The sequence below is a fragment of the Ascidiimonas meishanensis genome (assembly GCF_037782385.1).
GTDB classification, from domain to species: domain Bacteria; phylum Bacteroidota; class Bacteroidia; order Flavobacteriales; family Flavobacteriaceae; genus Ascidiimonas; species Ascidiimonas meishanensis.
Genome location: NZ_JBBEXD010000004.1, coordinates 519,044 through 576,714 on the forward strand (window position 1 = coordinate 519,044; position 57,671 = coordinate 576,714).

Below are 57,671 nucleotides of genomic sequence, written 5' to 3' on the forward strand. Positions count from 1 at the left end.
GTACTGATTATTGACTTCATACTACGGTATGTTTAATGGATTAAATATGATATGGTTAGGTAGTTTTATATTTGTGGTAACATGTTCTTATGTGAACCTGGTAATTATTTACTTATTTTTAGCAAACCTTACTTTTTAAAGATGGTGATGCTATTTTTAATAATTAAAATCTGTTTATTTAAATCAATTAAAAAATTGACTAAAGACAATTTAGTTGGCATAGGTTATTAGCTTTATTCTTGGGTCTGCTCCTCCAAATCCCTCATTGGGTTCTGTTATTTTAAATATACGCCCTTGCTCATCATATTCCAGAATACTCGGACAAGTAAAACAAAACGGATCTAAACCTCCATCGGCGTATGTTGTACTAGTTGAAATGACGTTATTCTCGCTTAACTCAGCACCTATTTTTAAAGATATAGGAATGCCTGACTTATAGTTTATTGAATTATCATACTCATAAGTATGTTCTGAGTAGAAAGCTCCATTTAAATAATATTTCACCTTTTTTACATTATTATTCTCCCAATATAAAAAGTACTCCTGTTGCTTATAAGACGAAAGTTGATCGTCAGAAAGAAGGGCAAGGAATTCTTCTGAAAAAAAATCTTTTATATTTGAAATTTTCCCGTCGCTGTTATATTGGTAGTCCTTTTTCTTAATTAACAACATTTCATAACTTGAAATACATTCTTCTTTTTCAATTCGCCCCAAGGAGTCGTAGGTAATATCCATGCAACCATATTTTGCAAATCTTTCGTTGGCATACTTCAACAAAATAGTACCACGTCCGCTCCTAAAATTTTCAATGGCTAATAGTAAACCCTCTTCATTGTAATAAAAATTTTCCTGAATCGTATCTCTTGTAGATATATGTGCAATATTCTTGATTTTAAGAAGATTACTATCAATAATCAATGCATCATCATCATTAGAGCATGCAAAAAAGGAAAAAAGGAAAAATAGAAATAAGATTTTAAGTATTGATTTCATGCTACAGTTTATTTAATAGATTTAGTAATCGCTATAAAGCAATTCTATTATTTTGGTAGCATAAATTTTAAGGTACTATAGGTTGAATTAAAAACACCACTTAAATTAATTTTTGATTCAATGAACCTTATAATGGATATAAACTTACAAAAAATAAATTATTAAACTTACGTTACAACCTGTAAAAATATTCCTTTCTATAGATTTCTAAATTTATTTTTTCTTTAGCATCTAATGTTAATGTGTACTCTGTTAACATTCCATATAGCTATACACATTCTAGGTGTTTGTCTATTATAAAAATACTCTTTATTCAAAATAATATATAGACAGTAAAACTACATTTTGCATAAACCAATACCTCCTTATTCTAAAAACATACAGCTGCCTTATGGCAGCTGTACCTAGATAAAATGGTTAATACTAGTAGACTGTTAACTCATTTAGTGATTAAATGTGCTAAAGCTGGATTTTACGTATGGCTTTTTCTCCGTATTGCGAGATGTATAAAACACGTCTTCGCTTATCTGCAGCGATGCCATTTGGCAAGGAAAAGCTAGCTTCTAACAATGTCCCATCTTGGGTGGTGTTATTTCCAGTGCCTGCAAAAATTTTGCTGCTTCCATCCATACTTACTTTATAAATATAATTAGTGCCTATACCTGTTGCGTAAATATTATCACCTAACACGGTCATGTATCCAATTCCAAAACCGGGAATGGTATTGGGAATGGTAGTGATTAAAGATACTTGGGCTTCCCTATCTATTTTAAGAATATCTGCATTGAGATAATTGGCGGTGATAAGATTGCCTTGTTTGTCTAAATCTATCCCTACGCATCCGGCAAGACGTGCATCATTTGCAAACACAGAAATGGTGCCATCTGTTGCTACCCTATGCACTACGGGAAGTATAAAATTGGATACGTAAATACGGTCTTTTTTGTCAATCACCAAACCAGCGGGCCATCCTTCAATTTCCCCAAGACTGGTTGTAGTACCATCACGAGCAATTTTAATAAGCTCCCCAGAAATTCCTTCATTGGCATGTAGAAAGTAAAAGTTACCACGGCGGTCTATCACACTGCCCATTGGAGCCATATAGCCTTCTGCCTGTATGCTTACGGCTCCCCTACGGGTTACCTTAAAAATTCGGGTACCTAACCCCATACCTGTGGTATTGCTAAAGGTACCAAACTCAGACACAAAGATGTCACCCCTTCTATTTACATACACTGCATCGTCTCCCGCTATCCCACTTACCAAGGTTGTAACTACATTTCTTGGGCAATGCACACCTCCAAAAGAAGCAGAGGCTTTGGAGAGGCTTAGGATATTTTCATTCGTATCTATCCCTGCTACAAAGGCTACATACCTTGTGTTTTCTAACATATTATTTCCTTGAAAATCTAAAAGGTCATTGTCTAAAGAAATAGTCATTATGCCTTCCTTTGCACTCATTTGCACGAACCGTTCTGGTGCTGTAGCGGCAACAGTTTCTTGTGTAACTAGGTTTTTACTGGCTTCAGTTGCATAAAAGAGTTTGTAATGGGTAATTTGGGAGCTGGAAACAGTATTAAAGGAAATCTTCAACTCTTGAATATTCGCTTTGGTTATTACTGTCACCTCTGGTTCTGGCAACTGGGTAAGGATTTCTTCTTCTATACTTTCTGTAGAAATATTATCTGTACAAGAGGTGAATACAGCAGACAAAAGTATCCATAATAAGGTTCTTAAGTATTGAGGTTTTTGTAATTGGGTTGTTTTCATAATTTATGGTATTAAAGTTTACACCAAATACGGAATTATGAAATTAAAAATCGACCTAGGGTACCCCATTACACCTTTTGTATCCGATAATTCTTAACAAACATACTTGGTGTGGTGCCTTTTAGACTTTTAAAAACTTTATTAAAGGTAGATTTAGAATTAAAGCCAGCATCCATAGCGATGGCTAGCAAGGTGTGATTTACATGCGTACCCTTTTCTAATTCTTCTACGAATTGTGCTACGCGATAACCATTGATATAATCATAAAAGTTAGACTTATAGACCTTGTTTAGCAACCAGGAAAGATTATTAGTGCTAGTATCTAGCTTTCTTGCCAATGCTGCAAGCGTAAGATCGGGCTGCCTAAATATTTTTTCGTTCTTCATATAAAATTCCAAACGCTTGCACAGCAATGCACGCTCTTCTGGTTTGAGACGTTCTCTCTCTGATTTATTTTCTTTTGGAAAGTTTTCAATACGAAAAAGCGCTGGTTGCTGCAAACTATAGAAACCTACCAGATAAATAAGTACGGGAATAAGCATCCAAAGTGTGGAATAATTTATAAAAGGTATTTCTATTTGAAAGAAGTGTTGAGATACAAAGCTACCCATCCAAATAAGATTGATGCAAAGCCAAACTACTATAAAAAGAAACAGAAAGTTTAGCATTTGTGGCATAAATGAGACTACTTTTTTAGTGTCTTTTTTGTAGTTGACTAAGAATGAAAATAGCACTAATCCATAGATCCAGAACGAGAGAATACCTCCCGCTTCAATGATAAAGAAAATCTTTTTTAACCATCCTTCATCATATTTAACCTGAAATTCTTCAAGTGAAAATGTAAGCGACCCCAGAAAGAAGATTATATGCAAAACAGCAGGCGTATAATGCCAAAGTGGTAAGCGATATTCTGGCGTTTCTTTGTAAACAAGCCTCCGTACATATAAATAGACAAAAGGACCAAAAAGAAAAATAATAGTATCGGCAAAAATCCCGTACCGCCAAACCAAAGAAGCAGGTACCCTAAATGCTGCTATGCGACCAAAAAGCATAATGGCGGCTATTAAAAGGATAAAAGCAAGTACACTATTGGCACTCTGATTACTTTTATGTATCACTACTAAAGATATGGCCAAAAAGAGCCCTTGACTTACGCCCAATACTAAAACCATATCAAGAATAGTGAAATCTGTAAACATAGTAGCTAAATTACTATCTAATATAGTTTCTATTGATAAAAAAATGGCGCGATTCTCCTAAAATAACCTAGTATACCCTTTTTTTTGACACAAAAAAAACGAGCTCAGCTCGTTTTTCAGTCTGATATTTTTCCTCTTTATCAAGCAATTGTGCACTGACAAGAGTAATCATCCTGAGAATTATTCGGTTTTGGTTTTGTACTACCTGTGCAAAATCCATTTCCACATTTGGTTTCTAACATGCAACCTAAACCTTCTGAATCACAATAATAAAGACTTGCGCCTTTAATTCTGTTCATTTCTTGTTGATTCAAAGTAGAAATAGACTCCTTATTCAACTTTAATTTTTTAATATTCTTTTTTTTCATAATCCAGTGTATTAATAATGTACGCATAAAACTACAGAAAAAAAGCAATTCCAATATGGTAGAGTCATATTATTTAATGATAAAAATCAGAAAATAGTTTTAAAACTTCCATAAATATCTAAAAATAGATTAAGTATTTTTAGTTTTCAATTAGTGCTCTTTACTAAAAAATGAATTAAAAAAATTCTTTTATAGGACAACTATATATTTATACTATGAATCCGGCAGAAAATTATATACATCATAAACCAGAACCATATAGAAGCATGCTTATGCATCTTCAAAGTGTTATAGAAAGTACTATCCCAGAAGTAACTTTAAAATTTAAATACAAAATTCCTTTTTACTACCTGCAAGACAAACCCTTTTGTTATGTAAACCATACTAAGGATTATGTAGATCTTGGGTTTTGGCATGCGGCACATCTCACCAAACATTTAGATAAAATGACTACCGCCGGACGAAAAGTTATGCGCTCGCTTCGTTACCAAAGTCTAGAAGAAATTGATCATTTGGTGCTGGAAGCGGTGTTAAAAGATGCTTATAGCGTTAGGGATCAAAAATTTTGGAAATAAACACCATTACTCCTTTTTAAAAATTATTAAGTGAAAGTAGTTTTTAATTATTGCATATGTCCTCCTTTTGAGTTTTAGAAGTTCTCATAATTTTCAGGAGTCACGGTAATTTTGGTAACATATGCTCCATTTTTGTCATAATAAATATAATCAAGTGTAATTTTATGATCTCGAAAACCCTTGAGCTCTGGATTGGTTCTGGCATTTCTTAATAGCTCTGGTTTTACATATTTATTTACTGTATCCATATTTACAGCTGCCTTTTCTACATCTATCAAGGTATAATAGTAGCTGTAGGTATGATCTTCAAAAGCGGCTACACTATCTAAACGAGAAGCTGCATCTGTTTGTATGGGTAATTTAGTATTAAGGTCTGCCGCTGCCTCCTGCATTTGCTTACTTATGTTAGAAGAAGATGTAAAGTATTGTACCGAAAAAAAGGCGATTACAAACCCTAACACTCCAGCTATAATGCTTGCTATCTTGTTCTTTGTTAGACTCATTTAGTATTATTTTTTTGCAAAATTACATAAAACAATGTTTTTAAGACTTATCATACGTATAATGTCCCGTAATCTTAAAATCAAATAAGCAATCCTGCAACACTTGCCCGGCTCCAATATTATGGACAATTAAATATTGGTTACTACTAGTTGATTTTCTGTCTACTACAATTCCAATATGGGTAAGACCTCTCCCCAAATCCCAAGAAACAATATCACCTGGTTTGTAGTCTGATGCATTGGTAGTTATAGGAAGTACTTTGCCATGGCGTTCAAAAAACTTCATCAAGTTTGGAACCCTTCTATGGTCTATGTTTTTATCTGTAGTTTTTAATCCCCAATTTTTAGGATAGGCTGCGAAATTAGCTTTCATATCCTCATGAACTTCTTTTTGCAGATCGATACCTAGTTTTCTATAGGCTCTTATCACTACATCTGTACACACCCCTTTACCTGCAGGAACATCCCCATTTGGATACGCCAAAGAAAAATAAGAACCATCGTAGACCACCTCATCTTGAGTAAGCAGTACCGCAGCATTTGATAGTTGTTCATAAAAGTTGTCTTGAGCGACTAGGGTTAAACTCAATAAGCCAAAAATAACAGGTAGTACAAAGTTTTTAATCATCTCTTTAGTTATTAAAAAACAGTTTCTTAAAGATAAGAAAGCTTCCATTTTTCCTAACCAAACGGCAAATAGTATGCCTATTATTTTTAATGAACGTGAGTTCGATCTAATTTCAGTTTTATTTTTAACCCTAAATAGGGTCTTTTATTTATTAAAATTGTTGCATATGAGTTACTTAACGTGAATTCAATATAACCTGCATAAAATATAGTTTCAAAATTTTTAAATTATTTTAATCTAACAATCTTATTTTTAGATGATTACTTTCATTTTCTTTGCTCGCACAAAGAAAACGAAACAAAAGAAAGTGCGCTTTTCCAGAGGTGTTTTTAGCCCAAAAGGCTAAAACCGCATTCGTTTTCCTAAATTTTTTCCAAGGCTTCAAAAATTTCTAACGGAAAAGGCCTGCTACACTGCGGAAAAGAAAAAAATCCATAAAAAAAGTAGTTTTTTTTACATCGAACTCAGGTTACTTACGTTCATTTTCTTTGCTTGTCCAGGGGCGAACGTAAAGAAAACAGCTAGGAGCTGTTTTTAGTGAAGCAGCAAGGCGGCGCGGGGAAACCAAAAGAAAAGACACTTTTTAGTTCACTAAGTTCTATTTTCTGTAAAGGAGTTCATGAATTTACATTTCTCCAAGGTTGCGAAAATTCTTAACAGAAAACCTTTTTATACTGCGGAAAAAGACAATTTCGAAATCGATTTTAATTCTTATTTACGTCGAACTGACGTTAATGAAGGAATGGAAAGTTTACACATTGCTGTAATTTCTAAACAGATAGGAATGCTAGAAACGAATGAAACACAGTAAGGGACTAAAATGCCAACTGCGTCTTTGTACAACCCATTTATGGTTACAATATTCTTAATGAAAGATATTGATCTGCTAAAATCAAAACCGAACTCGTAACCATCACAATGAAAATAGTAGCTAGCTGAAATTTCCAATTAATATGATGTTTTTTTGATGTACTGTAGACCAGATAAAATAAAACGGTGCTTATAATGATGGGTAACGTAAAAGTTCCTATTTCTAAAAATACACTTATTCTACCTTCATCATTAAGGCTTACAAAATTCATGATGCTGGCTAAAAACCGCATGTAAAATGTGATAAATAAAAACGGATATATGTATTTATTCCAGTTTCGATATTTTAGCCATAGAAACGCAATGAATGCTTGCAGCAAGGTGATTAGTGGTCCGGCAGCGGAAATTATAGCTTCCTGCCCTTTGGTTGGATTCTCACCGTTGGCAAGAGATGTTGTATTAAGCTCCATAATGGTTTTATAACCATACAATTCGCTAGTTGCCCAGTGCGCAAATTCATGAATAATCCATGTAAAAAAGACCGCAAATATTCCAATCAATATATATGCGGGAGTTATTTTTTTATCCAATTTATTTAATTTGTACGCTTTTTATGCTCGTTGATCTATATTAGATTTGATATTTTGTTTCGTGTTTTTTAGCTGCTATGATAATTCCGGTGGACCAGTTCATTTTAGTTAAATTAAAGTCGTCTCTATTTTCTAGATACACAACAAGTTGGTCTACTTTCTGTTGATGACCCTCTGGCCAGTTAGCTTGCGCTTGCATATCATCAATTACGTATAATCCTCCTATTTTCACTAGCGCTAAAACCTCTTCCAGTTCACTGTATTTTCCGGGCCAGGCATCGGCAAATATCAAATCAAAACCATCGCCAGCATAATTTTTTATCCATTCAGTGCCATCTTTACATATAATTTTGACTCTGCGATCTGTTCCAAAATAGTGCTCCGCTATCGCAATTAGTTTAGGGTCATTGTCAACTGTAATAAGTTTTGAATCTGCATCCATTCCTTCAATCATCCAGGATAAAGACAAGCCTATACCCGTGCCCAGCTCTAAAAAATTTCCTTTTGGCTTTGAGGTCATCAATGTCTTTAACAAAGTTCCAATATAAAGATCTGAAGGCATTGTAAAGCCAACCTCCTTAGACTTATTTTCTATTGCTGAATGTATTTGCGGTTTATTATGAATCTTTGAATCGTTCATTTTTTATTTTAAATGTGCATTAATTACTAAACTAGCATACTCATTATAATTCCTTATAAAGCTACTTGTTTTTTAAATCATACAGAATTATCTATCCCTGTTTTATATCCCTAACTTTTTAAGAACGCTTTGAAGTTTATGTTTGTAACCTAATGTTTGTATCTCTTTTACCTTGAGAAGGTACATAGAGAAATTATCTTTTGTTCTTCCTTTTGCATTCTCATAAACCAGTGTTTTAATAGCTTCTGGTGTTGCTGATTCTTTAAACCAATCTTTTATTTCTTTTGCTCCAAGATGCTCCAGAATACCGTCTGTACATAATAGAAAAAAATCATTGGGCTCAATAGTTTCAATAATTTTTTGATCTAACCTTGCTTCTCTTCTACCATTCACCGCCCGTGTTATTACATTCTTTCTTGGGTGACTGGCAGCTTCTTCTTGAGAAATCTCTCCCATATCTATCAAACTCTGTACTTCTGAATGATCTTTTGTTTGATAAAGAACAGCCCCATCTCTTATATGATAAATACGACTATCACCTACCCAGCCAAATACCACTTTATTGGAATCAGGTAGCAGGAGTAAAATGGTAAGCGTACTTGCCATCCCAGAACATTCGGGATACTCATTGATATAAGTATGCAAAAGTCCTTCTACATACCTAAGTCCTTCTTCTAAAAAATCATTACCTATATGTGCAGCATCCTTTTGTTTAAAGTAATCTGGAAAATATTTGCAGATAAGTGAAGAGGCTACCTCTCCTTTTTTTTGACCCCCTACACCATCGCAAACCAAAAAAATCTTATTATTTTCTTGAGGTTTAGAAGGATACACGGCATCTTCATTATGTTCTCTACCACCAACTTCATGTAAAATGGCTGGCTTGAATAATTTTATCATAGTGCGCTGGTCTAAAATTTTTCTTCAAGTTGTTGACAGGCGGTTTTATAACCATTATTACAAGACTTTTTATACCAGAACTCTGATCTTGAAAGATTTCTTGATACTCCTTTACCATAGTAATAATAGTAGGCTAAATTGTATTGGGCTACCTCATTATTCTTATCTGCAGATTTAACAAAAAGGGTATACGCAGTACGCTGGTTTTTGGGACCTCCAATACCTGAACCATACATTCTGCCTAATTCATTTAATGCACTTGCGTGATTTTGATCTGCAGCTTTCTGATACCATATTCTTGCAGTAGAATTACTTTTAGAACCGCCAAGACCATTTTCTATCATATAAGCGGTCATAAATTGGGCCGAAGCATTCCCTTTACTGGCAGATTTCAAGAAGTAAGATCTTGCCAAATCATATTTCTTCTTACCGACAGTTCCATAATAATGAAATCGTCCCAAGGCATATTCTGCAGATTCATAGCGCTGTGCTGCCGATTTTGAATACCAGTGAAAGGCACTATCTAAGTTTTTCTCATTGCCTAATCCATTTTCAAACATATACCCATAATTATATTGGCCAGTTGCATATCCTAGATGAGCAGATCTACCGTACCAGTAAGCCGACTTTTTATTGTCTGCCGGGGTTAATACATTTCCATAAATATAACCTGCTTGTACTTGAGCTGCTTTATGGTCTTGCTCTGCAGCTTTTAAAAACCATTTTAAAGAACCTTCCTTATCTACAGGTTCTCCATTTCCAGAATACTTTAAACTTCCCAGATTATAAGCGCCATATTTATTGTTTTTATTGGCTGCTTTTGTATACCAAATCTTAGCTTCTGCATAGTTTTCTTTCCCTTCATAAATAGTTCCTAAATTATTCATGGATGCAATATGATCATTCTCAGCCGCCTTTCTATACCACCAAAGTGATTCATCCAGATCTTTTTTGGTAGCTCCCTCTAATCCGTTTTGATAAATCCATCCCAACATATGTTGTGCTTCTATACTACCTTCTGCTGCCGCTTCTTTATAGTATGCAAAAGATTTACTCATATCTTTTTTAATTTCATCACACCCATAATAATAAAGACGTCCTAAACCATTGATGCTGCGTTCTTGTTTAATGGCAGCTCCTTTTTCATACCAGACTAATGCCTCTTTACAATTCTTGTCTACTCCTAGACCATATTCATATTTATAGGCCAGATTACTTATCGCAGAAGGATGCCCTTTCAATGCTGCTTTTTTAGTTAGATCAAAAGCCATTTTAACATCCTTATCAATAATGTAGCCACTGGTAGCCATAATTCCATAAAGGTTTTGAGCTTCTGCTTCACCAGTGTCTGATAACTCTTTAATCTGATCTAGCGATTGTTTGAAATAGCTTAATGCCTTAATACTATCTATAGGCACACCCTGCCCATACATATGCATCCAGCCTAAATGGAATGCTGCCATATCATACCCATCGGCAATAGCTTTGTCTGCATAAGTGATACTTTTTTCATAATCACGTTCTACACCTCTTCCATGCTGTGCCATTAAAGAAAGGAAATAGTATGCTTTACCCGAATCATATTCTGAAGCTTTTAAATATTCTGCATGTGCCTCATCAAAATTTCCCTTTTTATAATACTCCTCAGCATTTGATAATAATTTGTTGATATTGGCATTTCTGTTCCACCAGAAACCTCCTGCACCCGCAACAATAATCACAAAAAACAGCGCAACTATTAATGGAAGTTTAGACGTTGTCTTTTTACCTTTTTCAGGAGAAGATACTCTTACATGCTTTTGATTATTCCCAGTTTGATAGGCAGCGCTATCTGTAGGCAGAATAGTTTTTTCATCTGTTGCAACAGCGGTGGGAACTACAGTTCCAACCCCTTCTTTACCTTGAAGCATTTGCAGTAATTCTGAAGCGCTACCTATACGGTTTGAAGCTTCTTTTTGAAGACATCCATTAACAACTTCTTTATAGGCTTCCGGGAGTTCATTAAGGTCTAATTCCTTTTCAATGATTTCTTCACGAATTAGCTCATAGTCCTTTTGCGCTTCTCCAAATGGAAATTTCCCAGTGAGTAATTTATACAGAATAATCCCCAAAGCCCATAAGTCTGTACGGGCACTTATCTCACCATTGAGGCCAAATTTTTTCTTGAAAAATTGCTCAGGCGCCATATAATGCGAAGTTCCTACTCCTTCTGTTATTGACTGTTCTAGTGTTTTATCACTCAAGATGTCTCTGCTGATACCAAAATCTGTCACCTTAGAAACCAAACGTAGATTTCTGTCTTTGGTGAACAAGATATTTCCAGGTTTTAAATCACGGTGAATTACTCCTTGCTCATGTAAATAGGCAATAGCACTTACCATCTCCATGATGATGCGCTTGGTATCTTCTGGTGCTAAACCTTTCGCCATCAAATCAGACAAAGTACCTTCTCCTGCATATTCCATTACTAGAACAGGATAGCTTACGGTTCTCCCCATCATATCTACATGTTCCAGATATTCCAAACCATAATATGAAATAATATGTGTGTGAGAAAGACCATCTATCTTAGCAAATTCTTGTTCTAAACTGTATTTTTTTTGTCCGGTACTCCCCGAGGTTCCTCTGGATACCGCCTCTTTATAAATTTTAAGGGCTACCCAACGATTGGCCGTATTGATATCTTTTGCTCTAAAAACTTCGGCAAATCCGCCTTCGGCTATTAAATCTTTTTCAGGATCCCATTCGTAATGTGAAATTTTCATAATCTGGTTGGTTTTGCTAGAGATGCTATAAATTATAATTAAATATAAATAATATTGACTATCAACGTTTTATCAATTTTGAGTTTTCCCATACCTGTATCATTTCTTGTTCTGTTTTTCACTTTAAAAGTATTTAAGTTATACGGTTTATAATGGATAACCGTATTGAGAAAACGTCATCTTTTTTTTAGTTTTTAAAAATATTTAATTGCCATATGGTGGTTTCACCTCTATAATTACTGGTAACAAGTTCTTCTTCATTTTTAAAAATCAATGCATACAATACCGCAGTCCCAGATTTATCAATTCTCCTAATAACTTTCCCAGTTAAAGGGTTCCAAACATGAATAAGATTTAAATCGTTCGTGCCTTTTTGTCCGGCACTTGCTAATAATGGTTTAGTAGGATGAAAATCAATGGAACGGAATCCGATTTCTTCTTCCTCCAGTTTTCTTAGAAGCGTCCCGGTTTTAGTCTCAAAGATGTAGATGCCCTTTTTGGTTGCAGCGGCTAAAAGCTTCCCATCTGGACTATATTTTACATCATACACACTTTTGCTTAAGTTGAATGCTTTAATAACCTTCCCAGTTTTAACATCCCACATATATAAGGTGCTCCCAGATAGATTTGTATGACCGCTCACTAAGGTATCGCCACTAGCATTAAAAGAAAGGCTTAAGACGTTATGAAGGTTCTTTGTAGTGAAGGATTTAATGATTTTTTTCGTTTTTATATCCAGTAAGGAAATACGCTTATCAAAACCTCCAAGTGCGATGCTATTTTGTGCAGTGCTAAGTGCCATAGCTCTTATAAAATAAGTGCCTAAATTAATTTCATCAAGTAATTTACCGTTAGCAATATCTAGGAATTTAAGCGTGTGTTTTTTATCATTCAAATTATCACTATCCAAAGCAATTACTTGTTTTTTATCAGGGCTTGCAAAGGCCTGCATAGAACCTCTTACTTCATTTTTCCACCTAACAGAATCTTTTTGTGCATCTAACAGAGTAATATAACTACCAGAGGTGATAATGATATTTTCATTAGGAATGGAAGTAATAGAACGAACGTCCCAATTGGAATTTGAAGAACTTTGTAAAAAAACGTTGTCATTAATACTTATACCAGACCATGCTATTTGTAAGGTATCTGAAGTTTGGTTAATTAAGTGTACTTGTATAAATAGAAAACTTGTTAATAGGGTCATTCTAATCAATCCGCGCGTAAACCTTTTTGCAAGCGACGAGAACATCTTTTCTAAAAACAGTAAAACAATTCCTAAAACTAGCATGTAAGACAATAATGCCCCCCACTCTACCTTGTGCCAGGTTACCACAAATGGTAAAGCCAGAATATAAAATGTGTATATGACCGCAATGATGGTTATTATTTTTTTAAATCTTTTTGAATAAAGTAGTAAAAAACAAAACGGAAATAGAAAACTTGCAAGAAGCGCTAAAGAAGGTATTATATTATAGAAATCTATTACAATTATTTTTTGTATCACCTTCCAACCAGAATATAGCTGTATTTCGCCAGTGTTTGTTTTTGTGAAAGCAAATGAACCAAATAAAGAGACAAAGTAAGCTATTACTAAAAATAGATGTGCCAAAAAATAGCGTGCAGACGATACTTCAGCTCCTATTCCTTTAAAAAAGCTCCTTCCCTTAGGTTTTTGTTGTTTTATCGCTTTTCCTTTAACCGGATTTTGTTCTAATTCTTTTGTTCTTTCGTAGAAAGTAGCATCCTTTTTGGGCTGCTTTGTTTGATGGTATGTTTGAAAACTCTTTCCATTACTTTTAAGATGTAAACTATCTAGTGCTTCCAGTAATGTTCTAGCATTCTGAAGTCTTTTTGTGGTCTCTAAAAACATCATGCTATTCACCAGATTTTCAACTGGAATTGATATTCCAGGAATTTTAATGCGTTCTCCTTTTTCTCTATCGTGAATAGAATTGGGTGCATTTCCTGTAAGACAATAATAAAAAGTACCTCCTAATGCAAAAATATCTGTGTAAGGTCCAATCTTTGTTCGCTGGCTATACTGCTCGGGAGAGGCATAGTTAGGGGTGAAAATCATTGAATGAGTAGCACTCTTTTCTGAAATAAATCCCTTTGCGGTACCAAAATCTATAAGAACTGCTTCATCTTTTGTGTTGATAATGATATTATCTGGTTTAATATCACGATGTATGATTTGAAGCTTATGAATCTCATGGAGTCCTTTTGTAATTTGCCGCATATACTTTACAGCTTGTTGCTCGGTTAAAGACCCTTTTTCGGTTACCTTTTCTTTAAGTGTTTTTCCTTCTACAAACTCCATGACCATATAGGCCGTATTATGCTCCTCAAAATAATCTATCACATTTACCACCTGATGAACCCCATCTAGTTTTTGAAGTGTTTTAGCTTCTTTAAGAAATCGTTCTTTAAACTCTAGAAAGTCTTTGTTATCAAGACCCTGCAAAGCAACAGATGTAGTGTTTTGCTCTCTTATACACCCACCTTGAATAAAAAGTTCTTTTAGGGCTACGGTCACTTCAACATCGGCTTCCATTTGTCTAAACTTCTCGTCTAGAAAAACTTTCTTTTGGTATCTTGCTTTATAGGTTATTCCAAAACCACCACTTCCCAATTTATTCAAAATAGTATACTTCCCCTTTTGAAGGGTAATCCCTTTTTGTAAATGTTGAGGTGTTTGATTCATATGCTACTATTTGTGTTGATAAGATTGCTTTCTCTTATAGATAACAGAAAACTCTTTATGTCATCATTAAAAAAGCATTTTATTTCTCATCATACTACTCCCATATAATCAGTTGTTTTTTTATAGGAGTGCGGTTTCTAAAAAGTTTGGTTTTATCACTTTTTAGTAAGTCTAGGGGAATTAGTGGTATGAATTCTGTGGAATCTTCAAAAAGTTGATACAGCTTATCTTCCAATTGCAGGTAGTAAGTGCTCTTCCCTTTATAATCCAATTGCCAAACCAAGGTGCTTTTCATGTTAAGATCACCATTTATGGCTAATACTGTTTTGTCTTCTTGCTTTTCAAATCGATAGAAAACTCCAGCTTCTTTTTCTTTCTTAACAAACACTTTTAAATTAGATAACCTATTAGATTCCTCTCTGATATCTTTAATAACGATCTCTATTTCTTCTTGCGGTGTTGTACCAGGTATAAAATTTAGATTAGATGGTCTTAGTGGTGTTTTCTGTTCATTTATTTCAATAGAATAGTAATCGTTTTTTAGTTGTAAAACATAAGCTCCTTTAGTGGTACGTCCTACTTTAATGCGCAAAGCAGGAATAAGCGGATCACCGTAAAGTTGAAGCTGTTTCCCATTAAAGATATAAGATAGCATTGATGGATATATCACCGATTTTACATTGTCTTTTGCCAACGGTATCATTCCACCAAGCGATAGCACTGTTTCCTCAGCTTTTGGAAAGGTACTTTTGGTAATTGTATCTTTTGGTTTTTCTACTAATGGATCTTTATTCTTTTTTATTTTTTTAAGCTCTTCTCTTTTTATGGAGTCTTTATTTTCAATTTTTGGAGGTAAATCATCTGGCTGAACAATAGGAAAAGAGTTTTGATCTTCCTGATTGAAAATAAGAAACCAGCCCAAAACAACTATAGCTGCTATACTAATTCCCACTAGAACCAACTGCCTTACTTTACCTCTTCTGTCTTTTTGTTTTTTGTCTTGCTTAAACGCTTCATAATATTTAGGAAGCCGTGCTTTTAAACCATCCTCTTTTGTAGCTTCAAGCCCCTTATATATTTGTTGATATGCCTCCAAATCTCTTCTAAATGACGGACTCTTTTTTGTTAACTTTTCAAACGTGAGTTGTTCGTCTTCACTGAGCACATCATTGAGGTACTTATCAATCAGGTCTATATGTTCTAAATCTTCTTCCATGATTTTATTGCAATCTGATTACCTCTTCGTAAGACACATAACTTCTTAGTTTTTTCATACACCGCAACTTCTGCTGCCTTGCCGAATGTGCATCGGAATAATTGAACTGTTCTGCAATTTCCTGCATTTTAAGCTTCAGGCATACAGATGCCACTATTAAGGACTTACAGGGTTCTCCTAATTTTTCAAGTGCCCGCTCCATATACTTTTTAAGCGTAGGGATTCTACGAGTGATTTCAGGATTGAAATCTTCCTGCCTTCGGTCTATATTTACTACCGATCCACCTGGTTTCTCATATTTTAATCTACGATTTAATTGATTGTACCATTGCCGCTTACAAATTGCAAACAAATAGGTGCTTATTTTACTTTTAGCTTCATAAGAACCGCCCTTTAGTCTTCGGTAAAAAACAATAATTGCTTCCTGAAAAATATCTAAGGCGTCTTCTTCATTACCACTGTTTTTTAAAATCCAGCCTTTTACCATATCTAAATGTTCGTACAGATATTTCAAGTACTGTTCATTCCCTTTGTTTAGTTGTTCTATTATTTCTTGGTCTGTCATATTAAAATCCTGATAACAAGCTAAAATCTATGGGCATAGATTCTTCTATGGGTATGGCAAATGCATGACCCTTTATGGTAATTATAGCGGTACCTTTTACCTTCATATTTTCTTTTTTAGCAGATAATACTGCAAAAACTCCTTGCTTTAATAAACTCAAATTATGCATTTTAGCAACTACAGGAATATTGGTTTGTGTTTGAGCTGCCTGTTGAACTGGTGTATTTAAATTCCAGGAACCTAATTTATTGTTACTGCCGTTTCCATAAAAGTTAAGGTGCATTTGCTCTAAAGTATATTCAAAAGGCAGTGTGTTATTTACTGCAATGGTCACATTCATTTCTGTTTCATTAAAAGAGGGCACCTTTTGAATTGAAATTTCTTTCAACTTAAAATTTCCACCTCCGCTAAGTCTTTTATGAATTTCTTTACGGATAATCTCTTGTGTATTTAGAGTGATTTGATCGTTAATAGCGATATTAAAAGAATTCATAAAAAAATCTACCTTTCCATTGCCTTTTAAAGTGAATACAGAAGAGTCCTTTGAAATCAATTCCGGATAGTAATGGCTTAAGGTGGCCAACTCAATCTCACATCTCACCGGAAGGGATACTGTGTCTGATGCTGGAAGTTTGATCTCCTTATACAAATACCCGTTGCCTACCAAGGTGTCTTTATAATAAACTTTCATTCCAGATTGTCTGAGCTTGGTGCCTACGGTATTTGGATTGTAGATACTATAATTTATATCAATTAACAGTGTATCTACTTTCAATCCGCTAATCACAACCGAATCAATACCCAAAAACTCAGGCTTTTTTTTCTGGCAAGACACAAGCAGAAGAAATGATATAATAAATGTAAACTTTGTTTTCATGAGTCTGTTTTAAATTCGGTCTTTTCTTTTTAATGAAATGTAAATCAAACTATAGATGATGAGGTTAATTGCCATTATAACCAAAAGGTTTGCCTCTATACTGTCAAACATACTTCCTATAAGTGTGCCTTCATCTATTAATTTTGTATTGTATAAATCTAGCCTTGTCATTGCGCTTCCACCTACCAATTCGGTTTGCCCATTGGGAGTTGGCATTGGATATAAAACACTTTGAATATTTTCTTGATCCGGAAAATATTTATCTTGAATACGGGCAAATCCCTCCGTACCCCACCTGCCAAGTGTGGTAAAACTTAAAAGCTCTACCAGCGTATTGTCTATTTTATTCATGACTCCTGCCAGCATAATTTGTGGCATTAAAGCAATAGGAACAACCGTCATTACCTTTTCTGTACTCGTAAAATAAGAGGACAGGAACAACCCTAACAAGGTTGCTGAAAAAGAAATATAAAACATAAAGACAACGCTCGGGAAAAAACCATGTAAATAGGTTTCAGGATAACCAGAAGTACTATTGAATTTAAAATTGAGGTAAATAATACTCACAAAAATTAAGGTTTGTACCAAAGCGATTAAAGACAGTACCAACCCCTTAGAGAAAATGTAAGCATTAATATTCAAATTATACATTCGTTCTCTCCGGTATACAGAGAGTTCTCCTACTATTTCTTTTGCTGCATTACTCACACCAAACCAAATGCCTGAAATAGCCATCAAAAAGAGTACACCTGTGCTCATTTCATTAAAAACCAAGCATAAAAGGCATGCTATAATTACTGGCTGTGCTAAAAGTAATAATAGGTTTTCTACATCATTACGCTTAATACTAAAATAACGCATGGTAAGCCAATAAAGCTGCAAGAACCAGGAGTCGGGTTTATCTCTTTGAAGTTCTTTAACATGTTTACTTTCAAAAGTAATTTCTGGAGGTTTTTGATAATACTTGGAAACGAATATGGGATCACTCATCTTACTATAAACCTGTACAATAGAATCTGTGTCAAAATGAGTTGTCATTAAAGCGGCAGGGCCTTTATAAGTAAGATGCCCCTGAACACCCAAAAATATAACCTGATCTACATAATTCAAATCTTCTGGTTTATGAGTTACCATCACTATGGTAGTACCCTGTTTGGCTAAATTTCTTAGACTGCTTAGAAAATTATCAATAGTTTCTGGGTCTAAAGGTGAAGTAGGTTCATCTAGAAAAAGAATGGTGGGTTCTGTTAGCATTTCAACTGCTATAGAAACCCGCTTTCGTTGCCCTCCAGACAAATCTGAAACCTTACTTTTTCGTATGTCTTTTTCTTTGTCCTGATCTAGATTCAAGCTTTGGATCACTTTTTTAATTCGCCTATCGATTTCCTTATCTGAAGTATCATCTGGCAAACGCAATTTGGCAGCGTAATACAGGGTTTTATAAACAGTAAGTTCTTTATGAATTATATCGTCTTGAGGCACATACCCTATTTTCTTTTTAATGAGGTTAAAGTTCTCAGTTAAAGACAATCCATGAATGAGCACTTCTCCTGAAGTTGCCGGATTATCTCCATTAAGACACTTGAGTAAGGTAGATTTTCCGCAACCGGAAGGGCCCATTAAAGCGGCAAAGGTGGAATGGGGAATTTCAAGCGACATAGACCGCAAGCCAATTTTATTATTGGGATATTTTTTCTCAATGCCAATTGCTTTAATGGCATTTTCTTGTTCGCGCAAATTGGTAAGACCTGTAAGCAGATTGATTGCATAAAAGGAAATGGTGACCACATCGCTTTCCTTTAAGCGGGTTTTGGTTTTAAGTTCTTTACCATTTATTTGCGTTTTATTGGTAGAGCCTAAATCTTCTATCCAGTAACCACCGTTTTCAAAACTGATTTTTGCATGCCTTCTAGATACGGTAGGGTCGTTTAACACCAATTCGTTTGATGACATTCTACCTACATAAACTACTTGCTTTTGTTCAATAAAATCTTGAAAATTCTCTGATGACGGTTTTTTTATTTTATTTTTATTGCGTTCAATTTTCGCCTTATCATTTAAAGAACTCTCCTCTTTTTCAAGAAAACGAATTATTTCTGAAACAATTTTTACTTGATCTGTTTGCTGAATTTCAATCCATTCTCCTGGCTTGATCTTTTTTCCGTTTACATAGGTTCCATTAAGACTTTCTAAATCCCTAATAAAAATCTTTTCAGTATCCTTTCTAATTTCGGCATGTTTTCGGGAAGCAGAAGAATCGTCTATCTCTACATTGGCCCCGTGGCCTTTACGACCAATAGTTAATACTTCTGCATTTTTGAGAAGAATCTTTATATGCTGTGTTTTTAGATACATACGTTTTAGTTAGTGATGTATTCTTCAATGCAGTTCTTACGATCTTCAGCAAAGGGGTGTGTAGATTTGAGTTTATTTAGCAAGGTCTTGTTTTCGTATTTAGCAAGTTTATTGAAGAAGTCTCCAAATTTTGAGGGTTTATAACCAGCTTTCTTTGCCAATTCTACACCATATTTGTCTGCCTCATATTCATCAATTTGATCAAAAGGAGCAGAAAGTGTCGCATTGATATTCAGCGCAATTTTTTTAAAATCGTCTAGCTTAACTAAGCTTAAAAGATTAGAGGAAACCAACAATTTGGTGACTTTTCTTTGGGTATGTAGTTTCTCTTCGTGAGCTACTTCATGACCTATTATAAATGCTAATTCATCATAAGAATCTACAAAATCCAGTAGCCCCGTAGTGAGGTATACATATCCTCCCATGGTAGCGAACGCATTTATTTCTTCAGATTTTATAATATTTAGCTTGTAAACCGTGGCACTATTCTCCAAGTTGGCAGTAATCTTACTAAGAATGGTGGCGATATCATTTTTTGCCCAATGATTGGGAACTATGGTTCGCTTGCGGTTCATATCTCCAAAGATCTTCTTCCCCATAGTCTTACGTTCTGCATCGGAAATAGAGAGCATTGCGTCTAATGTGCGATTCTCAAAATTTTTAGTCCACATAATAGGAATATCCAATTCATGTCCGCAGTCTTTTAAGACCATTACCTCATCAAAACTTGTTTTGTAGTTTTCAATAATCTCCTGGATTTTTTCTTGGGTAATTTCTTGTGAAAATATAGAACAGATACTCCCTAAGAAGAAAAATAAAAATGCCGCTTGCCTCATGGTTTTTATAGTGTATAACCAAATTTATGAAATGTCATCATTTGAGATAGAAAAAGTTTAAATGAATGATTCTTTTATTCAAGGAAGTTACTAAAAAATACAGTGAAATGTTCTAATTCATTGAATTTAAGGGAAAACCAGTACTATTCTTATGATCTTAAAATTAGTTTATTCTTATCTTTAAATATGGAAAAAACATCACATAATAGTACCACCAGTTTTTTGATTATCAGTGATTATCTAACTAAAGATGAAATTAAAAATTCACTGGAAAACGAAAAAACGAAAACAAACTTAATTTCTGGTGAAGGAGACACAAGAAATGATTTGAACCCAGTTGTAATTGCTGCAATAGTAAGTGCTATTTTAAGAGGTCCAGCTATTGCAAACCAAACTATTCATATGGTTCGTAATCTTCGTAAAAAAAACAAGCTTTCTAAACCAGAAGGATATATCATTGTGGAGACACCAAATTCAAAAACACGTATTTCATTTAATCTCTCAGATGAAGATTTTAAACGGAAACTTGAAGAGCTTTCAAAACTTTCAGAAATCCCTCAGATATTTATAACAAAACGAAATGACTAAAACATCTGAGTTTTTAACCTTTTACCATCTTTATTCAACCGGAGATTATAGAAGTTTCATTAAAGAGTTTGAGCTAATTAGAGAAAACGCTTCTGAAAATTTATCGTTCCTAGCGATAAAGGTTTATAACAATTCTGGAAATTGGAAAGAAGTTGAAAGAACGCTTTTACTTCTAAAAAAATCATCGGATACAAACACTCAAATAAGAGCTAGATTATCTAAAACATTCTATGAGTTTATCTCAAGTGGACTTCAACGTTCTTTAGCCATCCAAATGTTAAAAGAATCAGATATACTTTTAAAAGCTGATTCCCACGCATCATCAATTTTTCATATAAAGACATTTCAAACAAAGGTTAAACTTGCGCTTCTTACCACAGGTCTAATAGATGCTGATGAAAAAGAACTCATTTTAGAAGAAGGGATATCAACATATCAGAATTTCAAATCTCATTGTACCCCAGAAGATTCCATTGATTTTTTGAGAACATTGATAAATTCAAGAGCAAGCTCACCAATACCGGATATGAAAGGAGCACTTGATCTTATACATGAAATACTGCCAGAACTAAAAAAAACGTTAAAACCCATACAATATGTCTCAATTGAATTAAAAGAAATTGAACTGCGTTTAAAAACAACCTATGTACACGGAATTAATTTTCCCGAAAAACTTCCAGATTTCATAGAGGATTTAATCAAAGATCTCAAAGATCATGGGTATTTCCCGGCAGAAGCATCACTCTATGCCATTTATGGTAATCATTTACTAGGTTTAGAACTCATAGAAGGAATTAAATGGTTAGAAACCAGCATTCCTCTTTTATGGAAATTAGGACATGAGCAAGATGCCTATACCCATCAAAACAATGTGGCAAAATGGTTAGAAAACAGAGCACAAACAGAAACTCTAGCCAACTTTAATGCGAACATTAATTTGCCTTTTAAAAAACTAAAAACACCCCTTGAAAAAGAAGTAGAAACCCTCTATGAAGCGCATCAGTACTTTGCAAATGGAGATTATTACATAAGCGAGAAAGTTTTATCTGAAAGACTACAAGAAATTAGAACAGAGGCAAATAAGATTCATTTTCTAACACTTATAGTTAATAGCAGATCAAAGTTACAAATAGACAATCGGTCTCTTGTTAAAACAATTGATTCTTATATTGGTACCCTTAATGGGGTCAAGAAGTCTATCCTGATAGCTCAATTATATAATTTTAAAGCCCTCCTTGAAAATAATTTAACTGGTAAAAATCAAGCTATTACTATCAATATCTTTAAAGATCTTAAATCTAGAGAAGATGAAATTAAACAACGAATTAATAGGTTCACCAATACTGTTTTATTAAAACTTAAACAGAAAAAATCATTACTAGATGAGAATACCATTCAAGATCTGAAAAAATCAGATCTCATATTGAATACCGAATTCTGGATTCCCAACCGCAATACACTAAGAGGCAAAGTGTTTCAAGCATATGGAGAGGCTCTTTACAAAATGAATCTACTACAGGATGCCAATAAAAGTTTAGCCATTGCTTCTACACATTTTATAGAGGCGAATAACCTTTATGAGTTTGTAATGAATGAACACCGTGTTGGTCTTTTATTGCTAACGCAGGCCAGAAGTTCTCAAAATCTAGATTTGTATGAAAAAGCCCGAAATGTATTTTCCAAGGCTATTCCTATTCTGTCCTCCAGTAATCTTATTGAATTTATCAAGAGTTTTCAATTTATGATTACTTTATCCTATGCCGAACCTATAGTTCATAAATTAATATCAAAACATCTCAAAGAACAGTTTATCAAAAAAGCAAGTGAACTTTATATGGACACGTTAGAAACATACGAAACTATACTGGCTAAAAACAGTTTAGGTGAAAGCTCGGAAGTCTTAGAATCTATTATTTCATTAAAAAAAGATATGAATCAATTGATTGATTCTGGATTCCAGTTTTTTAGGGTCACAGAGCAATTACAAAAAGGAATCTATTGGTTAGAAAGAACCCGTGTTAAAGCATTAGTTTCGCTTATAGCAAATCATATTAAACCACCCAATAATCTTATAGAACACTCTCTTATTCAAAAGGAATTACGGTTATTAAAAATTTTACAAAAATCAATTACGATAAAGATTCAAAAGCAGGTAAAGAATGAGCTTGATGATGTATACAAACAAATGCTTAAGGATAGTGATACAACTTCTTATGCAAAGAGAAAACTTCTACAGGTTCCAGACTTTAACCTAATAAAAAAAGAGCTTAAGTATAATAATTCTCGGCTTAAAGAAAGAAAGCTTTTCTTTTTATACTTTCATATCCATGGAAATACTATTTATACCTTAGGTATTCATGCTGACTTAATAGAACCTTTAGTTGAAAAAATAAATATTTCAGGTTTTAAGCTCCAAGAAGATTTGGAGACTTTTAGGATGAAACTTGCTTCTTATAGCTATATCCCTTTTAATGATGAACTCTGGATAAAGTACAGTAAACTTATTGAACCCTTGCAAAAATGGACAGAACCAGAAGATATTATTTGTATTATCCCACATTCTTTTCTGCAGAATTTACCTTTACATGTACTTCACATCAATGGAGTTCCTTTAATAAAAAGAAATCCTGTATGTTATAATAATAGCCTAACTAGTTGGGAGTATCTCCAATCTAAAAATTCTCGAAAAAAAATTCTTGAAACAGCTTATGTTTTTGGAGATCCAGAAGAAAATTTACCAAAATCCCGTAAAGAAGCTGCTGAAATTGCAAACATATTAAAGGCTTATGAGTTTACAGGTAAAAAAGCGACTAAAGCCAAGTTCAAAAAAAGTTTGAAACAGGCTTCCATCATTCACTTTGCCGGTCATGGTCTTTTTGAATCTAATAACGGGTTTCAATCTGGAATACGATTTTATAAAGGCGAATTACTCACCGCTCATGAAATTATAAATCATCAAATAGAAGCATCTCTCATTGTTCTTGCCTCTTGTGATACTGCGTTGCAAAAAAACCATAAAGGTGATGAATTATCAGGGCTCACTACTGCTTTTTTGTCTGCAGGAAGCTCCTCTATACTATCTGGTTTATGGCCTGTGGATGACAGCGACTCTCAGGAATTTTTTGCTATATTTTATATAGAACTTGCCAAAGAAACTCCAAAAGTAATTGCATTACAAAAAGCGATGATCTCCTTAATGCAGAGACCTGGTAAATCTCATTTTTATCATTGGGGCATGTTTGCTTTAACTGGAAACTGGGAATAATTAGTTTTCCTTCAAGGGGTCTGAATCATCATTATTTGCATCGTCTTCCCCCTCCTTCTGATCTCCACTCATTATAAGAATTTCATCTGAATATTCTTCACTAAATACTCTGCTCAACTGTTTCTCAAATTTCTTAAATAAAGCATCTGAAAACCCTTGAGAATTATCTACACCTATAAACAAAAGTCCTAAACCCCCTAAGTACCTATTCAACCTAATAGCTTTTTCCAGTTTTTGATGTTGTATGCTTAATTCATTATGTAAGGTATCCCTATAAATGCTTTCCAGTTTTTCTTCACTCCAAATATTTAAATAACCTCCCAGTTCTTGAATCTGCTTTTCGGATAAAACTGATTTTATACCCTTTTCACTCAAAACATCTATTTTTCTTTCCAAAGATTCTATCAGCATTTCTATTTTTTCCAGTTTGTTATTGTCGTCTTTGCCATTCTCAGTTTTTTTGTGCTTCCTTATAATCTCATTAACCTGCTCTACATTGAAATTATATCGTTCTTCATCCTCTTTATTTAATGTATTTAGTTTACAGCTTTTAAACATTTCAAAGAAATCCTGTAACATACTTACATGAGTTCTTTTAAAACTTTTTACCTCTTCGCTAATATTATTTCTAAACGCTACACTTCTAAAATCTGCGATAGTATTATTCATCATAAAACGAGTAATCTTGTTTAGCTTGCCAGAGTCTAGGTTTTTAGGCTTGAATTCTTGAAATTTAAGAAGCCTGTCAATCACCCTATAGCTAATACCCCTATCCTTTTCATTATCAAGGAACTTAGGGTTCTCATTAATTTCTTTAGCTAAACTCTCCATTTCTGCAATAGTAATTTTACCTTTTTTCTTAAAGTAATTGGTTTTTAACCAATGTGCTAGAAAAAAAATCAAATAAACCTCTTCTTTAGTATGACTCATAAATAATTGATTTATAGTTATTTAAATTCCTGTCAAGACATGTCTTGACAACCTCATTTTTTAAAATCGCCCATCAACTTAAGTTTACATCAGATTTGAAGTTCATCCGGAACACAGAACTTCAAATTTAGTCTTGTACATGACGTGAAATTAATCTCTAACGCTCTGCATTCGGTTTGCTAGCAACCGGCCAAGGAGCAAATTAAAATCATGTCATTATGAAAAAAAATGCCAAATTAATTATTATTATCATTTTTTCGTTAGTCCTTTTTGCATCCTGCACAAATCAGGATGATGGTTACACATCTTATGCTTCTGAGCAAATAGCAACAGATCCCCCATCTGACCCGGAACCCATCGAAGATGAAGATGAGGATTTAGATCCCAATGGTATTGTTATCAAGGTATGTGAATTTCAATAACATTGTTTAATATGCATGCCTGGTTAACCGGGCATGCTTTTCCTTATTCTACAATTGTTTAAAAGGCGGCGTTGTTTTGTCATAATTCTCTCTATTTGCACTGCGATATTTTACATACATAGACACCAATTCATTCGAATTTTTTGCTTTTAACTTTGTGCAAAGATTTCTAATATGAGTTTCCACCGTTTTGGGCGAAATAAAAAGTTTAGTTCCTATCTCTTTTTGAATATATCCAGCGGACAGCATATTAATAACCTCTCTTTCCCTTTTTGAAATAGCTAAAAAACGTCCAATAGAAAGCATTTCTGCTATATTCTTATCTACATATGTTTTACCAGCCAAAACAGCATTCACGGCTGTAAATGTTTCTTCAACTCCTAGTTGTTTATCCAAATAAGCATTCACTTTAAATTGTTTTACTAAGGTTTCATAATGATCTATTTGTGCATGTTGTGTAAGAATCATTATTCTAATAGCAGGATATAGTTGTCTTACTTTCTTCGCTATGATAAATCCATCGTAATCCGCGTCATTGAAATTAAGATCCAAAATAATGATGTCAATCTTATGGGTTCTCAATTTATCCATAGCACTTGTATAACCATGGGAAATTTTGACTTTGGCAACCTTTTTATGTTGCTCTAACAATACTTGAAGCCCTTGAGAGAAAATGATAGAATCATCTACTATTAAAACTGTTATCTTTTGCTCCATACTATTTATTTTCTATTGGGAATGATAAATGTAACATAGTGCCCTTTTGAGATGATTTAATGATGCATTTACCATTTAATAGTTCTGCTCTTTGTTTCATGTTTAATACTCCTACACCTTCACTATTTTCTTTTTTAACACCAATACCATTATCTTCAATTTTCATATGGAAATAATTAAGATTGTCTACCATAAAACAAACTTCTACCTCTGTTGCTTTTGAATGCTTTTCAATATTATTCAAAGCCTCTAATAAAATACCATAAAAATTGGTTTGTGATTCTAGATCTAAATCGTTTAAAACAGCAGGAATCTCCGTTTCTAAATGAACAAAAACCTTCCGGTACATTTGAAATTCTGACAATTGGGAGTTAATAATAGTGGTAAGGGAATAGCGCTTAATTTTATCATCTAAAGGAGAAAGTCTGTGAGAAATCAAACGTATTTCAGAATTGACAGCTTTTATTTCATTTGCAATTCTATTTGACAAATTGCCTATATCTTTAGCATTTGGTAAAGCCAGAATTTTTAATCGTAAGCCATCAAAATTTGTAGTGATTATATCATGTAAATCTTTGCCTATACTTCTTTTTATAAATTCCTGCCCTTTAAAAATAGCATTCATTTTTTCTATTTTTTGCTTTTGTTTAAAAGTAATTTGACGTTGTCTCAATAAAAAATAACCAACTAGCAGCAACAACAATAAGAGACTCAAAATAAAAACCAGTAGTTTATTAAGTTTCAATTTAGCTTCTTGAGTATCAATGATTGCTTGTTTTTCTTGGTTTAAAAGAGAAAGTTGCAAATTCTCATTCTGGCGTTGTTTGCTCTCAAAACGTTCTTGAAGATTTTGAACTACTTCTGCTTGATCTTTAGAAAAAACAGACTTATACAAATCGCTATACTTTTTATGAAATTCATAGGCTTTTCTATAGTTATTTATTTTTAAATAATACGATGACTTTATTTCATAATAACGATAAATAGCTGTTCTAGAAGATATGTTTTTAATTAATTTATCTATGGAGTCTAAATAACGATAAGCCGTTTTAAGTTTATTTTTATCCAATGAAATCAATGCTAATTCATTGTAATTATTAACCATAGATAAAGAATCTTTAAAAGTTTTATGAATGGTAAGTGATTGATTGTAGTAAGTTGCTGCTGAGTCTTTTTGTTCATTCATATAATACGAAACTCCTAGATTATGAAAGCTTGTAGCAGTTGATTTACTATCTGTTCGCTTCAATGCTAAAGATTTTCTGTAATAAACAATTGCAGAATCAATCTGCTTTGCCTTTTTAAAAGCATTGGCAAGATTGTTATAACTCCTAGAAATACCTAAGGTATCTTGAATTTTTTGTCGTAAACCTAATGATTCATAATAAAACTGAAACGCCTTATTAGTATTTCCTAATTCATTATGTATACTAGCTATAGCATTACAGGTAGCTGCCAACTTCTTATAATTACCTGATTGACTAAATTTTTGATAGGCTTTTAACAAATAACCTAGAGAAGTTTGATATTTCTGCCTAGCCTTATAAATTCTTCCTGCATTCATAAAAACATTCCCAGCAGCTTCACCTGGGGCAGCTAAATCTTGTTCGTAAATAAGAACCGATTTGTCTAGGTAATACAAAACACTATCCTTTTGGTGTATCTTTCTTTTAATCAAGGCAATATTATGAAAACAGTCTGCTGCAACTAAGGAAATAGAATCCTGTTTAATACTTTTTTGATAATATCCTTCTGCTTCATTATAATTCTTTGTTTGATCTGCCAAAAACCCGAGCTTTTTGTAAATGAGGGCTATATTCTCCTTTTCCCCTCTATTTTTTGTAATAGACAGCGCTTCCTTGTAAATTTTTAGTGCGCGTTCATATTTTGACGTCAACAATAAAGAGTCTCCCTTTTCTACTAATATTTCTAAAGGAGACTTGTATTGGGCATTCAATATAGTTACAGTAAATAAGCAGAAAACTAAATAAAACAGTTGCCTTATACCGTTACCACTTTCTACTAAAGTGTTTTTCATTTTTCTAAGTTAGAAAATATCTCTTACCCATTTTTAGCAAAGTATCATAATTTAAGGAAAAATCCTGATTGCCATAGCGATATATAATAAATAATATTGAAAATCATTACATGTATCATAAAATTACGGATAACCATAGTTCAAAATTGTTGTAGTCCATTTCAGCATTTTATATCAGTACTTATAATCATTACTAACTCTAAAGAAACATAACAATGATAAAAAAACTCTTATTATTTCTTTTACTCATATTTCTAATGGGATGCAATTCCGATAAACTTTCAGATTCAAAAGCAAAATCAATAATTAACAGATGTCTTGAAAAGAATCCAGAACAACGTTTCGTAAACGTTAACCTTGGAGAAGTTACGTTTCGTGAAATCAACGACGAATTACTAAACAATTACAAAAAACTGGCTGATCAAGGTTTTATAGAACTCACACTTATTAAAGAGGTAATTAAAGGATGGAATAAACGAAAAATCTTTGAGGTTGCCTTAACAGCTAAAGCTATAGAATATGTACATCAAGCTCCAGAAAATGGAAGATTTGCTACCATAAATTCTTTCAAGTATGAGGTTGAAAAAATAATGGAAGTATATGAAATACCTTCAATGAATAAGGCAGAGGTAAAAGTAAACTTTCAAGCTTCTGATGTTACTCCTTTCGCAATTTTATCTACAAAAAATCCAAATCAGTTTTGGGTAAAAAAACTCGTATTCACTAAAACAAATAAAGGCTGGAAATACTGTGATGATATTTAATTATTAAAAACATGTAATATGAAAACGCAAACAACTAGTAGTGTCCAAAAACTCCCATTCTTACCACTCATTAACTTGCTTGCTTTTCTTTTAATATCTACAAATTCCTTTTCTCAAAAAGAAGAAGTATGGAAAGAAGCTACGATTTTTGAACTCAACCATCCAGAGAAATACATTGTAATTCTTTTTGATAATGAAGAGTTCAAATTATCCCTATCCGAAAACGTTACTTTCTTAAAAGAAAAAAAGAAATCCGTTTCAAGCACAGAAATTTTTCCGGGTACAACCGCTGCTATTTCTTTTGTCGTTGAAAACAGATCTAGAATAGTTACCAAAGTGTTGATAGATACCAAAGATGAAAGCGATGACACCTTTGAAGGAGTCTTTGAATCCCTAGAAGATGGTATCGCAGTAATAGACGGTCGTAAAGTGACCTTGCTTCCCAATACCTCCATTAAATGTAAAGGAGCCAAAGAGTGTAATTGTTCCAAAGGACGTAGCTTTTTAGGGTTTGAAGAACTTACTATGGGCAGCTTTTTAAAAGTTGAGGCTACAAAGGGTGAAAACGGAATTTATCAAGCAATAAAAATAGAAGTTTGTAAAAACAACTATACAAAGAATGACCAACAACTCATGGCGGTAGTAGCAAAAAGCTTTGATGCTTCTAATTTGAATAAAATCTCTATTATTCCAGGTAATATCTATGCACCTGCCAACGGGCTGCATAAAGGAAATATTAAAGTTGGAAATATTGATTATAAACTACTTGATGATATTAAGCTTCAGGGCTATATAAATTTGGTAGGCAACAGGGTTCTCCCAGAATATGCCAAAGAAGAAAGCTACGGAGAAAAACACAATATTTATTTTAGATTTTATGTAATTGATAATGAAGTTCCTAATGCAATGGCATTTCCAAACGGTATGATTTTTATTAATACTGGATTGCTTAAAATTATGGAAAACGAGGCACAATTAGCTACCGTTCTAGGGCATGAAATAGCACATATTACGCATGAACATGGTGCCAAAAGATTTAAGACAACCAAACTAACGGAAAGTGGGGTGGGAAAAAAAGGAATGAAATGGCTTAAGAATGCAGTGAAAAAGAAAACCAAAGTGAAGGAAGATGGCATTTTAGGAGCCGCTTTTGATAAAGCACTTGCTTATACTACCCCAAAAAATATCATGAATATGTTTGATAAAAAAAAGGAAACACAATCAGACCGGGTAGGATTATTTTATATGCATAGTAATGGATATGATGCTCGTGAAGCCGCAAAGTTCTGGCAAAATATGATGCTCTTAACAAAGAATGAATCTTTTATGAGTAGCGTGACCGCTTCAACTCTGGAAATGGTAAGTGCTATTGATACAAAGATTGAAGGGAAAGACTTCATTGGCAGTTTGGGTGAAAAGGGAGCAGCAGCTTTGGTTACCCAAGTATTAGAAACCATCTATACGTCGCATCCTAGATCTGTTAAAAGGTATGGAGATATAAATAAGTTATTGGCTACTACTTATAAGAATATAGATTTTGACCAGTATATGATTGGTAAAGAAGATTTTGAGAAATATATGACCCCTATTCGATAATGCATATACAGAAATTGAAATACTTATTTGCACTTATTTTTTCCGGATTAGGAATTTGCATCAACGCACAACCACATGCAGATTTGATTAAAAAGCTAAATAATCAATCTACTATACCTGTAGCATATTTTTCTAGATATCAGATTAAAATTAACAAGTTTCAAATAGATGGAAAAGATTATGATTATGGTTCTCTTAATATTCTAAGCGGTTTAACTCGCATCAATAAATTCCATCCTGCTGCTGTATTTCTTGTAGAAGCAGATAACTCCCAATTTGCATTACATTCTAAACGAGGAATTTTCATAAGACCTACAAATACCTACAAATTTATTATTAATGTAGACCCTAACGTTCATAACGTCATATTTGAAGGTTCTATTATGATTGTTTCCGAATCCGATCACTTAAACAGAAATAAATATAATAAAGTTGCTAAAGGCGTTCTTAAAAAATCACCTGACTCTGATTATTACGTTGATGAATGCGGAAAACACTGGAGGAAAATAAGTCAGGTTAAAAACCTTACACATAATATATCAAAAAACATAAAGTTTCTAAAATTAGCAGAAGGAGGTGGCGAATATGAAACCATTAGAGAAAAATTACAAGGAGAAAGTTGGAGCTCAGATGAATTTCATGGTCCTAATGTAACCACAGGTAAATATCGTGGAACCTATAATTTTGGAATCACGTCTAATATCCTTGCGCATACACATTTTGATCTTGAACCTCATCTTCCAATTGTATGGGGAGGGAACTATAATAATAGCCCAGAACAATTTTTATGTGGTAATAAGGCAAACAATACTACCCTCTTTCTAATTGATCGCTCGGGAAGCATGGCAAGTAAAGGCACCAGTGGGAAACCCAAAATTGAAGAAGCTAAACTAGCAGCGACTAATAGTATTAGATCCTTTAATAACCAAGATAACGCACTACAGGAAGTAGGAGTTCTTTCGTTTTCCGGAGGGTGCAGCAACACCCCCACGGCTTCACAAAAATTGGTATTCAATACTAATATGCAACAAGCGCAACAGCGTATTAATGCTATTAGAGCCCCTGGTGGTGGAACTCCATTAAGAGAGGCTGTTGATGAAGTTACCAGCAGACTCCGTAATTATGTCATTTCAAATGGAAGCAACACTCCTCCAAAACTTATTGTTTTAAGTGACGGAATTGCTTCCTGCCAGAAAATAAGACCCGCAGGAGTTTATGCTACTGGTAATTTCAATAGTTCTAATGAAACTTCTTATAGTAACTTTAATACTAATAAATCACTTCAATCTGAGATTCCAGTTATTGTTAAATATTATACTATTGGGTTTGCAATTAAAGCAGGTTCTGAGGCAGAAAGAGATTTGCAATATCTAGCAGAATCCTCTGGGGGTAAATATTTAAATGCCCAAAATGAATATGAACTTACCAGAGCTTTTCAAAAGTTTTATAGGGTCTATACTCCTAAAGAAATTCCTGCCCAAGAAAATCTAGATTCCCAATCCGCAGCACTATTCAAAAAAGGTGTTTTGCAAATCAAAGCAGAGAATTATGAATCTGGGTTATCAAGTTTCAAGACTTTTCATATTTCCACCCAAAAAGATTTCAATGCTGTATTCAATCTTGCTTTAATGTATGATGCTAATAACTATCATCTGGCAGCTATTAAAATGTATGAAAAATATTTAGTATTGCATATAAATGCACCAGATAAAGACTGGGTTTTGAAACAAATAGATTATTTAAAAAAAGATCGAGAAATCTATCTCAATTATATCCTACAAGTTCTCAAAAGCGATCTCTCCTATTTAGAACTACATTTTAAAAAAATCCAAAATGGAGAAAGCCTTGCTCTTGCGGAAGAATTTAAAGGTTTTATAAAAGAAAAAGGCAATTTTTATAAGGTGCTACCCTCACAACTTCAGCTTGCTAAGAAACAATTAGAAATAAATTGTAAAGAAATTTCAAGAGCTTTACGAAAATGCTCAAAGCTTATAAAGCAAGACAGCAAGAATTGGGACAAAAATGCAAGTCCTATTCTATCCATGACCTATTTGAATCTTGAAAGGTTAATAGAAAATTTCTAAACAAGTAATTATAACTATTCTTCTATTAAAGCTATTTAACATATACCTGTGTTAAGAGTATAAGGGTATATTCCCCCTTCTTTCCTAGGGGGTATTATCACCTATGCCTAATGAATTTTCACCTTTTAAATACCAGCTATACACCCTTGAAAACCATATAAATAGGTTGCAATTTTGACATTCAAATTAATATTGAACTGTCATGAAATCAGCTATCTACAAAACAACACTATTATTTTGTCTGTTATTAACTGGTGTATCTCTAAGTGCACAAGTAAACTATGATGAAGGGAGACTCACTATAAAAGGAGTTCAATTACTTCAAGACAGCAATAACCCTTCTGTTTATAGTTACATTCCGCAATTTCCAAGTCTTGCTACCAAAGAAGATGGCGATTTTGAACTTATGTGCATGAAATACATTGGCCAAGGAGGCAATGCAAGTGGTGGACTTTTTCACGCATTAATTCAATTTGATTTACCAGAAGACCTTTTAAAAGAAGTAGAAAAAGAACTAAAAGAATTAAAAGGTAATGCAACCATCGCTGGACCAGTACCTATGAAACAGGCAATGAAAGATGGCGAAGATGGCATTGCAAGTTTCAAAATTGTATCGTCTATCCTAAATAATGTAGATGGAGAAAATGCGTTTACTCAAAATGTAATTACTTCGGGGCATGCTCCACTTTACCGAAACTCCAGAGCTGCTATCGCAGCAAAATTAAGTCAGGAAGGCGCAACCCTGCTTTGGGAATCACTTCAAGGAAAAACATCTGATGTTTCTGTAGTAGTGAATGGTTTTTATGAAGCTAAAGTAAAAGGATACAATGCCACCGTTTCCGCAGAGATGTCTACTATTTATGAGCATTATAGTAAGGTTTATAGCAATCAAAAAGGATATACAAAAAGACAATTACGAAAGATTACAGATGAAATGGTACAGGATCAAAAACTAAACATTGATGTATTTGATCGCTCTGCCGGATTAGGTATTAAAACAGATGATATGTCTAGTATTCTTTCACTGGTTACGGATAAACTTATAGAATTAATGTTTGATGCAGAAATGGGATGGGCTAAACAACCCGAGAAAGAAACCGCCATAGAACAAGGGCAACTGTTAGGACGTAGAAAAAGAGGCTTTTTTAGTAAGATTTTTGGAGGCGCTCAAGATGAAAAATATGTGACCGATAATCAGTTTGTAATCAAAAAAAGAGAAGATATAAAAGTCAATAAGTTCTACCTCAACCTTAGTAAATCTACCACCATCAAAGTGCCGGTATACGCTTCTGGTAATATTAGTGGTCTCTATGAAGTTTTCAAAGAAAATCCAGAAAGCAAAGAGAAATACTTTAGAGTAGTAGATCTTGAAGATATTGATTTTTTAAAGCGGGAAATTATCTTTCAGTTAGACGGTGGTTATGTAGATTCATTTGGTGATATTTTAAACTCCGTAAGCGTTAGTTTTAAGAAAAGTTACGGCGAAGACCATAATGATGTAACCAGAGATTTAGTCATTAAAAGAGGAGATCTTGAAAAAGGATTAGACTATAGAAATGTCTTTTATCCAAGGTTAGGAATAAAAGGATCAGATTGGCTTGACTATGAATATAAGCTAAGCTGGAATCTTAAAGGAGATAATAAAACCATTGAAATTCCAAAAGGTGCTGGATGGATAAAATCTAATGATGCTGCCATTGCGCTTACCCCTCCTTTTACAAAAAGAACAGTTCAAATTGATGCAGACAGAACGTTATTTACAGATGCGGGAATTCATGCTTGCTCCATAAGTTTCTATACCATTATAAATGGAAAACCTAAACCACAGAAGACAGTCATTCTACGTAAAACAGATGCAGAAAACACCAATACGGTTAATCTGTACCATGATAGGGATGAGCCTGTTGCTTACCAACTAAGCTGGCATGGCACTAATGGTTCTAACACTATGCCTGCTGCAGAATTGGAGAGCAACTTTCTTTTCTTAATGCCACCTAGTGAACAAGAATAACACACATAAAAAGCTGGAAAACATGAAAAATCTAAAAAAATTAAGCATTCTAATGCTCTTATTTATGATAGCTTTCAACAGCTGGTCACAGTCTATCTTAATTGACCGTGGTGTGAATGCAGACGGACTCTGGTGTTTCCCTGTTCATAAAAAAGAAAACACCTATCTATATCTTCCTGAGAGAGCCAGACTCTCTTTAAGTAATGATAGCATCCCGGAATTTTCTTATATGCGATATATTCTGGAAAAGCCTACTGAAGAATCGGCAAAGACCATAACCGAAGCAGATGGTGGAGGAATTTTAAATTTTTTAGTGCTTTACGATACGCCAAAAGAAGCCATTAGCAATGCGGAAAGATTCCTAAAAAAAACATTAGATAATGACTCTATAAAAATAAGAGGGCCTGTAGTTTTCAATAGCGGTAAATACACATTGGTTTCTTCCATACTCAATCCAAAAACTGGAAACAACCAACCTCAAATATTGGTAACCGGAGAAGCTCCAGTAATTGAAAACAGTAAAATTCCACTCTCCTTTGATGTAGACCCTGTAAGATCTAAACTACTACTGGAAAGCTTTAAGATGGCCACACCAGATGTTTCTTTAATTTTTGAATTATCATTTTCCGGACTTACCGAAAATTATGAAGCAGAACTGGAAATAGATTGGTCTGAAGTGAAAAAAAGTCATGCTTTTAATGCTGGAGGGAGTATCTATTTTGTAGGTGCGCAAGTAGAATTAGGATTTGATAAACTGAGGAAAGATCAGGCTATTAAATTTACCAGTACAGGTAGTGATGCTTCTATGGAAAGTCTGGTAGAAACAGTATATACCAAACTATTAGAACTCATGTTTGCACCCACCCCGCTTGAACAGGTGCCAGACGAACACAGAGGAGGACTCGAAGATGCGCTAAGTTCATTAATTGGTCAGCAAGGTGCTTTAGGAAGCCAGAACACTACTGGTTTTGGAATCAATGTAGGATATCAATACAAAGAACATCGCACTACGGGTAAAAGCATTATGCAATTTAATGGTCGTAGCCTGGTCAATAGAAATCACTACATCACATTTAACGCCGGAAATCTTTACAAGAAATACGGAAACAATAAAGAAATCTTTAAAGATGTGCCCTTATGGGATCCTGCTTTTCAACAACGTGATGTATATGTAGGTATAGATGGCAATATAGAGCGTGAGTTTGACAAGATGTTAAACAGCGTAACGGTTAAATTGAGTAAGAAACATGAAAATGGAGCAGAAACCTTAAAAGAAGTTTTACTAACAAAAGACACCTATCAAGCTACCGATGGAAGAATTTCCATGAAATACCTGAATCAGGAAGATTCTGATAGAAAAGGATGGCTTTCTTATGATTACCAGACCATTTGGAAATTTATCGGCGGAGGCACTTACAGTGAAGAATGGCAAACCGAAGACGCTTCCATGATTAACTTATACACGCCTTTTCAAAGGAGAAAAATTGAACTTTCGGGGGATCTAAACAGACTTCAAAGTCAAAATGTAAGAGCTATCTCAATAAGGATTAACTACGACTTTTTTGGAGAACAAAAATCTAAAAATTTAACTCTTTATCCTTCGGATAACATCAATGAAAAATATTTTGAAATCACCCTTCCAAAGGGAATGGAAGAAGTTTCATATACCATTACATGGTTTCAAAAAGACAGTGAGCCCATACAATTAAAAGGTATAGATAAATACGGACTCATCTTTATAGATGAAATACCCACTTCTTAGAAAAATATGATACAGCTAATTAAAATAGGGCTAATTATAGTACTGAGTTTTTGGATGAATCCTTTCAATGCTCAGGTACTGGAAATGGAAAATATACAACAGTTCATACTTGCTGATGGCACCCATATTAAGATTGCAAAAAAGAGAAGCGGATTTGATGAAACAGAAGAAGCTTATTACTACCTCCCAGCTAAGATTGATTTTTCAAAATCGAAACAAGGAGCTCCTGAATTTTCATTTCTTGCCTATAAACAAGGAGGAGAAATTACCGGAGGCATTCTTCATTTTCTAGTACAATGGGGCTTAGACAAGAATCAACTTTATGAAGCAGACTCTTTATTAAAAGCGAAACAAGGCACAAAAGCTATTCTTATGGGAGCAGTAATGCCAGAAGCCTCTGTTCCAGCAAAGAACATAAGAGTTGAAGGAAATTTGCAGATGGCTCAAATACTCAATAACTCGAAGTCAACTAAGGGAAAGGTGACTCTTTTACCTCATTCCAAAATGGCGTCTTCTTTTCATTTAAGTAGAGCGGATGCTATCAGTTTTCAAAAATTGCTTTCAGATAATAACAATTTGAAAAATACATTTTTAGTATTTGACTTTCAGTTAAAGTTTAAAGAAGCTAACAAAACAGGAATTACCATAACACCATATATCATCAAAGAAAATTTTAAAGAATTACTAAATCAATAATCATGAAAACAATCATCAAAACAGTTTTATTAAACGCAATGCTGTGTTTCTTATTCCTGACTCCCTTTGAGGGTTTCTCTCAGGTAGTAGACAGCGAAAACAAGCTTAGTCTCACCTTAAGTGATGGAACACAAGTGATCCTTTTTGGGCAGGCAAGAAGCTTATCCGATAGAAAATCTAAAAATTATTTTCACCTTCCAGTATCTTTAAGATTGGGGGTTAAAAAAGATCAAAAAACGCCAGAGTTTTTATTTTTAAAGTATATCACTGAAGAAAAAGAAGCAGATGGTGGTATTGGCGGAGCATTATTACACATGCTTATGGAATGGGGCTTAACTCCGGCACAGCAAAAAGAAGTAGAACGCATTCTCGCAAATGGTGAGCAAGGCGCCCCTAAAAAAAGTGTCCTTAAAGGAGCGTTAGATGTAAAACCAGACGGAGATAAATCATTACGAATTATCTCTGCTACCCTAAGTGATGATACATTAGCACCTTCTGTAGTACAATCATTAAATGCACCTGTAATTCCAGGAGCCAAGGTGGCTGTTGCTTCTAATCTAAGTGCCAACGGTGCCCAGTTAATGGCTGCAACCTTTGAAAAAACCAGATCTATTACAGATCTCTCTATAGAAATGAGTTTTAAATATACTACTCGTGTCCCTGCCGCAAAAGGTAGAGTTATCGTAAACTGGAGTGAAATTCAAAGTCATTTTGAGCGCGACTATGCTAAATACAAAGAAGTAAGAGGAAAGAAAAGTAGAGGTGGTATTTTCGGTGGAGCTATAGATGCAGTATTCGGAAAGAAAACTGAAGTCAAAAGCAGATCTTATGATGAGGTTCGTACGGTTATTGACTACATGGTAGAAAAAGAATATATAAAAGTAGATTTTGATGAAAACATCGCTGATGAGAGAGTTACCAAAATACGGGAAGCTTTCTTTGATTTCTTTTTACAAAAAATGACTGAATCATCAGATTCAGATATTCTCACTCCACCTACAGAAAAGGAAAAAGCGGCAATGCCAAACATTAAATATGGTAAAAAATACACCTACAACCGAACCTTTTTTGAGTCTAGCTTCAAGAAAAAAACTGAAACCTACTATCTCAACTACCGTCTTGCTGTTGAAAAACCTTTTACGCTAACAGCGAATCTTGCCAGTTGGTATGATCAAGTAAAAGACAACAAAAAATGTGTAGGATCTGTATTTCTAAATGATCCATTCTTTCAGCATAGAGACATCAACCTAATTCTGGATTTAGAAGCTAAGGAAATGTTTGATAAGGAAGTGAATTTTGTAACGGTGAATGTACGTAAAAAACGTAGTTCTGGGAACGATTTCAATGATGCGAGAACTATAGACTCTGAATACGTTAAAAATAATGGTTTAAAAGCAAGTATTACCTATGCCAGAGGAGAAGATAGAAATTCAGATGTATATCAATACAAAACACAATGGAGTTTAAGAGGCGGTAATGTTTTTCCAGAAAACCCTTCATGGATTAAAGGAGATTGGCAAGGGGTTACCCTAGAACCGCCTATTGTTCCTAGAACCATCGAATTTGAATCGGATCTTGAAGAGTTAGAAGCATTAGGAATTGTAAGAGCAACTTTGCAGATGCGCTATTACAAATTTGGAAATGAAGTAGAAACAAACATTCCAATGACGGTTTCTAAGGGAGAACCCTTGGTTGAAAAGATGATTTTTACAGATCGTGATTCTAATGGGTATGCTTATAGATTAGTACTTACCCATAAAGAAAAAGGAAAATTAGCGCTGGATTGGGATTCAAAAATAAATGATGACTATATCTATGCTTCCATTCCACAAGAACTTAAAGATGATGATCCTGATTATTTGAACCTCATCATCAAAGCAGGTCAAGAAATTCTAAAGCCTGGTGCAGACGGAAAAGTGAGTAAAGCGGGAGAAATACTGGATAAATTCAAAGATGTTGTAAAGGTTGTTACTACAGACTAATCTCGATAAATCAAAACAAAAAAGATGAAAACTATATATACATATTTTCTAGTATGGGCATGCATTTCATTGCTCACTATAACTAAAAGCAATGCGCAACGAGATTTTGCCATGCAGATCACGGTAGATAAACCTGTAGAGGCAGGAAACCTAGTATTATTTCCCGGAGTAAAAGACAAAGATTCTTATTGGTATATGTCTAAATCTGTGAGGTTAGCAGAAAATGAAGATGGTACACCAAAGGTTAACTTCATGAAGTATGTTTACAATGAAGATAATGATACCGATGAAGGTATAGGAGGTGGTATTCTTCATGTCGTTTTTGGTTATGGAGCTACAGATGCACAAATTGCAGAAGCACGAACCGCCCTCAGAAGAGTAAATGGAAAAGGGAAACTGGTAGGTCCTGTTATTTTTAAAGGAGGAACCGTAACAGTTTCTGTGCCTGATGTTGACGACCCTGAAAAGCAAGAAGTAGTTGCAGTAGCACCAGCTCCCACCATACAGGGAGCTAACGTGGCTATAAACTTACAATTGAGTAAACGTTCAGCTTCACTTGTTTGGGAATCTTTAGATACAGCAAACCCACTCGTTGCCTTTAATTTTAATATGGAATTGGCAGGTTATAATTCTCCTTTAGAAGCCAAAATCACCATTAACAGAGAACAGATAAGCAATCATAGAAGAATGCAGGCAGGGGTTGCAACCCCTTGGTTAGCAGCAGAAGTAGGGAGTTTCTTTGATGAAATGATTGATAATGGTGCTATTGAAATTGAAAAAATAGGTGAAAATTTTGAAATGCAGGAAGCAATTGATAGAGCGGTAGAAATGGCTACTCAGGAATTTTTTACTCCGCTAGGCAGTTCTGAAGGACCTAACCTTTCACAACTCGCAGGTCTTAATGGGCAAGAACCTTCTTTTCTTGATCGCGCTTCTGGATTACTGAATACTTCACGTCAAGACGCACGTTCCGAAAATGAGCGTATCCGAACCAGAAATGAGGCAGCCAGAAGCAGAGCAGAAAGAGAAAATAGAGAAATAAGAGCTTCTAATGAAAGAGAACGGGCAAGAACAGAACGTATTAATGCAGAAGGTAGAGCAAGAGCAGAACGTGAACGCGCGGAAACAGAAACTACAGAAGAAAATCCAAGAGAAGAAGTTACAGATAGTACGGCTACAACTACAGTTACACCAACCTCTGCTGGTATTACGCCTGAAAATGTAACTAGAGATGTCTACACTCCAGTTGAAGCTACAGAACGAGACGAGGTAGAACCAGAACTAACTGAAGAAGAAAGTGTTCCTTCCATAGCAATCGTAGCTTCCTACGTACAAAGAGAAATACGCGTATCTGGTAAAAAAGTAATCTCTTTTAAAGAAACCTACCCTACCACTATTCCACAACCGTTTGGAGGGAATCTGGGAATTAGCCGAAGAGATTGCCCTTCCTGCTTCAAGGAAGTAAATCTAGACGATCCTGTATTTAAGCAACGCCAATTACTCGCCGTTATAGATGGTTTAAATCAGGAAAATTTTGCTGAGTTTATCAATTATGCTTCTCTTCAAATAAAGAAAAAGCATGCTTCAGGTGAGCTTACTTTTGACGAAGTAAGAGTAACCCGTAAAAATTTCAACGAGGAAGGGAATCTCTTTTCGCTTTTATATGGATGGAAAGGAGATAACGATAGATCTAAATGGTTAGATTATGAATATAAAATAGGTTGGAGCTTCTTTGGTGGTAATGAAGTAGAAACCGAATGGGCTCCAACTAATAAAAACACTATAAACTTAAGTCCTCCACTACAGCAAAAAGTAATTACGCTGGAAGCAGAAAGAGATTTATTAGAAGAAGCGGGGGTGCGTTCCATTGATGTCAAAATCATCTACAATTTAGGTGGTGGCGAAGACCAACAAAAACAATTTACAGTCAACACTTCAAAAGATATATTAAACGGACAAGTTGCTATTATGCTTCCAAAAAATCAACAGGAATACGATTATGAAGTTACCTGGAGGTTATGGGGAGGAAATGAAGTAAAGTCTGGCCGTAAAACTACCTCTTTTCAAGTACTTCAAATAGACGAATTACCTAACTAAAAAATCCAGTCATGAAAACATATAAATATTGGACTGTATTGCTATTGGGGCTAATTTTCACCATTAATTCCTATAGTCAGTCCTCAGATATAGAAACCATTAAAAGCTTATTGAGCTTTACTTATTTTCCAGATCCAACACAAGATTCAAGATTTGCTATTAAAAATGAAGAAGTTAGTAATAATCAACTCAATGGCAGATTCTGGACAGATTCCGGAATTGATGAATTACAAGATTTTGTAAAAGCCATTTTACAAGATAGAGCTCATGGTGGAGACCCTACACTTCAAAATTATGTAGCTCAGGTATTAAAATTAAATAATCGTAGAATTCTGATTTATTTATGGAATGATTCCAGCAGCAGACAGCGTTCGCAATATGCACATGGTAACAAACCTTGTGTAAGTGATTATGACCGTTCTGAAAGTGGTGTTAATAATAGAGTCTGGCCATGTGCCCGATATCTTTCTACGGCAGAAGATGCTAACTGGGGTGGTTATGTTCACGTGGGGCAGTACTACGGACAAGACAAAGGTCTCAGACAACTTAAGGCAACGTTTATTCATGAGTTTATGCATACGCAAGACCCAGTGAGCGCACTTAATAACCGCTTTAGAGTTAATAATCATTTATACCGATATGGTGCAGATGGAACCCATTTTTTTACTGAGGCATTACCTAATAAACGAGCCGCCTACAAAGAAGCAGTTGCAAATGTAATGAGCCTTATGTTTAATGGCAGTGGACTCAACTATTACCTCACTTGGTATGCAAATAATGGAGATCTATTGGTAGAGCGGGAAACACCCAGTGGTTTCTTCCGATTCTTTAGAGAGTATCTGGGCTATTCAGATAATGTATGGCTGTACGATCAGATAAAGGAGGAAATAGGGGCTGGAACGCCAGACTCTATAGTAAGAGGCTATGATGCATACCCCGTTAGATCACTTCCCGCAAAATTTATTGTTCATAATGAAACCGTTACGGCTATGGCATTGGCACTTACCTCGCTTCATGTTAGAGATATTGATCCTTTTATGTATGCTGTAAAAAAAGTAAATACATCCATTGTAAGCAATCAACAAAGAGATCCCGTAGCATTAATTGTCAATAAGATGGCATTAGGATTAACCTCTAGAGGTGATTCCATGACAGCCATTAAAGAGCAGCTGGAAAGCACAGGAGTGCAAGAACAGCCTTATTATGTGGTATTACCTCTTGCTTACTTCGATTTTTTTACGGGCTATGCAGCAACTTCAAAAAATGAATTTAATGCGCTATTTAATAATCAATTGGATGCAACGCTTTTAAATATTTATTGGACTTATTTTAAAGACAGAGTCCGAACCGTTTCTATTCCACCAATTCCAAATTCAAGCGGTACAACCAGATCACAACAATCCAGAATTTGGGATAATTTAACTGATGTTTCCGTTAAATGTGGAGTAAATCAAAGTATGATGGAGGGTGTAGAAGATTTTAACTTTGAGCCACCTTCTTCAGGACCTTCAAGTCCATCATCAGCTCCCACCGCACCCGCAGCTGCAACTACAGATGAGAGCACAGAAACAGGTCCTGCCACCAGTGATGGTCCATGCCAAAACTGGCCATCATTTGGCACGGAATCTTCTGTTACTGCAAATGGAGTTACGGTACCTGTTTTTAATGCTACAGAAGCTCATAAAACTAATATTCAGCAAACACTGTCTAGACTACCTGCGGCACATATTAGAGCAATTCCAAGAATCATTATAGTTTCTAATGATGGTCCGAATCATTTTTTAAGTCACCCAGAACGCGGGGGTGCTTCTTGGAGATGTTCTCCAGCAGACAGAAATAGTGAATGGATCAAATTATCAACGTATTCATTATCTGAACCTAGAAACCGCAGAATAAACTATACGCTATTACATGAAACAGGACATTTTATAGATCGTGATTTTCAAGTAGGAGCAGGTCATACCGAAGCGGCAAACAGATACATTAGAGAAACAAACTACCGTGGGCATACCCAAGGTGCTGGTGAGGCAATTGCGCAAGGCTATATGTATTACTTTGCTACCACAACCGCAAGTCAAAGAACACCAAGAGTAAGAGAAAGACTCCCAAGATATCTAATTGATATTCTTGAGAATAGTACTGCATGGAGTGATAGCAGTAGTTGGGAATAACCCCCTATAATAATCCTAAAAGTTAAAAAGATGAAAACTTATATAAACAAACAATCTTTGGTTATCACCCTGCTGGTTTTGCTAGCAGGAACGGCAATGGTTAGAGCTCAAAAGGCATTTAAGCATGTGGCTAAGGCAACCACCATTAGAAACCATATCACCTCAATTAACAATGCCGAAACCAATGGTAAAAAAGATAAAATTCTTTTTGTAACCCATGATTATGGAAAAAGTGGCCCCTACCATACGGAAGCTTTTGGGGTTTGGTTTAATGGCACGAAATGGACAATTTTCAATCAAAACCGAGCTGCCTTAAAACCAAATACAAAGTTTAATGTATTAGTCATGAATAAAGGAGCTAATGTATTTACACATACCGCTAGTCCTGGTTCAATGATGCAAGGTGCCACCAAAATAAATCATGCATCGCTAAATGGAAAGCCTAATGCTAATTTTATTATTATGCAAAACTATGGCACCAAAGGTCCTTATAATCCTAACCCTACTGGGATAGGCTATGCTGGCGGACGTTGGTATATTTTTAACACCAACGGTAAGCCTATTCCAAAAGGTGCTAAATTCAATATTCTTATTCATTCTTCTATTTTTAGACATAAAGTAACCACTGCTTCTAGGAAAAGACACATTACCTATGTGAATAATACAAAAACAAACAACAAACAAAACGATTTGATTTTTGCCACTTTTAATTCACAAGGATCAAGAAAGAATTTCAATAATCCTATAGGAGTATGGTACACATCAGGAAAATGGACAGTGTTTAATGAAAACAGAAGTCTCCTTAAGGGCAATGAAGCCTACAACATGCTCAATTTTAATAGCATGAAACTAACAAAAGCTCTTATTTATACTTTGCCAAAAGACCGAGTATATGTTCGTAAACCTCCAGTAGTTATAAAAAAAGAAACTCCAAAAACCGTAAATAGTACTGGACTAACAAATATTGGCTTAGTAAAGTACTACCCCATTAGTACCACTACTACTTCTACAAATACAGAAAGATTAGGTCCAGATATCACTAAGTATGAAGATTTAGAATCTGTCTTGGAAGGGGATGTTTATGAATCGTTTTTTGAGAAATTGAATGTCTTTAGAAAACTATATAAAGATAAAAACCCCAATTCTAATGTATTGTATTATTTTCCTGCTGAATATACCTTAAAATGGGATAAAACATCTAATGAATATGCTTTTAATGTATACTATATGTCTTCTGATGAAGGTAGCGGAAGTGTCCTTATTAATGCAGAACTTACACCTCACATAGGCAACAAAGAAATAGATCTGGCAGAAAGCCTCTTAGCCAAACAACTTAGAAAGCCTATAAAACTAATGCCAATGGATTTAAGAGATGTGCCTAAGGTAGCCTTTGGCGCTACTTTGACCAATTTCAATGTAAAAGAAGAAAGTATCAACGCCAGTGTTCCTTCTGATTATCACAAACCTATTATTCTGGATTGGAGAATGGATAGTAATGTAGATGATTTTGTGGGTGCCATGCTCAACAATGTAGGTGTAAACGTAAATCTTGAATTCAGACCTTATGGTGATGAAACCACGGTAATAAGCGTACCTGTGAACCTAGAAGTAAATTCTCCGGTGACGTTTGGAAAAATTCAATTCAATACGGCGGCTGAATTACGCTCTGGCTGGACTAATACGCTAGATTATCCGGTGATTCCTTATAACTTGGTGGTTTTGAGAAAACGTGGTAATAATAAATACTTTGAGAATATCCCATTAACCTCAGATGAAATAGCTGTTGACGGTACTTTCACACCAGACGCGGTTACCAGTAATAGATTAAATACTGGAAATCCAATTCAGGAACTGTGGATTGACTATTCTCTCAATAAAGATTGTAATGAATGTAATCAAGAAGTAAAAAGAAAAATCATTGGCGGTACTTCCGGGAGTCAGATTTCAAATGTTGAAATTCAAGTGCTCAATGCCTTAGAATATGCAGATGCACACTCTATGAAGCTTCTTATAAAATCTGTACAGGCAGATCCTAATGGAGTAAATGAAATAACCTTTCCTGCCATTAACATCAGTGAAGACAACCAAGCGTTACAAGGCAATCAATTATTTGTGCCAGAAGATAAAGAGTTGTCATTTAATTACCAGGTAGTGATGATCATGAAAGATGGTAAGGTGAGAACTAGTAAATGGAAAGAGAGCAATACGAGCTTATTGGTTTTAGGAGAAAGTCAGATAGACGATTTGTTTCCGGCTACCCAGCTAGATGAATTGCAACAGGCAAAAGACTCTATTATAGATAAAGGCACTAAAGATCTTATTGAGAAAGGAAAAGATTTACTGGATAGCCTTTTGAATGGTAAGAAGAAAGAAGAAGATCCAAAAGAAAACGAAGAAAATGAGGAAAACGAAAATTAATCTTTAGAATAGTAATGCAATGAGGGTTTTTCAATGGTATACAAGCATATTTTTAGTGATGTTGTTAGTAAATCTATGCAATAGTCAACCACTTAAAGGTAGCAAACGTATTATAGAAGGAATCGCAGTTTATACCGACGCGGAAAACCCTCGTTTGTATTATTATGAACCTGGTGAACTTATGCTTGCTGTAGATGGTAGTGGGAAGCCCGATTTTCAGTTTTTAGATTTGCGATATACTGGAAACAAATGCAATGCAGATATAGGAACAAAAAACTTTATGAGTCTGGTACAATTTGGTATTGAAATGAAAAAGATGTCGCCAGCTGTACGCAAACTCATCATTAAAAAACTAGGTAGGGCAGAATTAAAACCATTACCACTTTCAAGTATTGCCACCCGGCTCATTTTACCAAAAGAAACAACGGAAGCTAATAGTTATCAACCCATAGGTACTGATGGTAGTACTCAGGCAACAAGCGCAAAGGGTTATAACTCTACTACGGCGTACTGGAGTAAACGCTATTTTACTACCAGACTTAATAAACATGAATCGCAGTTGCTCAATAAACAACTAACTAATGGCCATCTTGGTTTAAGTTTAAGCTATAGCTACTATGTAAAAATGATGCTGCCAGAAGAAGCTACGGTGTCAGGTTCAGAAGAATTTAGAGAATTGGTTGCAGAAAAAGATAGTATTTCAGAAGAGAATGCACTTCAAAATGTGCTTATCAACAGCCATACCATTAGTATTGAGATTGATACAGAAAAGCATCCAGATGCCATAAAACAAATAGACCTTAATGAAGAAATACCTCCTTCTTATGCTGCCGTTGAAATTAAATGCTATGACTTTTCTAAAGGACTTAGACCAGATTTATACATGAAAATTTTAGAGGTAGAAGCTATTAGTGTCAACAATGATAAACCCATTATCACTAAATTACAATTCACCAAAAAAGATACCGATATTTTTACACGCTATCTCAACTTCCCATATGCTGTTCAAACTTCAAAGCCTATGCGCTACAGAATTTCTGAAATCTCCAAAAAAGGAGAAAAGCAGACTTTTGAATGGATTGAAAAACCAGATTGTACTTCGGTTATAGACATTAGTGCTAAAATTGAGGACCAAAAAACAGAAGAATATGCCGTAGATATTGAACTCAATGCTGATCTCTTTGCAGAAGGGATAGAAAGAATAGAAGTTCAATTTTCATTTATTTTAAATGGGAAAAATAAAAACCAAATCACTATTTTTTCTCCAGATGAACCCTTACTTAAAACGTTGATTTTTGAAAAAGACAAAAACACAGAAATCAGTTATAAGACCAATATTGAAAATTCTGAAGAGACCAATCAAGAAATAGTAGAGAAGACGGTTACAGATACCTATATTTATGTGAATAGCTTGTAAGATGCTCTCAGAAAGAAAAGTATATTATTTGTAAGCAAGCTTTTGTAAATTATTTGATATCAAGAAGTATGATATTTAAAAAAGTATTGTGTTAAATATACTCCTCAGCTAAAATCCAGTTGACACCTCCTAATTAAAATATAATTCCTTTTAGTACGTTATTTGAAAGTAAATAGTGCCCCTGCTTACTAATCAATCTTACCTAAAGAATGGAACTAAACAATCAAGACGTCAATACTAATTTAGCTAATACCTTTATTTCTTACCACAAAAGCTTTAAAGAGGTACTCGGTAATCAATATAGTTACCAAGTTCTTGTAGAGACCAATGCGCATGAAGGTCCTGTATATTTTAAAGAGAGTAATGAATTATACTTTACAACAGTTCCTGAGTCTGTTAATATTCCCATAGAAGGGTTTAAAAATGTATCTATCAAAAAAGTTTGCTTGAATCAAGACAACAAGATAGAAACGGTGCTTGAATGCAGCAATATGGCAAACGGGATGACGATGGATCTTACTCATCATCTTTTAATTTGTGAACAAGGTACTAAAACAACCAAGGCTAGAATTAGTAGATTGAAAACAGGAGCATCTGTTCCCAAAATGGTGGTAGATGAGTGGTTTGGACTTCCATTTAACTCTCCTAACGATGTTGTTGTAAAAAGAGATGATGGAAGTATTTGGTTTACAGACCCTGCTTATGGATATGCTCAAGGTTTTAAAAACCCTCCTTTGACAGGTAATTTTGTGTATCGTTTTGATCCTAATACCCATCAAATAAGTGTAGTTGCTGATTCTTTTAAACGACCAAATGGCCTTGCTTTTTCACCTGATCAAGACAAAATTTACATTAATGATAGTGGTGCTGTTTCTGGGGATGACACTCCGTATAACATAAATATGCCTCATCATATTAAAGTTTATGATATTATAGATGGACAGTTTTTAAGCAATGAGCGATTATTTGCCGTAGTAACTCCAGGAATTCCAGATGGCTTAAAAGTAGATACTAAAGGTAGGGTTTATTCCTCCTCAGCTTCGGGTATAAAAATATATTCTCCAAAAGGAATCTTACTAGGTGAAATTCTGGCCAAAGGCGTTGCTAATTTTTGTTTTGGAGGACCAAAAAATAATATTCTTTACATCTGTATAGATGATGCAATTCTAGAAGTACAAATTGAGGCAGTTGGTGCGAACGACTACAATTAAATCTTAAAAAGTGAGTATAGACATCTTAAATACGTTTTGCTATTAAAAGTTTATTAATATACAAAGCAACTTGTTTTTTTGGAAATGTTTAATTTGAAATTTATATCTTTAAATAATTGATTTTACCCCATGAATTCTACCCGTAGACTAGCCGCAATCGTTTTTGTTGATATTGAAGGATATACCGCAATGATGCAAAAAGATGAAGACAATGCATTAAAGGTTGTTAAAAATTTTAGAAAAAATATAGACACCTGTGTTCCAAAATATAATGGAGAGATCATTCAATATTATGGGGATGGTTGTTTACTAATCTTTAATAGTGCTTTAGAAGCCATTAAATGCTCCAAAAGCCTTCAACAATCCTTTAAAGGAATTCCCCCTGAGGTTCCTGTTAGAATAGGAATTCACCTAGGAGATATTGTTGTTGAAAGTGGTAATATTTTTGGAGACAATGTGAATATTGCAGCAAGAATTGAATCTATGAGTATCGCTGGGGCTATTCTTCTATCTGAAAAAGTAAGAAACGAATTAATCAACCAACCCCATATCAAATTAGAATCTCTTGGAAGCTATGAGTTTAAAAATGTTGAAACCCCAATAGAAGTATTTGCGTACGTTCGTGAAGGGTTTACGATGCCTAAAAAAAGTGAAATTGCTGGAAAGTTTAAGATTCAAAATGAAGAAAAATCCATTGCTGTTTTGGCTTTCAAAAACCAAAGTTCAGACAGCGAACAGGAATATTTTAGCGAAGGAATTGCAGAAGAAATTATATATGGACTTTCTAAATTGGATAATCTTAAGGTAGCAGGTAGAATGTCTTCTTTTTCTTTTAAAGATTCAAAAGAAACGTTAGCAGAAATAGCTGAACAACTAAAAGTAAATCATATTCTAGAAGGCACTGTTCGCAAGGCAGGAAGCCGGATAAGAGTAAATGTGCAGTGTGTAAACGTAGTGAATGGTTTTCAAATCTGGACAGAACGATTTGATCGAGAATTAAAAGACGTTTTTTCCATTCAAGATGAAATTGCAGAGAAAGTGGTAGAAAAAATGAAAATCTCTCTTCTTGGGCAAGAAAAAGGTCAGAATATTATCAGTCGTAAAACGGAAAATGTGGAGGCTTATGAGCTTTACTTGCAAGGAAGAGGTTATCTAGATAAAAGAACGAGTGTTGAACAAGCACTTTCCTGTTTTAACAAGGCAATTGGTATTGACCCCAACTTTGCGGCTGCTTATACGGGTGTTGCCTATGCTTATTTTTATAAAGTTATTTTTGATAATTATGAGCCTAGGATTGGTTGGCCAAAGGCTGCCATAGCAATTCAGAAAGCCTTAAGTTTCGACGATTCCAATGCAGAGGCACATACTATGAAAGCTAAAATGGATTTTTACTTTCATCACCATCCAGAGAAAGCCCGGTTAGAATATGAAAAAGCAGTGATGCTTCAACCAAAATTCGCAGATACTTACCGTGTTAAGTCTTATTTTCATATTATGATGGATGAGCAAGAGCTCGCTATAGAAAATGCAAAAAAATGCCTAGAATTAGATCCTCTTAGTTTCAATAATAATTTTAGTTTAGGCGATATTTACTATCGTTCAAAACGCTATTTGGATGCAATTGAAGTATTTGAAAAAATGAATCGCATATATCCACAAGATATCACAGTTCAAATCATGTTGGGTGTTTTATACTATATGATTGACGCTCCTGAAAAATCCAATCAAATTCTAGATCAAATAAATCCTCAATCTATTGGTTTAGACGTTTATGCCAATGAAAGGTTTGTGGTTGCAGCCCGTTCAGGAAATAAAGAACTTGCGAGAGAACATTTGAAACGTTTAGTAAAAACTAAATCAGAAAATTGGGTTTCTCCAACGGTTATTTCCATTCTATATTTTTCCTTAGAAGAAAATGAAAATGGATTAGAATCACTTTATCAGGCCGCCAAAGACAATGATCCTGTTTTACACATGATTACTGTACTTCCGCTTTGGGACGACTATACCAAACTACCCAGCGTTAAAGCCTTTTTAAAATCTTGGAAATCAGATTATGAAGGAATGACCACAAATGAGAAATCAAAAACACTATAAATCTACCTAATTTTTCACCTTTTTAATTGAGGAAAACTTAAGCTGTAAGAAGCCAAGATATCTTCTTTTTTGACTATTAGGTCTTTTCTCTTTTTAAAAACAAACTCCCTCCGCACGGTTGCTTCTAAATTTTAAAGCTTAGGTCTCTTTTGGGAATTTTGCTCTTTTTCTGTACCTGTAACATTAGCCGCTCTTTTTCTATCCAAATTAGCATTTGTATTACTATCATTTCCTAGCGCTGACACAGACTGTGATTCATTTTGTGGTTGAGTCATGGCACTGAAATTAACATTAGAATTCCTATTGGGGGTAGGCATGGATGCCGCTGCTGGAAAGACAGGTGGAACCAATTCCTGTTCAACGTTGTCTTTAGTGCTTTCTTGTTGTAGATTGGATTGCGGAATAATATCGCCAAAAATTGAATTAGCCAATTCTACATAGGGTTCTGTAAATTCTCGCGGAGCAACCTTGCTAGCATCTTGATTTCCCATCATGTCAAAATCTGCAATTCGTTGTAAATATCCAGGTTCTTTGGCTTTTTCTTGTTCAGACTTAGCCTTACTGCCGCGAGTAGTGGCTGTTTTTTTATGATCCGCTTTATCAAACAGCACAGAAAGTGGCTTATCAATATTCAATTGGTTACTTAAGCTACCGTTAGTGTCAAGCCCAATTCCTAATTCAGCTAAAGGAAGTGAAAATTCATGAATCCCACGTATTTGATCTGCACTTAAGAGAGGATATAAAGCGTTAAACTCTTCTGCACTCGTATTTGGAAAGGTGTATGCTACACTCATTGCTATACTTCTGGATGTTCCTACTGAATTATTCTCTTCAGAATTACCAGAAATTTGATCAAATACCTGCCTATGGTTCTCGCTTAAGGCTATACGCGTTGGTTGAGGGTTCATTGCATTTACATACAATAAGCTTCTTAAAGACAGCGCGGTTGTGCTTAGATCTAAATTTGTAAGTGTAGGCAGATTTACCATCCCTAAAGGCAGGTTTGTAAGCGGATTGTTCTGTACATTTAATTCTGTGAGATTGTTGAAGTTTCCAATACTCTCTGGCAGGCTTGTAAGATTGTTACCGCTCAAATTCAATATCCTGAGGTTAGGAAATTCTTCCTGAACGCGAGGTACTAATTGCGATAATTCCTCAGATGTGATACCTATATTTTCTAAACTTAATGAAACACCTCCACCTTCCCTACTCTCTTTAATTCGTTGCTTTAATTTAGCTATATCTACCATGAATGATTCCTATTTTTATACAAGTATCATAAAGTAGGAAATACCCCTAATACTAAAAGCAGAAAAAAGATAAAAAATCTAAACTAAAAATCAAACCTAAAAATAAGTTACTTTTCCCCTTCCCAACAAGTAATTTCATTATCAAAAACATCAAATCTTTCGTTATAAAAATTATAGGTTGCTTCATTTGTCTGGATTTGTGTAAGATCATCTAACCCATTGTTACTATTTACAGGTATATAACCCACTGTATACTGGCATACTTCCTGTTCATTTTCTTGGCCTTCATTTTCCACTATACAGGACCTCCCCAGAAGCGCAACTTTATCTGTACATTGCTCCCCGTCATCATCTGAAGAACAGGAACTAAAAAATAAAATGCCAGTAAAAATCCCAATAAATACTATTACTTTTTTCATATATAATTCTGATAAATTAATTAATACCGCTAAATAATAAATCTGTTCTCCCATAAGGTTATATACTCAAATGTAATAGCTTCTTAAGCTATCTAAGACTATGATGTAATAAAAGGGGGTAATAACATTATAACTGCGATTCTTATACTGTAAATTTTTTGATAATTGGTTTTTGAAGAGGCAAGCTCAGTTTTATAAATAAAAAAATAGACTCTATAAGTAATGCGTTAGCCAGATTTAAATATAAGTCTGAGTCTTATATAGTTTTCCTTTATTTTACATATTCCAGATTCATGCTCTTCCATAACGGAATTTGTGGAAGCGTAAACCTTGAGCCTAGTCAATAAATACTTCTGATTCACTTTGCTTTATATCTACTTGATTTTGGAAACCCTTTCGCTGATCTACAATTCGCCCGATAAACCATATAAATGGTTCAACTTGCCCTTTTAGCACACAGGTTCCCTTACAAATGCCATGAAGTAATCCTTGTACATCAAATGATTGCAAAGCGGAAATAATGGATTTTTCGGAAAGAAGCAGCGAACAAAAAGGTACCTCATAACTACTCTGAGCATTCAAGAGTACGTCTCCATCTTTTATTAAAATAGTAATTGGCTCAAATGCTTCCGATACACTAATAGATATAGCAAGATTTGGACTTAGAGTAGAGAATTCGTTAATTGATTTTTTTAGATAGGTAGCAAATTCATTCATCCAGGTCTCTACATCAGAATATGTTATGCATGAGTCTCTTTTTTCATTATGTATTGCCTTTAACTGTTGGTCTACTTCACGTTCTGCTTCCATAAGTGCTTCTAGGGTTTTATCTACGTCTTCAAACGTATGAGCAGCCGAGCAGATGAGTCTTAAGCGACCTCTTCCACTTTCTACAATTGGATAGGTAACCGCTGATGTTTGAATGCCACGTTTGTATAAACTCTGAACTATTGCGTAAAGTTTGTCTTTGTCGCTAAAATGAGGAGTGACTATAGGGCCATCTCCAGTGCCTAGATCATATCCTGCATCTTCAAATCGCTGGCGCATGTACCGAGTTGTATCCCACAATCGCTCACGCAATGCGTCATCAGAACGAAGGCGTCGTAATGCCGTGAGTGCTGCTGCCATATCTGCTGGACTAACGGAAGCCTGAAAGATATAGGCTCTGGAAGACGACTTCATAAGGTCAACGTGTTCTTGGCTAGCTGCAACAACACCCCCAAGACTTCCTAAGGCTTTGCTAAGTGTTGTCATGATAAAGTCTACCTCTTCTGTAACCCCTTGAGCAGCACAAATGCCAGCTCCGTCTTCACCGTAAAAGCCAAAGGAATGTGCTTCGTCTACTAAGACTAGGGCATTGTATTTTTTTGCCATGCGCACAATTTCTGCAACGGGTGCAGCGCCTTCGCCCATACTATAAACGCCTTCTAGAACCACTAGAATAGTACGATAGGGTGATACTTCTGACTTCAGTACAGCCTCTAGGTCTAATGCATTGTTGTGTTGGAATGTTCTAATAGTTGCACCACATAAACGAGCGCCATCAACAATGGAAGCGTGACAAAGCTGATCTATAACCACGACATCATTCTTCCCGAGAAGCCCTGCAATCGCTCCAACATTGGCCGTATACCCTGTAGGAAATAGACAAGCGCTAGGTTTTCCTACTAAATCAGCAAACTCTGCTTCAAACTCCAGGTGTTGATTAGTCATTCCTGATGCCGCCGCCGAGGTGCCCATTCCGGTTCCAAAACGAGCCAGAGCGGCAGAAGCCTCCTCAATAACTTTTTGATCACGATTCAAGCCAAGATACAGATTGGTTGTCCATATAATAGCCTCTTGCTCTTCGTCATTGTAGGCATCGCCAACGAGACCTCTGGTGCCACTTCCTGTTCGCAATACTTTACTATAAGGGTTTCTACGATTGTCGTTTACCATACGTAAGACTTCTTGAACTAGCTTGCTCTTATCAGTGACACTCCATGAAGGTGCTTTTGCAGCCTGAAATGTGGGATGGCTAGATTGCATATGGGTTTGGAAACTAGCTAATGTATCTAGAGCCAAATTAGGTAACCTAGCTCCTAGCTGCTTATCAATACCCTTAGCCATCGTATTGATAATATATGTAACCAATGCATTTGGGGTGGAATGTGTAAAGATCACCTGCGCAGCTAATTTTCTATTTAATAATTTACTGAGTCTGCTGCTAAACTCCAGAGTAGTAAGCGAATCCAGACCAAGGTCATCAAAAGAGCGGTCTGGCAATACGCGTGCCGAATCTTCCAGATTAAGAAGTACCGCGACCTCCTTACGAATGACCGACAGAAGGGCTACTTTCTGTTCTTCGTTTGAACCTACCAAACCTCGCATGAAACTGCTATTGCTATTAACTTTCTGGGCATTTGTGGATAATGTAACTTCGCCTCGTTTAACAAGGGCCTCCCCTTCTAACCTCAAAAGTTTCTTACGATCCAATTTATCATTGGGTAAAAGTGGGAGTGCCTTTAGATGTTTGACCACCTGAGGAACCATATACTTTGGTAATCTTTGTGATAAATAGGATTTGACTTTATCTTCTGTTACTGCTTCGTCTACACTCACCACATAGACAACCAGTATTTTCTGTCCTATACCCCCTTCCATGGCTGCTGCCGCTGCTGCGTCAACACCTTGCATCGATTCAAGGGTAGACTCAATTTCTTCCAGTTCAATTCTGAAACCTCTTATCTTTACTTGTTGATCTACCCGGCCTAAAAATTCAATCTCTCCATTTTCTGTCCAGCGACATAAATCACCCGTTTTATACAACCTATTATCTGGAATCAGATCACTGGTTTTCATTTCTATAAATCGCTCCTTGGTGAGTTCTTTTTCATACAAGTATCCACGTGCAAGCTTATTTCCTGCCAGATACAATTCTCCAGATACCCCTGCAGAAACGGGCTGTAATGCATCATCTAAAATATAGGCACGTGAGTTGGATACCGATTTACCAATAGTAACCACTTGGGTTTCCCGAGGAACTTCGGCAATGGTAGAATAAACTGTATCTTCGGTAGGACCATAGGCGTTTAATATGCGTAGGCTCGGGTTTTGTGCATAAACCTGTTCCACCAATGAACGTTTAAGAGCTTCGCCACCAAAAACCAGACATTGTATTCCTTCAGGCAATTTTTCGTTAGCTAATAATGCTTGCATAGATGATGCAACCATTACAACTGTTCTCACCTGATCTAAGGCAGGAAGTTGGGTAAGCTCAAGAGCATTCTTCCCTAGTATAATGGTACCACCCAAGGACAAAGTACCCAAGATTTCCATTACGGAAGTATCAAAACATACCGAGGCACCTGCAAACACTCCTTTTAACTCCTCATCACTAAATAGCTCACGCATTGAATGACTCATAGCTACAACACTTCTATGCTCAACAGCTACCCCTTTTGGTCTCCCTGTTGAACCCGAGGTATAGATAACATATGCTAAATCATTCGCAGATGGTTGCACCCAACTATCCGTATGATCTCCCAATTTATTAGTTCTCACCAACTCACGCACTTCACTACATAGGCTGGCAGCGCTCTCATTATCTACAATTGCTGCTACAGCACGAGAATGCCCTAACATATACAAAACCCGATCTTGTGGATATGCAGGGTCTAACGGTACATAGGCACATCCTGCCTGCATCACGCCAATGAGAGCTGCTACCAGTTCCCAAGAGCGATTCATGCATACCCCTACCAATGATCCTGGTGCTACCCCACGGTTCTTAAGTTCTCCGGCAACCTCGCTAGCTCTTTTCATTAGAAACGTATAGTTAATCCTGGTCTCGCCATCTATAATTGCCACTCGTTCAGGAGATGCTATCATTTGCTTTGCCATAAGATCACATATCGTGATTTGCGAATCATCACTCGTTTTTTGAGCCAACTCTTTATCCATTAATTTTTGCAAATCCTGAGTAGCCATGCCAATTATTTCTTCTGCATTCTCCACTCCCGCTGCATTCAACATGCGCGTTCTATTACTAGTAATTTCATCTTCACTAGTACCTGAATTAAAACGGTCTAATTTATCCGAATTGCTTAACAGCTCACTAAAAAACTCAGTTAATTTATTCATTTTTTACTTCTTTTTTATCGTTAACTAGTTTGATTTTTATAATAGCTCTTTTGATAAATTAAAGGAGTAATAGCGCTGATGTAAAAAGTCCAAAAACCAGCATAAGAGCTTTTATTTCATCAATTTTGTTATTACCATTGATAACTTCAGTCTTTATCAAAACTAGCAAATAATATTTTTAAAATAATGTATTTCCTTCTTATAACGTAAGAAAGAAATACATTATTTCAATGTTTATGATTTCATCTTTTATTTGTGTGATGCTAGTAGGTATTACCATCTTTAGTAATCATACGATTAAGAATTAATTGTCTATTACTACTTTAAAAAATCCTTGGAAGGATATGAATCCATGAAATTTGGAGAAATCAATACTTTAGGCATCAGGTACATAAGTAAATGTATGTATCTGTCTGACATTGTCTACCCATTAACGCGATACACGGGGTAGATTTTGAAAAAATATCTGAAATTTAATCAAGGGGAAAAGTTGTGCAAGCTGTTAGCTGAGCGGCACACAAGCCTACTTTATTTATGATCTAAAAAGGGTCTTCCCAGATAGTATGTACCTATTTTAAGAACCTTGAATTTATGATATACAATGACTATCTAAATAGAGAAAACCATTTAAAAAGCGGTTTAACTAAGTCTACTTTCCTAACAATTAGTTACTTGAGAAAAGGCCAATGCTGTTACTAATAGTAGTTTCTTTACATTATGTTTTTCAATCCGTTCTTAGTGGGTTCTACTTTATATTTTGGTTCAGATTTTATGTAAAAAATTCAGATTATTCATCATGTCTGAAAAGTTGAGTGATTATTCCATGCACCGGGTTAGGCTAAACGAAGTAACGATCTAATGGGAGTTATTGTCCCTTTAACCATTGTTCTCTGCTGATATTCTTCATTAATGGCTTATGTATTGTATATAAGAATGGTTCCAATGTTTATTTCTTTGATCCTATTGTAAGTGCATTCTTTTAAGTTACTGGTGAATAATATTCTCGGGTACTATATTTACCTGCTCACAATATTTTTTGATAGACATATCAAGCGATTTGACATTTAGGTTAAACCGCGTGATTGCTTGATGAGCAAATTTTCAATTGATGTTCGCATTTCGTGAGACATAGGCGGATATTAGTTTTCCTGAGTAGTTAAAACCAACTTACCAATATGACGTTTAGATTCCATGAAGTGATGCGGTTCAACCACTTGGTTTAAACTGAAGGTTTTTCCAAGGTTAGCAGGAAGTTGTCCTTCTTAGGATCGTGGTCGCAGATAGACCTCAGCTTTTGCGCGTAGTTCAGGTGAAGGA

General features: G+C 34.9%; 40 protein-coding genes and 1 pseudogene (1 of these 41 cut by a window edge). 17 read left to right on the plus strand and 24 right to left on the minus strand.

Translation table 11 applies throughout. The features are described 5' to 3' along the window. The 5 genes from WBG07_RS09890 to WBG07_RS09910 all read right to left on the minus strand — a co-directional run. Nucleotides 1–20, minus strand: the start of a protein-coding gene (locus WBG07_RS09890; protein ID WP_340200819.1) for a hypothetical protein. Its footprint begins 778 nt before the window's first position; 20 of the gene's 798 nt are visible here — the first part of the coding sequence; it begins with the start codon at nt 18–20; its stop codon lies beyond the left edge, outside the window. A 190-nt stretch (nt 21–210) separates the two neighbouring features. Beyond that, nucleotides 211–993: a hypothetical protein gene (locus WBG07_RS09895; protein ID WP_340200821.1), complete on the minus strand. Its 783-nt coding sequence runs from the start codon at nt 991–993 to the stop codon at nt 211–213. 459 nt (nt 994–1,452) lie between these two features. Then, complete coding sequence (locus WBG07_RS09900) at nt 1,453–2,763, minus strand: NHL repeat-containing protein (RefSeq protein ID WP_340200823.1); 1,311 nt, start codon at nt 2,761–2,763, stop codon at nt 1,453–1,455. Nucleotides 2,764–2,831: 68 nt separating this feature from the next. Then, nucleotides 2,832–3,962, minus strand: coding sequence for a helix-turn-helix domain-containing protein (locus WBG07_RS09905; protein WP_340200824.1), 1,131 nt, complete (start codon nt 3,960–3,962; stop codon nt 2,832–2,834). A gap of 140 nt (nt 3,963–4,102) precedes the next feature. Next, nucleotides 4,103–4,330, minus strand: a complete 228-nt coding sequence (locus tag WBG07_RS09910) for a class I lanthipeptide (protein ID WP_340200825.1) — start codon at nt 4,328–4,330, stop codon at nt 4,103–4,105. Between the two features lie 215 nt (nt 4,331–4,545). Here WBG07_RS09910 and WBG07_RS09915 point away from each other — a divergent pair, with 215 nt between their 5' ends. Further along, the gene (locus WBG07_RS09915; RefSeq protein ID WP_340200827.1) at nt 4,546–4,905 is read left to right on the plus strand and encodes a DUF1801 domain-containing protein; all 360 of its coding nucleotides are present in this window, start codon (nt 4,546–4,548) and stop codon (nt 4,903–4,905) included. Nucleotides 4,906–4,979: 74 nt separating this feature from the next. Here the strand turns inward: WBG07_RS09915 and WBG07_RS09920 are convergent, their stop codons facing one another. From WBG07_RS09920 to WBG07_RS09975, 12 genes are all read right to left on the minus strand, one after another. Then, nucleotides 4,980–5,408, minus strand: coding sequence for a hypothetical protein (locus WBG07_RS09920; RefSeq protein ID WP_340200828.1), 429 nt, complete (start codon nt 5,406–5,408; stop codon nt 4,980–4,982). A gap of 40 nt (nt 5,409–5,448) precedes the next feature. Further along, nucleotides 5,449–6,036 carry a DUF1287 domain-containing protein gene (locus tag WBG07_RS09925; protein WP_340200830.1) on the minus strand — a complete coding sequence of 196 codons (588 nt, stop codon included), beginning with the start codon at nt 6,034–6,036 and terminating at the stop codon, nt 5,449–5,451. 854 nt (nt 6,037–6,890) lie between these two features. Beyond that, nucleotides 6,891–7,436, minus strand: a complete 546-nt coding sequence (locus WBG07_RS09930) for a hypothetical protein (protein WP_340200832.1) — start codon at nt 7,434–7,436, stop codon at nt 6,891–6,893. Between the two features lie 40 nt (nt 7,437–7,476). Then, on the minus strand, nt 7,477–8,076 hold the full coding sequence (locus WBG07_RS09935) for an O-methyltransferase (protein ID WP_340200834.1): 600 nt from the start codon (nt 8,074–8,076) through the stop codon (nt 7,477–7,479). A gap of 102 nt (nt 8,077–8,178) precedes the next feature. Continuing rightward, complete coding sequence (locus tag WBG07_RS09940; protein ID WP_340200835.1) at nt 8,179–8,976, minus strand: PP2C family protein-serine/threonine phosphatase; 798 nt, start codon at nt 8,974–8,976, stop codon at nt 8,179–8,181. A gap of 11 nt (nt 8,977–8,987) precedes the next feature. Beyond that, nucleotides 8,988–11,741, minus strand: a complete 2,754-nt coding sequence (locus WBG07_RS09945) for a serine/threonine-protein kinase (RefSeq protein ID WP_340200836.1) — start codon at nt 11,739–11,741, stop codon at nt 8,988–8,990. A 187-nt stretch (nt 11,742–11,928) separates the two neighbouring features. After that, complete coding sequence (locus WBG07_RS09950; RefSeq protein WP_340200838.1) at nt 11,929–14,448, minus strand: protein kinase domain-containing protein; 2,520 nt, start codon at nt 14,446–14,448, stop codon at nt 11,929–11,931. Nucleotides 14,449–14,542: 94 nt separating this feature from the next. Then, the gene (locus WBG07_RS09955) at nt 14,543–15,664 is read right to left on the minus strand and encodes a hypothetical protein (RefSeq protein ID WP_340200840.1); all 1,122 of its coding nucleotides are present in this window, start codon (nt 15,662–15,664) and stop codon (nt 14,543–14,545) included. Between the two features lie 4 nt (nt 15,665–15,668). Continuing rightward, complete coding sequence (locus tag WBG07_RS09960) at nt 15,669–16,229, minus strand: RNA polymerase sigma factor (protein WP_340200841.1); 561 nt, start codon at nt 16,227–16,229, stop codon at nt 15,669–15,671. Between the two features lies 1 nt (nt 16,230). After that, complete coding sequence (locus WBG07_RS09965) at nt 16,231–17,106, minus strand: LEA type 2 family protein (RefSeq protein ID WP_340200842.1); 876 nt, start codon at nt 17,104–17,106, stop codon at nt 16,231–16,233. Between the two features lie 9 nt (nt 17,107–17,115). Beyond that, entirely contained in the window at nt 17,116–19,461 is a 2,346-nt protein-coding gene (locus WBG07_RS09970; protein WP_340200844.1) for an FHA domain-containing protein, read from the minus strand. Between the two features lie 5 nt (nt 19,462–19,466). Next, nucleotides 19,467–20,297: a M48 family metallopeptidase gene (locus WBG07_RS09975; RefSeq protein WP_340200845.1), complete on the minus strand. Its 831-nt coding sequence runs from the start codon at nt 20,295–20,297 to the stop codon at nt 19,467–19,469. A gap of 186 nt (nt 20,298–20,483) precedes the next feature. Between WBG07_RS09975 and WBG07_RS09980 the strand changes: the two genes are divergently transcribed. Both WBG07_RS09980 and WBG07_RS09985 read left to right on the plus strand, forming a co-directional pair. Next, entirely contained in the window at nt 20,484–20,885 is a 402-nt protein-coding gene (locus WBG07_RS09980; RefSeq protein WP_340200847.1) for a hypothetical protein, read from the plus strand. Continuing rightward, nucleotides 20,878–24,150 (plus strand): CHAT domain-containing protein, encoded by a 3,273-nt coding sequence (locus WBG07_RS09985; RefSeq protein WP_340200849.1) that lies wholly within the window; start codon nt 20,878–20,880, stop codon nt 24,148–24,150. Before WBG07_RS09980 ends, WBG07_RS09985 begins: the two co-directional genes overlap by 8 nt. Here the strand turns inward: WBG07_RS09985 and WBG07_RS09990 are convergent, their stop codons facing one another. Further along, nucleotides 24,151–25,080 (minus strand): hypothetical protein, encoded by a 930-nt coding sequence (locus WBG07_RS09990; RefSeq protein ID WP_340200850.1) that lies wholly within the window; start codon nt 25,078–25,080, stop codon nt 24,151–24,153. A 218-nt stretch (nt 25,081–25,298) separates the two neighbouring features. Here WBG07_RS09990 and WBG07_RS09995 point away from each other — a divergent pair, with 218 nt between their 5' ends. Next, complete coding sequence (locus tag WBG07_RS09995) at nt 25,299–25,502, plus strand: hypothetical protein (protein WP_340200851.1); 204 nt, start codon at nt 25,299–25,301, stop codon at nt 25,500–25,502. Nucleotides 25,503–25,550: 48 nt separating this feature from the next. On the opposite strand, the gene WBG07_RS10000 is transcribed toward WBG07_RS09995, so the two are convergent. Continuing rightward, nucleotides 25,551–26,219, minus strand: coding sequence for a response regulator transcription factor (locus tag WBG07_RS10000; protein WP_340200853.1), 669 nt, complete (start codon nt 26,217–26,219; stop codon nt 25,551–25,553). Nucleotide 26,220: 1 nt separating this feature from the next. Then, nucleotides 26,221–28,257, minus strand: coding sequence for a tetratricopeptide repeat-containing sensor histidine kinase (locus WBG07_RS10005; RefSeq protein ID WP_340200855.1), 2,037 nt, complete (start codon nt 28,255–28,257; stop codon nt 26,221–26,223). A gap of 215 nt (nt 28,258–28,472) precedes the next feature. Between WBG07_RS10005 and WBG07_RS10010 the strand changes: the two genes are divergently transcribed. The 13 genes from WBG07_RS10010 (at nt 28,473) to WBG07_RS10070 (ending at nt 50,563) form a co-directional block, all read left to right on the plus strand. Beyond that, the gene (locus tag WBG07_RS10010) at nt 28,473–29,021 is read left to right on the plus strand and encodes a hypothetical protein (RefSeq protein WP_340200856.1); all 549 of its coding nucleotides are present in this window, start codon (nt 28,473–28,475) and stop codon (nt 29,019–29,021) included. An 18-nt stretch (nt 29,022–29,039) separates the two neighbouring features. Continuing rightward, the gene (locus WBG07_RS10015) at nt 29,040–30,617 is read left to right on the plus strand and encodes a M48 family metalloprotease (protein ID WP_340200857.1); all 1,578 of its coding nucleotides are present in this window, start codon (nt 29,040–29,042) and stop codon (nt 30,615–30,617) included. A 14-nt stretch (nt 30,618–30,631) separates the two neighbouring features. Beyond that, on the plus strand, nt 30,632–32,701 hold the full coding sequence (locus WBG07_RS10020; RefSeq protein WP_340200858.1) for a vWA domain-containing protein: 2,070 nt from the start codon (nt 30,632–30,634) through the stop codon (nt 32,699–32,701). A 202-nt stretch (nt 32,702–32,903) separates the two neighbouring features. Then, nucleotides 32,904–34,712 carry a hypothetical protein gene (locus WBG07_RS10025; RefSeq protein ID WP_340200859.1) on the plus strand — a complete coding sequence of 603 codons (1,809 nt, stop codon included), beginning with the start codon at nt 32,904–32,906 and terminating at the stop codon, nt 34,710–34,712. Between the two features lie 22 nt (nt 34,713–34,734). Further along, nucleotides 34,735–36,474: a hypothetical protein gene (locus WBG07_RS10030; RefSeq protein ID WP_340200861.1), complete on the plus strand. Its 1,740-nt coding sequence runs from the start codon at nt 34,735–34,737 to the stop codon at nt 36,472–36,474. A 6-nt stretch (nt 36,475–36,480) separates the two neighbouring features. Then, nucleotides 36,481–37,170 (plus strand): hypothetical protein, encoded by a 690-nt coding sequence (locus tag WBG07_RS10035; RefSeq protein ID WP_340200863.1) that lies wholly within the window; start codon nt 36,481–36,483, stop codon nt 37,168–37,170. A 2-nt stretch (nt 37,171–37,172) separates the two neighbouring features. Then, a complete protein-coding gene (locus WBG07_RS10040) occupies nt 37,173–39,152 on the plus strand; it encodes a hypothetical protein (RefSeq protein WP_340200865.1) in 1,980 nt (659 codons plus the stop codon). Nucleotides 39,153–39,176: 24 nt separating this feature from the next. Beyond that, nucleotides 39,177–41,249: a hypothetical protein gene (locus WBG07_RS10045; protein ID WP_340200867.1), complete on the plus strand. Its 2,073-nt coding sequence runs from the start codon at nt 39,177–39,179 to the stop codon at nt 41,247–41,249. An 11-nt stretch (nt 41,250–41,260) separates the two neighbouring features. After that, the gene (locus tag WBG07_RS10050) at nt 41,261–43,420 is read left to right on the plus strand and encodes a hypothetical protein (protein WP_340200869.1); all 2,160 of its coding nucleotides are present in this window, start codon (nt 41,261–41,263) and stop codon (nt 43,418–43,420) included. A gap of 30 nt (nt 43,421–43,450) precedes the next feature. Beyond that, nucleotides 43,451–45,838 (plus strand): DUF7452 domain-containing protein, encoded by a 2,388-nt coding sequence (locus WBG07_RS10055; protein WP_340200871.1) that lies wholly within the window; start codon nt 43,451–43,453, stop codon nt 45,836–45,838. 19 nt (nt 45,839–45,857) lie between these two features. After that, nucleotides 45,858–47,255 carry a hypothetical protein gene (locus tag WBG07_RS10060; RefSeq protein WP_340200873.1) on the plus strand — a complete coding sequence of 466 codons (1,398 nt, stop codon included), beginning with the start codon at nt 45,858–45,860 and terminating at the stop codon, nt 47,253–47,255. Between the two features lie 209 nt (nt 47,256–47,464). Continuing rightward, nucleotides 47,465–48,466 (plus strand): SMP-30/gluconolactonase/LRE family protein, encoded by a 1,002-nt coding sequence (locus WBG07_RS10065; RefSeq protein WP_340200874.1) that lies wholly within the window; start codon nt 47,465–47,467, stop codon nt 48,464–48,466. Between the two features lie 129 nt (nt 48,467–48,595). Beyond that, nucleotides 48,596–50,563, plus strand: coding sequence for an adenylate/guanylate cyclase domain-containing protein (locus WBG07_RS10070; RefSeq protein WP_340200875.1), 1,968 nt, complete (start codon nt 48,596–48,598; stop codon nt 50,561–50,563). 131 nt (nt 50,564–50,694) lie between these two features. On the opposite strand, the gene WBG07_RS10075 is transcribed toward WBG07_RS10070, so the two are convergent. From WBG07_RS10075 to WBG07_RS19465, 4 genes and pseudogenes are all read right to left on the minus strand, one after another. Further along, nucleotides 50,695–51,813 carry a leucine-rich repeat domain-containing protein gene (locus WBG07_RS10075; protein ID WP_340200877.1) on the minus strand — a complete coding sequence of 373 codons (1,119 nt, stop codon included), beginning with the start codon at nt 51,811–51,813 and terminating at the stop codon, nt 50,695–50,697. A gap of 107 nt (nt 51,814–51,920) precedes the next feature. Further along, the gene (locus WBG07_RS10080; protein WP_340200879.1) at nt 51,921–52,232 is read right to left on the minus strand and encodes a hypothetical protein; all 312 of its coding nucleotides are present in this window, start codon (nt 52,230–52,232) and stop codon (nt 51,921–51,923) included. 336 nt (nt 52,233–52,568) lie between these two features. Further along, complete coding sequence (locus WBG07_RS10085) at nt 52,569–56,354, minus strand: amino acid adenylation domain-containing protein (protein WP_340200880.1); 3,786 nt, start codon at nt 56,352–56,354, stop codon at nt 52,569–52,571. 1,139 nt (nt 56,355–57,493) lie between these two features. After that, nucleotides 57,494–57,604, minus strand: a pseudogene (locus WBG07_RS19465) (hypothetical protein); the annotation flags it as partial. Between the last annotated feature and the right edge of the window lie 67 nt (nt 57,605–57,671).

Coding starts and splice junctions, on each gene's coding strand:
- WBG07_RS09895 (WP_340200821.1), bottom strand. CDS start 993: ATGAAATCAATACTTAAAATCTTATTTCTATTTTTCCTTTTTTCCTTT.
- WBG07_RS09900 (WP_340200823.1), bottom strand. CDS start 2,763: ATGAAAACAACCCAATTACAAAAACCTCAATACTTAAGAACCTTATTA.
- WBG07_RS09905 (WP_340200824.1), bottom strand. CDS start 3,962: ATGTTTACAGATTTCACTATTCTTGATATGGTTTTAGTATTGGGCGTA.
- WBG07_RS09910 (WP_340200825.1), bottom strand. CDS start 4,330: ATGAAAAAAAAGAATATTAAAAAATTAAAGTTGAATAAGGAGTCTATT.
- WBG07_RS09915 (WP_340200827.1), top strand. CDS start 4,546: ATGAATCCGGCAGAAAATTATATACATCATAAACCAGAACCATATAGA.
- WBG07_RS09920 (WP_340200828.1), bottom strand. CDS start 5,408: ATGAGTCTAACAAAGAACAAGATAGCAAGCATTATAGCTGGAGTGTTA.
- WBG07_RS09925 (WP_340200830.1), bottom strand. CDS start 6,036: ATGATTAAAAACTTTGTACTACCTGTTATTTTTGGCTTATTGAGTTTA.
- WBG07_RS09935 (WP_340200834.1), bottom strand. CDS start 8,076: ATGAACGATTCAAAGATTCATAATAAACCGCAAATACATTCAGCAATA.
- WBG07_RS09940 (WP_340200835.1), bottom strand. CDS start 8,976: ATGATAAAATTATTCAAGCCAGCCATTTTACATGAAGTTGGTGGTAGA.
- WBG07_RS09945 (WP_340200836.1), bottom strand. CDS start 11,741: ATGAAAATTTCACATTACGAATGGGATCCTGAAAAAGATTTAATAGCC.
- WBG07_RS09950 (WP_340200838.1), bottom strand. CDS start 14,448: ATGAATCAAACACCTCAACATTTACAAAAAGGGATTACCCTTCAAAAG.
- WBG07_RS09955 (WP_340200840.1), bottom strand. CDS start 15,664: ATGGAAGAAGATTTAGAACATATAGACCTGATTGATAAGTACCTCAAT.
- WBG07_RS09960 (WP_340200841.1), bottom strand. CDS start 16,229: ATGACAGACCAAGAAATAATAGAACAACTAAACAAAGGGAATGAACAG.
- WBG07_RS09965 (WP_340200842.1), bottom strand. CDS start 17,106: ATGAAAACAAAGTTTACATTTATTATATCATTTCTTCTGCTTGTGTCT.
- WBG07_RS09970 (WP_340200844.1), bottom strand. CDS start 19,461: ATGTATCTAAAAACACAGCATATAAAGATTCTTCTCAAAAATGCAGAA.
- WBG07_RS09975 (WP_340200845.1), bottom strand. CDS start 20,297: ATGAGGCAAGCGGCATTTTTATTTTTCTTCTTAGGGAGTATCTGTTCT.
- WBG07_RS09980 (WP_340200847.1), top strand. CDS start 20,484: ATGGAAAAAACATCACATAATAGTACCACCAGTTTTTTGATTATCAGT.
- WBG07_RS09985 (WP_340200849.1), top strand. CDS start 20,878: ATGACTAAAACATCTGAGTTTTTAACCTTTTACCATCTTTATTCAACC.
- WBG07_RS09990 (WP_340200850.1), bottom strand. CDS start 25,080: ATGAGTCATACTAAAGAAGAGGTTTATTTGATTTTTTTTCTAGCACAT.
- WBG07_RS09995 (WP_340200851.1), top strand. CDS start 25,299: ATGAAAAAAAATGCCAAATTAATTATTATTATCATTTTTTCGTTAGTC.
- WBG07_RS10000 (WP_340200853.1), bottom strand. CDS start 26,219: ATGGAGCAAAAGATAACAGTTTTAATAGTAGATGATTCTATCATTTTC.
- WBG07_RS10005 (WP_340200855.1), bottom strand. CDS start 28,257: ATGAAAAACACTTTAGTAGAAAGTGGTAACGGTATAAGGCAACTGTTT.
- WBG07_RS10010 (WP_340200856.1), top strand. CDS start 28,473: ATGATAAAAAAACTCTTATTATTTCTTTTACTCATATTTCTAATGGGA.
- WBG07_RS10015 (WP_340200857.1), top strand. CDS start 29,040: ATGAAAACGCAAACAACTAGTAGTGTCCAAAAACTCCCATTCTTACCA.
- WBG07_RS10025 (WP_340200859.1), top strand. CDS start 32,904: ATGAAATCAGCTATCTACAAAACAACACTATTATTTTGTCTGTTATTA.
- WBG07_RS10030 (WP_340200861.1), top strand. CDS start 34,735: ATGAAAAATCTAAAAAAATTAAGCATTCTAATGCTCTTATTTATGATA.
- WBG07_RS10035 (WP_340200863.1), top strand. CDS start 36,481: ATGATACAGCTAATTAAAATAGGGCTAATTATAGTACTGAGTTTTTGG.
- WBG07_RS10040 (WP_340200865.1), top strand. CDS start 37,173: ATGAAAACAATCATCAAAACAGTTTTATTAAACGCAATGCTGTGTTTC.
- WBG07_RS10045 (WP_340200867.1), top strand. CDS start 39,177: ATGAAAACTATATATACATATTTTCTAGTATGGGCATGCATTTCATTG.
- WBG07_RS10050 (WP_340200869.1), top strand. CDS start 41,261: ATGAAAACATATAAATATTGGACTGTATTGCTATTGGGGCTAATTTTC.
- WBG07_RS10055 (WP_340200871.1), top strand. CDS start 43,451: ATGAAAACTTATATAAACAAACAATCTTTGGTTATCACCCTGCTGGTT.
- WBG07_RS10060 (WP_340200873.1), top strand. CDS start 45,858: ATGAGGGTTTTTCAATGGTATACAAGCATATTTTTAGTGATGTTGTTA.
- WBG07_RS10065 (WP_340200874.1), top strand. CDS start 47,465: ATGGAACTAAACAATCAAGACGTCAATACTAATTTAGCTAATACCTTT.
- WBG07_RS10070 (WP_340200875.1), top strand. CDS start 48,596: ATGAATTCTACCCGTAGACTAGCCGCAATCGTTTTTGTTGATATTGAA.
- WBG07_RS10075 (WP_340200877.1), bottom strand. CDS start 51,813: ATGGTAGATATAGCTAAATTAAAGCAACGAATTAAAGAGAGTAGGGAA.
- WBG07_RS10080 (WP_340200879.1), bottom strand. CDS start 52,232: ATGAAAAAAGTAATAGTATTTATTGGGATTTTTACTGGCATTTTATTT.
- WBG07_RS10085 (WP_340200880.1), bottom strand. CDS start 56,354: ATGAATAAATTAACTGAGTTTTTTAGTGAGCTGTTAAGCAATTCGGAT.